48 protein-coding genes, 1 tRNA gene and 1 pseudogene (1 of these 50 running past the window's edge) are annotated in these 57671 nt (G+C 63.7%); 29 read left to right on the plus strand and 21 right to left on the minus strand.

Annotation, left to right across the window (positions count from 1 at the left end; translation table 11 throughout):
* On the minus strand, positions 1–2838 hold a 2838-nt coding region (polA, locus tag MAXJ12_RS02600; protein ID WP_040584693.1), incomplete at its 3' end, for a DNA polymerase I.
* A gap of 398 nt (positions 2839–3236) precedes the next feature.
* Here polA and MAXJ12_RS02605 point away from each other — a divergent pair.
* From MAXJ12_RS02605 to MAXJ12_RS36495, 4 genes and pseudogenes are all read left to right on the plus strand, one after another.
* Positions 3237–4625 carry a M20/M25/M40 family metallo-hydrolase gene (locus MAXJ12_RS02605; protein WP_008834200.1) on the plus strand — a complete coding sequence of 463 codons (1389 nt, stop codon included), beginning with the start codon at positions 3237–3239 and terminating at the stop codon, positions 4623–4625.
* Between the two features lie 7 nt (positions 4626–4632).
* Positions 4633–5250, plus strand: coding sequence for a ribonuclease D (locus MAXJ12_RS02610; protein WP_008834201.1), 618 nt, complete (start codon positions 4633–4635; stop codon positions 5248–5250).
* Positions 5251–5518: 268 nt separating this feature from the next.
* Positions 5519–8146: a beta strand repeat-containing protein gene (locus MAXJ12_RS02615; RefSeq protein WP_008834202.1), complete on the plus strand. Its 2628-nt coding sequence runs from the start codon at positions 5519–5521 to the stop codon at positions 8144–8146.
* An 8-nt stretch (positions 8147–8154) separates the two neighbouring features.
* Positions 8155–8244 (plus strand): annotated as a pseudogene (locus MAXJ12_RS36495) (ribonuclease D); the annotation flags it as partial.
* A 14-nt stretch (positions 8245–8258) separates the two neighbouring features.
* On the opposite strand, the gene MAXJ12_RS39575 reads toward MAXJ12_RS36495, so the two are convergent.
* Positions 8259–8393 (minus strand): hypothetical protein, encoded by a 135-nt coding sequence (locus tag MAXJ12_RS39575; RefSeq protein ID WP_008834203.1) that lies wholly within the window; start codon positions 8391–8393, stop codon positions 8259–8261.
* Between the two features lie 256 nt (positions 8394–8649).
* Between MAXJ12_RS39575 and MAXJ12_RS02620 the strand changes: the two genes are divergently transcribed.
* Entirely contained in the window at positions 8650–8979 is a 330-nt protein-coding gene (locus MAXJ12_RS02620; RefSeq protein WP_008834204.1) for a hypothetical protein, read from the plus strand.
* A gap of 259 nt (positions 8980–9238) precedes the next feature.
* On the opposite strand, the gene MAXJ12_RS02625 is transcribed toward MAXJ12_RS02620, so the two are convergent.
* A tRNA-Ala gene (locus MAXJ12_RS02625) sits at positions 9239–9314 on the minus strand.
* Positions 9315–9474: 160 nt separating this feature from the next.
* Positions 9475–9858 carry a TIGR02300 family protein gene (locus tag MAXJ12_RS02630; protein WP_008834205.1) on the minus strand — a complete coding sequence of 128 codons (384 nt, stop codon included), beginning with the start codon at positions 9856–9858 and terminating at the stop codon, positions 9475–9477.
* 183 nt (positions 9859–10041) lie between these two features.
* Between MAXJ12_RS02630 and aroA the strand changes: the two genes are divergently transcribed.
* From aroA to rpsA, 4 genes are all read left to right on the plus strand, one after another.
* On the plus strand, positions 10042–11382 hold the full coding sequence (gene aroA / locus MAXJ12_RS02635; RefSeq protein WP_008834206.1) for a 3-phosphoshikimate 1-carboxyvinyltransferase: 1341 nt from the start codon (positions 10042–10044) through the stop codon (positions 11380–11382).
* Position 11383: 1 nt separating this feature from the next.
* Complete coding sequence (locus MAXJ12_RS02640; RefSeq protein ID WP_008834207.1) at positions 11384–12028, plus strand: FMN-binding negative transcriptional regulator; 645 nt, start codon at positions 11384–11386, stop codon at positions 12026–12028.
* Entirely contained in the window at positions 12025–12663 is a 639-nt protein-coding gene (gene cmk, locus MAXJ12_RS02645; RefSeq protein WP_008834208.1) for a (d)CMP kinase, read from the plus strand. Before MAXJ12_RS02640 ends, cmk begins: the two co-directional genes overlap by 4 nt.
* 200 nt (positions 12664–12863) lie before the next feature.
* On the plus strand, positions 12864–14570 hold the full coding sequence (rpsA, locus tag MAXJ12_RS02650) for a 30S ribosomal protein S1 (protein WP_008834209.1): 1707 nt from the start codon (positions 12864–12866) through the stop codon (positions 14568–14570).
* A 118-nt stretch (positions 14571–14688) separates the two neighbouring features.
* Here the strand turns inward: rpsA and MAXJ12_RS02655 are convergent, their stop codons facing one another.
* Positions 14689–16287, minus strand: coding sequence for a 5-guanidino-2-oxopentanoate decarboxylase (locus MAXJ12_RS02655; RefSeq protein ID WP_008834210.1), 1599 nt, complete (start codon positions 16285–16287; stop codon positions 14689–14691).
* Positions 16284–17132 (minus strand): dimethylarginine dimethylaminohydrolase family protein, encoded by an 849-nt coding sequence (locus MAXJ12_RS02660; protein WP_040584695.1) that lies wholly within the window; start codon positions 17130–17132, stop codon positions 16284–16286. The genes MAXJ12_RS02655 and MAXJ12_RS02660 overlap by 4 nt, the downstream gene beginning before the upstream one ends.
* 230 nt (positions 17133–17362) lie before the next feature.
* Here MAXJ12_RS02660 and MAXJ12_RS02665 point away from each other — a divergent pair, with 230 nt between their 5' ends.
* The 6 genes from MAXJ12_RS02665 to MAXJ12_RS02690 all read left to right on the plus strand — a co-directional run bounded on the left by MAXJ12_RS02665 (position 17363) and on the right by MAXJ12_RS02690 (position 23945).
* Positions 17363–18172, plus strand: a complete 810-nt coding sequence (locus MAXJ12_RS02665; protein WP_008834212.1) for an ABC transporter ATP-binding protein — start codon at positions 17363–17365, stop codon at positions 18170–18172.
* Positions 18173–18225: 53 nt separating this feature from the next.
* Positions 18226–19005: a transporter substrate-binding domain-containing protein gene (locus tag MAXJ12_RS02670; protein WP_008834213.1), complete on the plus strand. Its 780-nt coding sequence runs from the start codon at positions 18226–18228 to the stop codon at positions 19003–19005.
* Positions 19006–19182: 177 nt separating this feature from the next.
* Positions 19183–19851, plus strand: coding sequence for an ABC transporter permease (locus MAXJ12_RS02675; protein WP_008834214.1), 669 nt, complete (start codon positions 19183–19185; stop codon positions 19849–19851).
* Entirely contained in the window at positions 19848–20663 is an 816-nt protein-coding gene (locus MAXJ12_RS02680) for an ABC transporter permease (RefSeq protein ID WP_008834215.1), read from the plus strand. The genes MAXJ12_RS02675 and MAXJ12_RS02680 overlap by 4 nt, the downstream gene beginning before the upstream one ends.
* 6 nt (positions 20664–20669) lie before the next feature.
* The gene (locus tag MAXJ12_RS02685; protein ID WP_008834216.1) at positions 20670–21683 is read left to right on the plus strand and encodes an Ldh family oxidoreductase; all 1014 of its coding nucleotides are present in this window, start codon (positions 20670–20672) and stop codon (positions 21681–21683) included.
* Positions 21684–21815: 132 nt separating this feature from the next.
* On the plus strand, positions 21816–23945 hold the full coding sequence (locus tag MAXJ12_RS02690) for a mechanosensitive ion channel family protein (protein WP_008834217.1): 2130 nt from the start codon (positions 21816–21818) through the stop codon (positions 23943–23945).
* Between the two features lie 62 nt (positions 23946–24007).
* Here the strand turns inward: MAXJ12_RS02690 and MAXJ12_RS02695 are convergent, their stop codons facing one another.
* Together MAXJ12_RS02695 and MAXJ12_RS02700 are read right to left on the minus strand one after the other, a co-directional pair.
* Positions 24008–24979: a small ribosomal subunit Rsm22 family protein gene (locus MAXJ12_RS02695; protein WP_008834218.1), complete on the minus strand. Its 972-nt coding sequence runs from the start codon at positions 24977–24979 to the stop codon at positions 24008–24010.
* A 14-nt stretch (positions 24980–24993) separates the two neighbouring features.
* Positions 24994–26256 carry an Hsp70 family protein gene (locus MAXJ12_RS02700; protein WP_008834219.1) on the minus strand — a complete coding sequence of 421 codons (1263 nt, stop codon included), beginning with the start codon at positions 26254–26256 and terminating at the stop codon, positions 24994–24996.
* 193 nt (positions 26257–26449) lie between these two features.
* On the opposite strand from MAXJ12_RS02700, the gene MAXJ12_RS02705 reads away from it, so the two are divergent.
* From MAXJ12_RS02705 to MAXJ12_RS02725, 5 genes are all read left to right on the plus strand, one after another.
* Positions 26450–29257 (plus strand): [protein-PII] uridylyltransferase, encoded by a 2808-nt coding sequence (locus MAXJ12_RS02705; protein WP_008834220.1) that lies wholly within the window; start codon positions 26450–26452, stop codon positions 29255–29257.
* A 37-nt stretch (positions 29258–29294) separates the two neighbouring features.
* Complete coding sequence (gene murJ / locus MAXJ12_RS02710; RefSeq protein WP_008834221.1) at positions 29295–30896, plus strand: murein biosynthesis integral membrane protein MurJ; 1602 nt, start codon at positions 29295–29297, stop codon at positions 30894–30896.
* 223 nt (positions 30897–31119) lie between these two features.
* Positions 31120–32187, plus strand: coding sequence for a tryptophan--tRNA ligase (gene trpS / locus MAXJ12_RS02715; RefSeq protein WP_008834223.1), 1068 nt, complete (start codon positions 31120–31122; stop codon positions 32185–32187).
* A gap of 87 nt (positions 32188–32274) precedes the next feature.
* The gene (locus tag MAXJ12_RS02720) at positions 32275–32766 is read left to right on the plus strand and encodes a universal stress protein (protein WP_008834224.1); all 492 of its coding nucleotides are present in this window, start codon (positions 32275–32277) and stop codon (positions 32764–32766) included.
* 139 nt (positions 32767–32905) lie between these two features.
* The gene (locus MAXJ12_RS02725; protein WP_008834225.1) at positions 32906–33481 is read left to right on the plus strand and encodes a NifU family protein; all 576 of its coding nucleotides are present in this window, start codon (positions 32906–32908) and stop codon (positions 33479–33481) included.
* 129 nt (positions 33482–33610) lie between these two features.
* Here the strand turns inward: MAXJ12_RS02725 and MAXJ12_RS02730 are convergent, their stop codons facing one another.
* Entirely contained in the window at positions 33611–34231 is a 621-nt protein-coding gene (locus tag MAXJ12_RS02730) for a L,D-transpeptidase (protein ID WP_008834226.1), read from the minus strand.
* Positions 34232–34502: 271 nt separating this feature from the next.
* Between MAXJ12_RS02730 and MAXJ12_RS02735 the strand changes: the two genes are divergently transcribed.
* Positions 34503–35003, plus strand: a complete 501-nt coding sequence (locus MAXJ12_RS02735) for an MmcB family DNA repair protein (RefSeq protein ID WP_008834227.1) — start codon at positions 34503–34505, stop codon at positions 35001–35003.
* Between the two features lie 80 nt (positions 35004–35083).
* Here the strand turns inward: MAXJ12_RS02735 and MAXJ12_RS02740 are convergent, their stop codons facing one another.
* The 10 genes from MAXJ12_RS02740 to MAXJ12_RS02785 all read right to left on the minus strand — a co-directional run bounded on the left by MAXJ12_RS02740 (position 35084) and on the right by MAXJ12_RS02785 (position 47529).
* Entirely contained in the window at positions 35084–35647 is a 564-nt protein-coding gene (locus tag MAXJ12_RS02740; protein WP_008834228.1) for an ActR/PrrA/RegA family redox response regulator transcription factor, read from the minus strand.
* A gap of 73 nt (positions 35648–35720) precedes the next feature.
* On the minus strand, positions 35721–37046 hold the full coding sequence (locus MAXJ12_RS02745; protein ID WP_008834229.1) for an ActS/PrrB/RegB family redox-sensitive histidine kinase: 1326 nt from the start codon (positions 37044–37046) through the stop codon (positions 35721–35723).
* A gap of 38 nt (positions 37047–37084) precedes the next feature.
* Positions 37085–39661, minus strand: a complete 2577-nt coding sequence (gene hrpB / locus MAXJ12_RS02750) for an ATP-dependent helicase HrpB (protein ID WP_008834230.1) — start codon at positions 39659–39661, stop codon at positions 37085–37087.
* A 2-nt stretch (positions 39662–39663) separates the two neighbouring features.
* Entirely contained in the window at positions 39664–40305 is a 642-nt protein-coding gene (locus MAXJ12_RS02755; protein WP_008834231.1) for an ATP-binding cassette domain-containing protein, read from the minus strand.
* A 30-nt stretch (positions 40306–40335) separates the two neighbouring features.
* Entirely contained in the window at positions 40336–42024 is a 1689-nt protein-coding gene (locus MAXJ12_RS02760; protein ID WP_008834232.1) for an ABC transporter permease, read from the minus strand.
* Between the two features lie 213 nt (positions 42025–42237).
* Positions 42238–43458 carry an ABC transporter substrate-binding protein gene (locus MAXJ12_RS02765; RefSeq protein ID WP_008834233.1) on the minus strand — a complete coding sequence of 407 codons (1221 nt, stop codon included), beginning with the start codon at positions 43456–43458 and terminating at the stop codon, positions 42238–42240.
* A gap of 113 nt (positions 43459–43571) precedes the next feature.
* The gene (locus tag MAXJ12_RS02770) at positions 43572–44684 is read right to left on the minus strand and encodes a Gfo/Idh/MocA family protein (protein WP_008834234.1); all 1113 of its coding nucleotides are present in this window, start codon (positions 44682–44684) and stop codon (positions 43572–43574) included.
* A 76-nt stretch (positions 44685–44760) separates the two neighbouring features.
* Positions 44761–45663 carry a sugar ABC transporter substrate-binding protein gene (locus MAXJ12_RS02775; protein WP_008834235.1) on the minus strand — a complete coding sequence of 301 codons (903 nt, stop codon included), beginning with the start codon at positions 45661–45663 and terminating at the stop codon, positions 44761–44763.
* Positions 45664–45742: 79 nt separating this feature from the next.
* Positions 45743–46729, minus strand: coding sequence for an ABC transporter permease (locus MAXJ12_RS02780; RefSeq protein WP_008834236.1), 987 nt, complete (start codon positions 46727–46729; stop codon positions 45743–45745).
* The gene (locus tag MAXJ12_RS02785) at positions 46729–47529 is read right to left on the minus strand and encodes an ATP-binding cassette domain-containing protein (RefSeq protein WP_008834237.1); all 801 of its coding nucleotides are present in this window, start codon (positions 47527–47529) and stop codon (positions 46729–46731) included. The genes MAXJ12_RS02780 and MAXJ12_RS02785 overlap by 1 nt, the downstream gene beginning before the upstream one ends.
* Before the next feature lie 137 nt (positions 47530–47666).
* Between MAXJ12_RS02785 and MAXJ12_RS02790 the strand changes: the two genes are divergently transcribed.
* Entirely contained in the window at positions 47667–48503 is an 837-nt protein-coding gene (locus MAXJ12_RS02790; RefSeq protein ID WP_008834238.1) for a MurR/RpiR family transcriptional regulator, read from the plus strand.
* Positions 48504–48535: 32 nt separating this feature from the next.
* Here the strand turns inward: MAXJ12_RS02790 and MAXJ12_RS02795 are convergent, their stop codons facing one another.
* Together MAXJ12_RS02795 and iolG are read right to left on the minus strand one after the other, a co-directional pair.
* On the minus strand, positions 48536–49363 hold the full coding sequence (locus tag MAXJ12_RS02795) for an SDR family oxidoreductase (RefSeq protein WP_008834239.1): 828 nt from the start codon (positions 49361–49363) through the stop codon (positions 48536–48538).
* Between the two features lie 11 nt (positions 49364–49374).
* A complete protein-coding gene (gene iolG / locus MAXJ12_RS02800) occupies positions 49375–50364 on the minus strand; it encodes an inositol 2-dehydrogenase (protein WP_008834240.1) in 990 nt (329 codons plus the stop codon).
* Between the two features lie 156 nt (positions 50365–50520).
* On the opposite strand from iolG, the gene MAXJ12_RS02805 reads away from it, so the two are divergent.
* The 7 genes from MAXJ12_RS02805 to MAXJ12_RS02835 form a co-directional block, all read left to right on the plus strand.
* Positions 50521–52446 (plus strand): bifunctional 5-dehydro-2-deoxygluconokinase/5-dehydro-2-deoxyphosphogluconate aldolase, encoded by a 1926-nt coding sequence (locus MAXJ12_RS02805; protein WP_040584691.1) that lies wholly within the window; start codon positions 50521–50523, stop codon positions 52444–52446.
* A 28-nt stretch (positions 52447–52474) separates the two neighbouring features.
* Positions 52475–54322 carry a 3D-(3,5/4)-trihydroxycyclohexane-1,2-dione acylhydrolase (decyclizing) gene (gene iolD / locus MAXJ12_RS02810; protein ID WP_008834242.1) on the plus strand — a complete coding sequence of 616 codons (1848 nt, stop codon included), beginning with the start codon at positions 52475–52477 and terminating at the stop codon, positions 54320–54322.
* Positions 54323–54459: 137 nt separating this feature from the next.
* Entirely contained in the window at positions 54460–55377 is a 918-nt protein-coding gene (iolE, locus tag MAXJ12_RS02815) for a myo-inosose-2 dehydratase (RefSeq protein ID WP_008834243.1), read from the plus strand.
* A gap of 30 nt (positions 55378–55407) precedes the next feature.
* Positions 55408–55605: a hypothetical protein gene (locus tag MAXJ12_RS02820; RefSeq protein ID WP_008834244.1), complete on the plus strand. Its 198-nt coding sequence runs from the start codon at positions 55408–55410 to the stop codon at positions 55603–55605.
* 3 nt (positions 55606–55608) lie between these two features.
* Complete coding sequence (gene iolB, locus MAXJ12_RS02825) at positions 55609–56406, plus strand: 5-deoxy-glucuronate isomerase (protein WP_008834245.1); 798 nt, start codon at positions 55609–55611, stop codon at positions 56404–56406.
* Positions 56407–56536: 130 nt separating this feature from the next.
* On the plus strand, positions 56537–57244 hold the full coding sequence (locus MAXJ12_RS02830) for a DUF1045 domain-containing protein (protein ID WP_008834246.1): 708 nt from the start codon (positions 56537–56539) through the stop codon (positions 57242–57244).
* A 1-nt stretch (position 57245) separates the two neighbouring features.
* Positions 57246–57671: the beginning of an alpha-D-ribose 1-methylphosphonate 5-triphosphate diphosphatase gene (locus tag MAXJ12_RS02835; RefSeq protein WP_008834247.1), read on the plus strand. It continues 714 nt past the right edge of the window; the window shows 426 of its 1140 coding nt (coding positions 1–426); it begins with the start codon at positions 57246–57248; its stop codon lies beyond the right edge, outside the window.

Raw genomic sequence — 57671 nt, forward strand, 5'->3', positions numbered from 1 at the left:
GACCTCTTCCTCCGGCGCCTCGAAAACAAGCTCGTCATGCACCTGAAGCAGCATGCGCGCCGAAAGCTTCGCCTCGGCGAGCGCGGCGTCCATGCGGATCATCGCGCGGCGGATGATGTCGGCGGCCGAGCCCTGGATCGGCGCGTTGATGGCGGCGCGCTCGTTGAAGGCTCGGTGCTGCGGGTTCGACGAGCGGATTTCCGGATAATGAGCCCGCCGGCCGAAGATCGTCTCGACATAACCCTTCTCGCGGCAAGAGGCCTTCGTCGATTCCATATAATCGCGTATGCCGGGAAAGCGCTCGAAATAGCGTTTGATGTAGTCGCCGGCCTCCTCGCGCGGGATCGACAGCTGGTTGGCGAGGCCGAAGGCGGAGATGCCGTAGATGATGCCGAAATTGATCGCCTTGGCGCGGCGGCGCACTTCCGAAGGCATACCTTCGACCGGCACCGAGAACATTTCCGAGGCCGTCATCGCGTGGATGTCGACGCCGTCGGCGAAAGCTTGGGTCAGCTGCGGAATGTCGGCTATGTGGGCGAGCACCCGAAGCTCGATCTGGCTATAGTCGGCCGAGATCAGCTTGTTGCCCTTCTCAGCGATGAAGGCCGTCCTGATACGACGGCCCTCTGCCGTGCGGATCGGTATGTTCTGCAGATTGGGCTCGGATGAGGATATGCGCCCGGTCGGGGTGGAGGCGAGAGCATAGGAGGTGTGAACGCGCTTCGTCTCGGCGTGGATGTAGTCGGGCAGGGCGTCGGTATAGGTCGACTTCAGCTTGGTCAGCTGCCGCCAGTCGACGATCTTGCGCGGCAGCTCATAGCCTTCTGCGGCCAGTTCCTCGAGCAGTTGCGCCGTCGTCGACCATTGCCCCGACTTGGTTTTGCTACCGCGCGGCAAGCCCATGCGGCCGAACAATATGTCGCCGAGCTGTTTCGGCGAGCCTATGGTGAAGCGCTCGCCGGCGATCGTGTAGATCTCGTCCTCGAGGGCTGCCGCGCGCTGGGCCAGTTCACCCGAAAGCCGGCTTAGCATCTGTCGGTCGACCGAGATGCCGCGCCCCTCCATCCGCGCCAGCACCGGCACAAGTGGACGTTCCAGCCGCTCATAGACCGAGACCTGCCCCTGCGCGACCAGCCGCGGCTTCAGCACGCGCCACAGCCGCATGGCGAGGTCTGAACCCTCCGTCGCATAGGTTGTCGCCCGCTCGATTTCGACGAAGTCAAAGGTCACGAGGTTGCGGCCGGAGCCGACCACGTCCTTGAACGGGATCACGGCATGGCCGAGCCAGCGCTCCGCCAATGTTTCGAAAGCATGGTTGCCATTGCCTGCGTCGAGCACGTAGGAAATCAGCATCGTGTCGTCGAACGGCGCGATGTCCACGCCCAACCGGTGTATCAGCAGCCAGTCATATTTGATGTTGTGGCCGATCTTGAGCACCGACGGGTCGGTGAGCAGAGGCCGGATTGCCGCCAGAGCCTCATCGAAGGAGACCTGGTTCGGCGACCGGCCGCCTCCGAGCAGGTCGCCTTCGCTGGAGCGATGCGCGATCGGCACATAGGCAGCGCGTCCCGGCCGGATGGCGAGCGAGAAGCCGACCAGTTCGGCCAGCATCGGGTCGAGCGAGGTGGTTTCGGTCCTGAAGGCGACTGTGCCCGCTTCGCGCGCCTCAGCGAGCCAGGTCTGCAGGGTGGCGATATCGCGGATGCATTCGTATTTCGAGCGATCGATCTTGGCCGCGACGGCGGCCTCGGCGCGCGATTTGGCAAGCGCGGCCGGAGTTGCGCCCTCCGCCCTCGAGGAGGCGGCGAAGCCGCCGGAGGGCGCTGCCGAAGATTCTGCGCCTGCAGCCACGTCGGCGGGAAAGAGAATGCCTGCATCCAGATCGGGCCCGTGCGCCTCCGCGCCGGCCTGCACGATGATGCGAGCCGCCTCGATTTCGTTCGGTTCCGCCCCGGTTGTCTCGGCGACGCGGCGGGTCAGCGAAGAGAATTCCAGCGCCTTGAGAAACGAAATCAGCTTCGGCCCGTTCGGCGGCTGCAGCGCGAAATCGTCGAGCCCGTCTGCCAGCGGCACGTCGTTTTTCAGCCGCACCAGTTCGCGCGAAATCCGCGCCTTCTCGGCATTGTCGATGATCGACTGGCGGCGCTTGTCCTGCTTGATCTCGCCCGCCCGAGCCAGAAGCGCATCGAGGTCGCCGAACTGCTCGATCAGTTGCGCCGCCGTCTTCGGCCCTATGCCGGGAACACCGGGCACATTGTCGACCGAATCGCCGGTCAGCGCCTGCAAATCGATCATCTTTTCGGGCGGCACGCCCCATTTCTCGATGACCTCGGGAACGCCGATCTGGCGATCCTTCATCGGGTCGTACATCGACACGGTCGGGCCGACCAGCTGCATCAGATCCTTGTCGGAGGAGATGATCGTGGTGTCGCCGCCCGCTTCGCAGGCCAGCCTTGCATAGGTTGCGATCAGGTCGTCGGCCTCGAAGCCTTCGATCTCGATGCAGGGCAGGTCGAAGGCGCGCGTCGCCTGCCGGATCAGGCCGAATTGCGGGATCAGATCGTCCGGCGGCGCCGAGCGGTTCGCCTTGTACTCGGCGTAGAGCTCGTTGCGGAAGGTTTTGGATGAATAGTCGAAGATCACGGCCAGATGCGTCGGCACCACGCCGACATCCGTGTTGCGCGCATCCTGCATCAGCTTCCACAGCATGTTGCAGAAGCCCGACACCGCGCCGACCGGCAGCCCGTCCGATTTGCGGGTCAGCGGGGGAAGCGCATGGTAGGCGCGGAAGATGTAGCCGGAGCCGTCTACGAGGAAGAGGTGATCGCCTTTTTTCATGGCGAAAGCGATAGCGTGGAGGGCAAACACTGTCCACTTCCAAACATTCGGAAGCAGCCGTCCGGCGCCGACCAACTGACATTCCGGACCGATCACGCGTTTGTTACGAAACTGTAATGTTGTTGCCCTTGAATCAACACTTTCCGGTTTCCAAATGATCGCCATCGGCGTTTTTTGCCGAGTCCGGAGTATGGCCCGTCCCCCGCCTAGACCGGACACAGCGGCAGCCTAATCCCCCTCTCCGGGCTGCCGCTCCATTTTGAAGTACCGCCGCCGTGGTCTCCCCCTCCGCCACGGCGGCATTTCTTTGCCCGCGGCAAAGGGCTGAACCAATCTTTCCGGGCTTTTCGCGGCCGTTGCGACCCATTAGGGTGCGGCCAGATTCGAAAGGGCCCTGAATGCTGCCACTACCACCCGTTCTCGACCGCCTCGACCGGAACCTCGACCACAGTGTGGAGCGCCTGTTCGGCCTGCTCCGCATCAAATCGATCTCCACCGATCCGGCCTATGCCTCCGAATGCCGCCGCGCCGCCGAATGGCTGGTCGCGGACCTGACCTCGATCGGCTTCGACGCCAGCGTCCGCGACACGCCCGGCCATCCCATGGTGGTGGCGCATCATGACGGCCCGACGCCGGACGCGCCGCATGTGCTTTTCTATGGCCATTATGATGTCCAGCCCGTCGACCCGCTCGAATTGTGGGAGAGCGACCCATTCGACCCGGCGCTGAAGGATATCGGCGCCGGCCGCAAGATCATCACCGGCCGCGGCTCCTCCGACGACAAGGGCCAACTGATGCTCTTCGTCGAGGCGTGCCGCGCCTATAAGGAAGTCCACGGCAAGCTGCCCTGCAAGGTGTCCATCTTGTTCGAGGGCGAGGAAGAGTCTGGCTCTGCTTCGCTGAAGCCGTTCCTGGAAGCCAATGCCGCGGAACTGAAGGCCGATTTCGCCATGGTCTGCGACACCTCGATGTGGGACCGCGAGACGCCGGCGCTCTGCATAGGCCTGCGTGGCCTCGTCGGCGAGGAGATCACGGTCCATGCGGCCGACCGGGACCTGCATTCGGGCGAATTCGGCGGCGCGGCAGCCAATCCGATACGTATCCTGGCCAAGGTGCTGGCCGACATGCACGACGAGACCGGCCGCGTCACCATTCCCGGCTTCTACGAAGGCGTCGAGGAGACGCCGTCCCAGATCCTGAAATCCTGGGAAGCGCTGGGCGAGACCGCCGAGAGCTTCCTCGGCGAGGTCGGCCTGTCGATCCCGTCCGGCGAGAAGGGCCGCTCGGTGCTCGAACTCACCTGGGCGAGGCCGACCTGCGAGTTCAACGGCATCACCGGCGGCTACACCGGCAAGGGCTTCAAGACGGTCATCGCCTCGCAAGCATCGGCAAAAGTCTCCTGCCGCCTGGTCCACAAGCAGGACCCGCAGAAAATCCGCGAAGCGCTGCGGGCTTTCGTCCGCGAGCGCATTCCCGCCGACTGCTCCGTCGAGTTCGATGAGCATGGCGGCTCGCCGGCGATCCAGCTTTCCTACGATGCGCCGTTCCTGACAAAGGCCAAGACGGCTCTGTCCGACGAATGGGGAAAGCCGGCGGTCATGATCGCCATGGGCGGCTCGATTCCGATCGTCGGCGACTTCCAGAATTATCTCGGCATGGAATCACTGCTTGCCGGGTTCGCGCTCGTCGACGATCGCATCCACTCGCCCAACGAGAAATACGACCTGTCCTCCTTCCACAAGGGCCAGCGCTCCTGGGCCCGCATCCTCGACGCGCTGACCCGGTGAGGCCCTCATGACCATCCGCTTCCACAGAAACGACCTGCCTGATCTCGCGCATTACGAGGTCGACGCCGTCGCTATCGACACCGAGACCCTGGGCCTCAAGCCGCACCGCGACCGGCTTTGCGTGGTGCAGATCTCGCCCGGCGACGGCACCGCCGACGTGATTCAGATCGCGCCCGGCCAAACCCAGGCGCCCAATCTGGTCGCCATCTTGCGGGATGCAAAAATCACGAAACTTTTCCACTACGGCCGTTTTGACATTGCCGTGCTCTACCATGCCTTCGGCGCCATGGCCGAGCCGGTGTTCTGCACCAAGATCGCCTCGCGCCTGACCCGCACCTATACCGACCGCCACGGGCTCAAGGACATTTGCGCCGAGCTGATAGGCGTGAATCTCTCCAAGGCGCAGCAATCCTCCGACTGGGCGACCGAGACGCTGTCCCAAGAGCAGCTCGAATATGCGGCGTCGGACGTGCTCTATCTGCACCGGCTGCGTGACGTGCTGGCGGGAAGGCTGGTGCGGGAAAACCGTACCGAGGAAGCCGAGGCCTGCTTCCGCTTCCTGCCGACGCGCTCGAAGCTCGATCTTCTCGGATGGGACGAGGAAGACATCTTCGCGCACAGCTGAGGATGTGCAGCCTACGGTGCCCGTTGGTCGCACAGCAAATTCCGCAGCTCAACCCAGCGTAGCGGATTGACACTGGGGAAAAGATTGGAAAACCTTCTTCTTGGGGGAGTGGGTTCCGACCGGCATGTCATCCTGCAGGATTGACGCACTCCATTCGGTAGCAATTCGAGGAACGCGTCGGGTGCCTCCGCACGCCGGCATCATAGATATCAGATGGTGAATCCAATAGCGCCGTTGCGCCGCCGGGCGCAATGAGCAGGGGGAGCTTATGGCGAATTACAACTTGACGGTAGGCAACGATGTTCTCATCGGCACGGAGGGTGCTGATAATTTCTACGGTGTGAATTCCGGTGTCACCGGTGGTACCGACACGTTGAACGGCGGTGGGGGCGACGATAGTTTCTATGTTGGCCATCTCGCCGCCGGCACGGTCAACGGCGGCTCAGGAATTGACACAGTTTTTATTTACGGTGGCTTGGGTACTGTTACATACACCAACGTTGAAATTCTGAGCGTAACTGAATTTTATGTTCTCTCTGGTAGTGTATCGCAGTTTGCTTCCTTCGGAAGGATTGTGGATTCCACCGATCCGCTGCGGCAGATTCCCATTTACCTTGCCGGAGCCGGCGGCACCGTCGATTTCTCCGGACGCCTGACGGGTAGCCAATCGATCAATCTGACGGGCTCCGACGCAACGTCCGGTGTTGTCATCACCGGCACAGCCAATGGCGATGAACTCCGCGGCTCAAAGTTTAACGATGTTTTGAATGGGGGCGGCGGCGCGGACTGGATCGGGGCTGGTGACGGCAACGACACACTAAACGGCGGCGATGGGAACGATACGCTCTCGACCGGCGGCTTTGGCGCCGACACTTTGAATGGTGACGCCGGCAACGACACACTCAGCGCCTACAACGGCTTGGCCAACACGCTGAACGGCGGTGCCGGCAATGATCTATTCCTGATCTTTGGCAATTCAGGTACAGTCGATGGCGGCGCTGGTACGGATACTGTAAAAGGCAGCGATTTCGGGAATACCACTTTCACTAACGTTGAGGTGCTGAATATCGACGCCGGCCATATCTTCGCCAAAATACCGCAGCTGGCTTCCTTTGCCGCGATTGTAAATTTACCTGTTTTTGGCACGCAGATTACATTTGTTCTGGATGGAGATGGCGGCGTCCTCGATTTCTCGACGCGAGTGACAGGTACGCGTTCCGTCTACGCGACGGGCCAGGACGTTATATCCGGCATCACCATTACCGGCACGCTCAACGGTGATCGCCTCGAAGGTTCGGAATTCAATGACACGCTGAACGGCGGTGGGGGCGACGACACGCTGGACGGTGGCGGCGGCGATGACACGCTGGACGGTGGCGATGGTGCTGACACACTTTACGGCGGCGGTTCCGATGTGTTGAGGGGTGGTGCCGGCGACGACAGGTTTATTATCCTAGATAATACGGCAGCAACAATCGATGGAGGCGCAGGCAAAGACACAATCGTCGTAACGAGTGCTCTCGGTTCACTAACCTTCAGCAACGTTGAAGTTCTCGAGATCGAAAACGGTTACGTGTTTGCCAGCTTGGCGCATATTAATGCTTTCAACACGATATTTTCCACCATCTATCCTAATACCGTGATCCTTTTCAATCTTGTCGGGGCTGGCGGCACGGTTGATTTCTCGGATCGTCTGACAGGGGAGTGTGCTGCTTCTGTAGACGGCCAGAACCTCTCCTCAGGATACAAAGTCGTTGGAACCGTCAACAATGATTTTTTTATTGGCTCTAGCTTTGACGACGTGCTGAACGGCGGCGGCGGAGCGGATGAGCTAGTCGGTGGCTTCGGTAACGACATTTACTATCTCGACAACTCGGCCGATGTTATCGTCGAAGCGGCCGGAGGCGGTACCGATACAGCGCGTTCCTTCGTCAACTGGACGCTTGCCAACAATGTCGAGCGACTGGAGTTGCAGGGGACGGGCAATCTGAACGGCACCGGAAATACGCTTAACAACACGCTGGTCGGCAATGCGGGCAACAATGTCCTGAACGGCGGCGCCGGAAACGACTATATGATGGGCGGCGCCGGCAACGACATATTCGTGGTTGCCGCAGCCCGAGACAGAACCGTCGAGAATGCCAGTGGCGGCACCGATACCATTCGCAGCTATATCAACTGGACGCTCGGCGCCAATGTCGAGCGGCTGGAGCTGCAGGGGACGGGCAATCTGAACGGCGCCGGAAATTCGCTCAACAACACGCTGGTCGGCAATGTGGGCAACAACCTCCTGAATGGCGGCGCCGGAAACGACTATATGGTCGGCGGAGCCGGCAACGATATATTCGTGGTTGCCTCGACGGAAGATAGAACAGTCGAGAATGCCGGCGGCGGCATCGATACCGTTCGCAGCTATATCGACTGGACGCTCGGCGGCAATGTCGAGCGGCTCGAGCTGCAGGGCACGGGCAATCTGAACGGCGCCGGAAATACGGCCAACAACACGCTGGTCGGCAATGTGGGCAACAACCTCCTGAATGGCGGCGCCGGCAACGACTATATGGTAGGCGGCGCCGGGAATGACATTTTCATGTTCGATACCGCGCTCGGCGCGAGCAATGTCGATACGGTCGCTGACTTCAACGTCGCAGCCGACACCATACGGCTGGAGAACGCGATCTTTTCGACGATCGCAGGATCCGGAACGCTGACGGCAGCTCAGTTCGCCAGTAACGCCAGCGGCACGGCGCAGGACGCCAGCGACCGCATCATCTACGAGACCGACACCGGAAAACTGATCTACGACAGCAACGGCAGTGCGGCCGGCGGAGCTTTCCATTTCGGCACGCTCGCCTCCGGCCTTGCAATTACCAATGCCGATTTCTTTATGGTCTGACGTGGCGGCATACGCAGGCCTGTTTCCGCTTCCTGCCGACGCGCTCGAAGCTCGATCTTCTCGGATGGGAAGAGGAAGACATCTTCGCCCACAGCTGAGTGGTGTAAAAGGCTCAGCTCGGATTGACGGGTTTGCGGCGAGGCGGCGTTTGCTTTAGCGGCGCCGAAGGCACGGCGGGCTGCTCGGGCTCGCTGTTCCACCATCTGTAGAATGCGTAAGCCGCAAGGGCGACAAGAATGCGCTTCATCGGCTGTCTCCCGGATGAGGTCCGTTGAAAAATCTTGGCCACGCGATTTCGTTCCCCGCGCAAGACCTGGACGGGTGCTGATCAAACCTGCGTGAAAAACCGGTTTTGCTGCTCGGAATGACGGAAATCACGTCGGTTTCAGGCAAAAACGTGCGGTTTCGCCTTGGCTGGAATACGGAACCTTTCACCGGCGCGGCTGTTGGAGACCCGAGGGTCACCGGATGACCCGTGAAATCGAATCAGGAAGGAAAACGCCATGAAGATTCTTCTAGCCACGGCATTCTCCGTAATTCTCTCGCTCTCCGGAGCGGCTTTCGCCCAGGAAACTGGTGCCACCCAGCCGGACCCGCTCGGAACCGACGTCGATCGCGGCGGCGGCATAACCGATGCCGCCACCTACCTCGAAGGGCCCAACATCCATAAGTTCTATGTGGATGAGCAGATGACGACCCTGCGTCCCGTAGAAGAGATCAGGACCACATACCTGGCCTTGCCCGAGACCGAGAGGACCAGCCTGGTGGTGGCCTGCGATAAAAACGACGACGTGAGGTTCACGGAGCTGTGCCGGAACATCGGTGGGATGTAACAATCCTGAGAAGCCGCAAAGCCCGCTCCGGTCGAGCCGAGGCGGGCTTTGCTTTATCACTAGATAGCGACGCGTAGGACGCACGCGGGCGACCCGGCGCGTCCGGTACCTTGGGGCAATCGCGCAAACGCCTATCGGCTCCTCACTATCGGCCCTAAGTTCGGCTCCGGTGTCTGCCGTCGGATGCGATCCGCAGATCGGCGCCTAAAAGCCAGAACCGGATGGTCCGAAGCGCAAACCTGTGCAAAATGAGGAAATTTGGTGGAGCCAAGCGGGATCGAACCGCTGACCTCCTGCATGCCATGCAGGCGCTCTCCCAGCTGAGCTATGGCCCCATTCCGGCTTGAAGGCCGGGCGCCGTTTCCGGCGGGAATTCTTGCTCGGGCATCCGGCCCGAGCCGTCGTCGAAGGCGGCTTCTAAACCGGCTCCGTTCGCAGATCAAGCCTTTGCATCAGGCTTTGATCTGAATTGTGCGGCGCTGCTGGATTCCCGGCTCAGACGTCGTCGTCGTCGCCGACGCCGATAATGTCGGAAACGTCGTCGTCGTCCTCCTCTTCGTCTTCGAGGAATACGTTCTCATCGTCGTCGCCGAGGTCGACGTCTTCCTCGTCCTCGATCTCGGGAAGATCGTCGGCGGTCTTGGCCTCGTCATCAGCCTCTTCGAGCGAAACGACTTCAGCGCCTTCCTCTTCGGTGTCGAGTTCCTTCTCTTCGACCTCTTCCTCCTCTTCGAGGATCTTGCTTCCGGCCGATTCGAAATAGGAAAGCGGATACGTCTTCCCGGTGTACGGAGAGACGATCGGATCCTTGTTGAGGTCGTAGAATTTGCGGCCCGTTTCCGGGTCGATGCGCTTTGTACCGAGTTCGGATTTCGCCACTGTTGAGCCTCGCCTTTGAAAGTCGGTCCCCTTAGCGGCTGTTCCCTGGTCTGTCAAAGCCAAAATCCCGGCTTTTCGGGACGGCCGCCGCGGGGGATGACCACGGCTCCGACGCATGATAGGAACCGCCGCGAAGATCAGGAAAATGCGGGTTTTTGCCGCCGTTTCCGCATGAGGAAGAATATGGCGCACAACTCGCCCGCACAGCCGGCAATTGCAAAAAAATCGGAAGCGCTCGCCGGAACGGTCCGGATGCCCGGCGACAAGTCGATCTCGCACCGTTCCTTCATGTTCGGCGGGCTGGCTTCCGGGCAAACGCGCATCACCGGCCTGCTCGAAGGCGAGGACGTGATGCGCACCGGCGAGGCGATGAAGACGATGGGCGCGCGCATCGAGAAGCGCGGCGCCGAATGGATCATCGACGGCACGGGCAATGGCTGCCTGCTCGAGCCGACCGCTCCATTGGATTTCGGCAATGCCGGCACCGGGTCGCGGCTGACCATGGGCCTTGTCGGCACCTATGACATGGAGACCACCTTCGTCGGCGACGCTTCCCTCTCCGGCCGGCCGATGGGCCGCGTGCTCGGCCCGTTGCGCGAAATGGGCGTCCAGGTGCTCAAGGCGTCGCCGGGCGACCGCATGCCGATCACGCTGCGCGGACCCAATACCGCCGCGCCGATTTCCTATCGTGTGCCGATGGCCTCGGCGCAGGTCAAATCCGCCGTGCTTCTCGCCGGCCTGAACACGCCGGGCATCACGACGGTGATCGAGCCGGTGATGACGCGCGACCATACCGAGAAGATGCTGAAGGGTTTCGGCGCCAACATCGAAGTCGAAACCGACCGCGACGGCGTTCGCCACATCCGCATCGAGGGCCAGGGCAAGCTCTTCGGTCAGACCATCGCCGTGCCCGGCGACCCTTCCTCGGCCGGTTTCCCGCTCGTGGCGGCGCTAATCGTGCCGGGTTCCGACATTATCATCGAGAACGTGCTGATGAACCCGACGAGGACCGGCCTCATCACCACCCTTCTGGAAATGGGCGCGTCCATCGATCTGCTCAATCCGCGCAATGCCGGCGGCGAGGATGTCGCCGATTTGCGTGTCCGCTCGTCACAACTGAAAGGCGTCAGCGTTCCGGCCGAGCGCGCGCCGTCGATGATCGACGAATATCCGGTGCTGGCCGTCGCTGCATCCTTCGCCGAGGGCGAGACGCTGATGCAGGGGCTGGAAGAACTGCGTGTGAAAGAGTCGGACCGGCTTTCGGCGGTCGCCAATGGCCTGAAGGCAAACGGCGTCGACTGCACCGAGGGCGAAGCCTCGCTCGCCGTGCGGGGAAAGCCAGGCGGCAAGGAGTTGGGCGGCGGTATGGTAAAGACCCATCTAGACCACCGCATCGCCATGAGCTTCCTGATCATGGGCCTTGCCACGGAAAAACCGGTCACGGTCGACGACCGGGCGATGATCGCCACCAGCTTCCCGGAATTCATGGGACTGATGACCGGGATGGGGGCGGAGATCGACTGACATGTACCAGCCGCCGCAGTTTCGTGAAGATGACCTTTCCGTTCAGCATGCGTTGATCCGTGCACATCCGCTCGGCCTGCTGATCACGGCCGGACCAGATGGCCCGACCGCGAATGCCTTGCCTTTTCATCTGGTCGACGAGGGCCCGCCTAAAGGCGTGCTTCAGGTCCACATGTCGCGGGCAAACGGGCAATGGAAGGAAATCGCAGCGGGCGCGCCGGTCCTTATCGTCTTCCAGGGCGACAACGCCTACATCACGCCCTCCTGGTACGCGACCAAGCGCGAGACCGGCAAGGTCGTGCCAACCTGGAACTACGCTATCGTCCAGGTGCGCGGTAGCGCGAAGGTCATCGATGACTCCGGATGGCTGCGCACCCAGATCGAGGCGTTAACCGGGGAACACGAACATCGGCGGCCGGCGCCCTGGCGCGTCGACGATGCGCCGGCTGCATTCGTCGACGCCCAGATCAAGGGCATCATCGGCGTGGAGATCGCGATCACCGGGATCGAAGGCAAATGGAAGGTAAGCCAGAACCGGCCGAAAGCGGACATTGCCGAGGTCATCGACGGGCTGGGCGCTGCCACTGAGGTTCACGCCAATCCGGGAATGGCCGACCTCGTGCGGCGCTACGGTGTCGATCGATGATCATCGCCATCGACGGCCCCGCCGCCTCCGGCAAGGGCACCCTCGCCCGGCGTATCGCCGACTATTACCACCTGGCGCTTCTCGATACCGGCCTGACCTATCGCGCCGTGGCATATGAGATGCTGCAGCGCGGCTGGCCGCTTGACGACGAAGCGCATGCGATCGCAGCCGCAAGGCAGGTCGACCTAGGCGCGCTCGACCGTGAGACTCTGTCGGCGCATGAGATCGCCGACGCTGCGTCGAAGGTCGCCGTCATCCCGGAGGTCCGGCGCATCCTGGTTGAAAAGCAGCGGGCCTTCGCCCGAAATCCGGCCGGCGCGGTGCTTGACGGGCGCGACATAGGAACTGTCGTCTGCCCGGATGCCGATGTGAAGCTTTACGTAACGGCAAGCGCGGAGGTGCGTGCGGGACGGCGGCTGCGCGACATCGAATCGCGCGGCGGCCGGGCGGATTTCGCCGAAATCCTCGCCGACATCGTGCACCGCGACGAGCGCGACATGGGCCGCGCCGACTCGCCGCTCAAGCCCGCCGCCGACGCGCACTTGCTCGATACGTCGGAAATGGGTATAGAGGCCGCGTTTCTGGCAGCCAAAGCCATCGTGGACGATGCCTTGGCCAAAAGAGACAAGGCCTGAAATCCGGCCGGCCGCGTTTCCCCCGAGGGAAACTGCCGCACTGGATTTGGACCAAGCACCAGCCTGCCTGCATTCTCATGCGCCGGAAATCGCCGCGAAAGCGGCACCAGGGCCTTTTGGTCCGGATGCGGGCAAGCTAAACGCAACGCAAACAACGGCGCCGGCTCCAGCGACAATGCCGGAGCGTTCCAGGAGAAAATATGTCAACTGCAACCCCCACTCGCGATGATTTCGCGAGCATGCTCGAAGAATCGTTTTCCGACGGCCATTCCGGCGAAGGCCAGGTCGTCCGCGGCACCATCACCGCGATCGAAAAGGACATGGCCATCATCGATGTCGGCCTGAAGGTCGAGGGCCGAGTGCCGCTGAAGGAATTTGGCGCCAAGGCCAAGGACGGCCAGCTCAAGGTCGGCGACACGGTCGAGGTCTATGTCGAGCGCATCGAAAACGCGCTGGGCGAAGCCATGCTGTCGCGCGACAAGGCCCGCCGCGAAGAGAGCTGGGTCAAGCTCGAAGAGAAGTTCACCAAGGGTGAGCGCGTCGAAGGCGTCATCTTCAACCAGGTCAAGGGCGGCTTCACCGTCGATCTCGACGGCGCCGTGGCCTTCCTGCCGCGCAGCCAGGTCGATATCCGTCCGATCCGCGACGTTTCGCCCCTGATGCACAACCCGCAGCCTTTCGAGATCCTGAAGATGGATCGCCGCCGCGGCAACATCGTCGTGTCGCGCCGCACCGTGCTCGAGGAAAGCCGCGCCGAACAGCGTTCGGAAATCGTTCAGAATCTCGAAGAGGGCCAGGTAGTCGAAGGCGTCGTCAAGAACATCACCGATTACGGTGCGTTCGTCGACCTTGGCGGCATCGACGGCCTGCTGCACGTCACCGACATGGCCTGGCGCCGCGTCAACCATCCGACCGAGATCCTCAACATCGGCCAGACGGTCAAGGTGCAGATCATCCGCATCAACCAGGAAACCCACCGCATCTCGCTCGGCATGAAGCAGCTCGAGAGCGATCCCTGGAGCGAGATCGGCACCAAGTTCCCGATCGGCAAGAAGATCACCGGCACCGTCACCAACATCACCGACTACGGCGCGTTCGTCGAGCTGGAGCCGGGCATCGAGGGCTTGATCCACGTTTCGGAAATGTCGTGGACGAAGAAGAACGTGCATCCCGGCAAGATCCTGTCCACGACGCAGGAAGTCGACGTGGTGGTGCTCGAGGTCGATCCGGCCAAGCGCCGCATTTCGCTCGGCCTCAAGCAGACGCTCGAGAATCCGTGGGAAGCGTTTGCGCGCAACCATCCGGTCGGCGCGATCGTCGAAGGCGAGGTCAAGAACAAGACCGAGTTCGGCCTGTTCATCGGCCTCGAAGGCGATGTGGACGGCATGGTCCACCTCTCCGACCTCGACTGGAACCGTCCAGGCGAGCAGGTCATCGAAGAGTACAATCGCGGCGACATCGTCAAGGCGCAGGTGCTCGATGTCGATCAGGACAAGGAACGCATCTCGCTCGGCATCAAGCAGCTGGCGCGCGATGCGGTCGGCGAGGCTTCGACCTCGGGCGAACTGCGCAAGAACGCGGTCGTCACCTGCGAGGTCATCGGCGTCAAGGAAGGCGGGCTGGAAGTCCGGCTCGTCGACCACGGCGTCGAGACCTTCATCAAGCGCAACGATCTGAGCAGAGACCGTGACGAGCAGCGCCCCGAGCGCTTCTCGGTTGGCCAGAAGGTCGATGCGCGCGTGATCGCCTTCGACAAGAAGACGCGCAAGATCCAGGTCTCGATCAAGGCGCTGGAAATCGCCGAGGAGAAGGAAGCGGTCGCCCAGTACGGCTCGACCGACTCCGGCGCGTCGCTCGGCGACATTCTGGGTGCGGCGCTCAAGAACCGCGGCGGCAAGGACGAGTAATCGTCCCTGTCTTCAGGGAAATTAGAAAAAGCCCCGCTGGAGCAATCCGGCGGGGCTTTTGTTTGGGGGTAGGACGATGCGGCATTCAGCTCCCCTTGAGGGGCAGGGGAAAGCCGCACTAATCGACCGCAATTTCGATCAGGCAGGGCTTGTTCAAAGCCCGCGCGGCGAGCAGCGCAGCCGGCAGTTCTGCGGAGGATGTAAGGCGCCTGGCTGTCAGACCGTAAGCTTCGGCGAGCTTACAAAAATCCGGCGGTGCCGGCGAAACGCCGACCGGCTCGACGCCGACATCGCGCATCGAGGTTTCGATCTCGCGGTAGCCGCGATTGTTCCAGACTACGAAAATGACCGGCGCTCCAGCATCCAACGCCGCACCGAGTTCCGGCAGCGTGAATTGGAAGCCGCCATCGCCGGTCAGGCAGACCACCGGCGCGTTCGGGTCGGCGAGCGCCGCTCCGATGGCAGCCGGCGGGCCGTAGCCCAGCGCGCCGAAGCCGGTGGCGGCATTGAACCAGCCGCCCGGCCTGTCGTGATCGTAATAGAGATTGGCTGCATAGACGGGCTGCGTTGAATCCCCGACGATGATCGATCCAGGCAACGTGTCGCGGATCATCTCGACCACGGAGACCTGCTCGCGCATGGCCGGGCCGATCTCGGCGATGGCGGCGCCTCGCGCCTTCTCGGCCCGTGCGCCGCCACCGGATCGGGTCCTGCCGGCGATTTCAGCTGCGCTGATCGCATCTTCAAGCGCGTCAAGCGCGACCGCGCAATCCGCCTGGATGCCAACGGTCACAGGATGACGCGCGAGTTGATCTGGGCCGATGTCGATCCGAACCAGCCGGGCCGGCGGCACAAATCCTCCATCGGCGTACATGTCGTAGTCGGTAGGGCCGAATTCGGTTCCGGCGGCGATGACAAAATCCGACTCCGCCATCAGCGCGCGGACGGCCTGCAGGCTCGGACTGGCGTGAACGCCGAGCGGGTGGCGATGGAGCAGCCCGCGGGCGTTGGCCGTGGTGACGACAGGCGCGTCGAGGCGTTCGGCAAGCCTCGCCAGCTCGGCTCCGGCCCGTTTGGCGCCGCCGCCGGCAAGGATCAGCGGGTTTTCGGCGGAGAGCGCCAGCCTCGCCGCTTCGGCAATCGCGGTTTTGTCGGGCGCTGGGGGCACAAATTTGCCCGGAAGCACCTCCAATTCGCCGGCAGGCTTGCCCATGACGTCGGTCGGTATTTCGATATGAACCGGACCGGGCCGCGCGGTTGCAAAAAGCGTGAAGGCGCGCGCCAGCCCTTCCGGCAATTCGGTCGCCCGTTCGATCCGGTGCGAGAACAGCGCCACCTTCTCCATCATGCCGCGCTGGTCCGGCAATTCATGCAGATAGCCGAGCCCCTTGCCGAGCGTGTCGGTGGCGTTGACCCCGGAGATGACCAGCATCGGCACCGAATCGGCGCGCGCCTGGCCCATCGCAGTGATCGTGTTTGTCAGGCCGGGACCGGTGATCACGAAGGCCACGCCCGGACGCCCTGAAACGCGGGCGTAGCCTTCGGCCATGAAGCCCGCGCCCTGCTCGTGACGCGGCGTGACGTGGCGTATCTTCGAGCGCGCCAAGCCGCGATAGAGCTCGACCGTATGGACGCCCGGAATGCCGAACACGGTATCGACGCCGTGCGCCTCCAGCAGCGAGATCAGCGCCTCGCCGATGGTTTTCTCGTTGCTCACTGCCGCAGCACCGGGCGCGTCAGGCAGGTCGGCCCGCCCTCGCAGGCAATGCACAACGCGTCGGCCTCGAAAGTCTCGACCGTGCAGCCGGCCGCTTCCATGGCTGCCCTGGTTTTGGGAAAGCCCGCGACGGCGATGACCTTGCGCGGCGCGGTCGGCAGCACGTTCAGGCTGAGGCCGTGGGAGAGGTGAAATTCTTCGGCGTCGCCCTCGACCAGCTTGATGCCGCGCGCCTTAAGCATCTGGTAGAATGCGGCCGGCAGAAGCGGCGCATAGACCAGCGCCAGATCGTCGGCCAGCGGACTGATCACCGACATCAGGTGAAGGCAGGCGTCCTCGCCGTGCCAGAGCGGCAGGTCGTAGCCGTAAACCTCGATGCCGAGCGGCGACAGCAAATTTGCGACCTGCTGGATGCCGTGCTGGTTCGTGCGCACGCCGCGGCCGATGGCGAGCGTCTTGGCGTCTACCCAGACGCAGTCGCCGCCTTCCACGGTCCCCGGCTCTTCGACCCGGCCGAGGATCGGCACGCCCATGCGGCTGTAGGCGGCCTCGTGCAGCGAAGGTTCGGTGCGCCGCAGCGCCTTGCCCATGGAAAGGATAAGCGCGCCATGATCCGTCATCAGCGACGGATCATGGGTAAACACCGAGTCGGCCAGTCCGTCCTGGGCATCGTCGAGCCATTCGATCGAGGCGCCGGATGCAGCGACGAGTTCGGCCAGCGCCTGATGCTGTTTCGCCGCGCGTTCAGCATCGAAGCCCGGTCCGTAATGCCAGGTTTCCCGGTCGGCGCCGTGCATGGCGCTGCCGGCACGGCGCATCAGCACCCGCTTCAGCGGCGCCGCCATCGATTGAGATCCGAACATCTTTCCGGTCTGCAGGTTCAAATCGTCCTCCCGTCTTGCCAGCGGCATGGAGCCACTAAACATTTTGCGCCACCGCCCGGCAAGGGGCCACGGCAGGCGGGTTGACGGAGGCAAGCCGCCCGGTCCATCCTGTCACAGGGACGCGAGTTTGTGACTTGGGTAATGGGTACGGGATTCCACCGGAATCGAAATCGCCGCAAAGGCTATACGGCATGAGCAATGCCGGTGAAGAATCGCTTTCAGGCGCGGCTGATGTCGCGGCCGAGGCCATTCACGTCGAGAACCTGCACAAGAAGTTCGGCCAGTTGCATGTCCTGAAAGGCGTTTCGATGTCGGCGCGCGACGGCGAAGTTGTGGCGATCATCGGCGGCAGCGGCTCGGGCAAGTCGACGCTGCTGCGCTGCATCAACTGCCTGGAGAACCCCACCAGCGGTCTTATCCGTGTGAATGGCGAGGAGATCCGGCTGAAACCGGATGGCCACGGCGGCAGCGTGCCGGCCGATCGCCGCCAGATAGAGCGCATCCGCTCCAGGCTCGGCATGGTTTTCCAGAGCTTCAATCTCTGGAGCCACATGACGCTGCTCGAGAACGTCATCGAGGTGCCGGTGCATGTGCTCGGCATCAAGCGCGACGAGGCCGTAGCCAACGCGGAAAAGCTGCTGGAACGGGTGGGGCTCGCGGAGAAGCGCGACGTCTATCCGGCCTTTCTGTCGGGCGGCCAGCAGCAGCGCGGGGCGATCGCCCGGGCGCTGGCGGTCCAGCCGCGCGTCATGCTCTTCGATGAGCCGACATCCGCGCTCGATCCGGAACTGGTCGGCGAGGTCTTGAAGGTGATCGCCGATCTGGCGCGGGAAGGCCGCACCATGGTGCTGGTGACACATGAGATGAAGTTCGCCCGTCAGGTCGCGAGCCATGTCATCTATCTCTATAACGGGCTGGTCGAAGAGGAAGGACCACCGGAGCAGATTTTCGGCGATCCAAAGTCCGAAAAGCTGAAGCAATTCATCCGCAACATCCACTGATTGCGGGCGAATAGTGGGAACAAATCAACCAAAACAAAATGGGAGTGCGTGACATGAAGAAAATACTCGCAACCGCCGCGATGGCGCTGGCTTTCGGAATAGCCAGCCTCGCCGCCGCTGGCGCCGAGCCGGTCAAGGTGGGCTTTTCGCCGGAAGCCTATCCGCCGTTCTATTCCGCCGACGCCTCGGGCAACTGGACCGGCTGGGAGGTGGAGATCGCCCATGCAATCTGCGCGGAGGCGAAGTTCGAATGCGAACTGACCCCGATCCCTTGGGACGGCCTCATTCCGGCGCTGACGACGAAGAAGATCGACGCGATCATGAACTCGATGTCGATCACCGAGGAGCGCAAGAAGACGATCGACTTCTCGGACAAGTACTACAACACGCCGACCGCGATTGTCGGCCCCAAGAGCGAGAAGTTCGGCGCGACGCCCGAAGACCTCAAGGGCAAGATCATCGGCGTCCAGGTTTCCACGACGCACTCGGCCTACGCCAAGAAGCACTTCACTGAAGCCGCCGAGATCAAGGAATACCAGACCCAGGACGAGGCCAATCAGGATCTTGCCGCCGGACGCATCGACGCGACACAGGCCGATTCGATCGCGCTCGACGCCTTCCTGAAATCAGAGCAGGGCGCCGCCTGCTGCGACCTCAAGGGCCATGTCGCCGAAGATCTCGAAATCCTCGGGCCGGGCGTGGGCGCAGGCGTGCGCAAGGAAGACACGGAGTTCAAGGAAAAGATCAACGCCGCGATCAAGGCCATTCGCGCCAACGGCAAGTATGAAGAGATCACCAAGAAGTACTTCGACTTCGACATTTTCGGCAGCTGACCGGCTGTGATGGCGGCTGCGCGGATGAAAATCCGTGCAGCCGCGTTCACATCGAAGGCGGGATTGACCCGCTCGTAAAATAGGATCGGGCCGATCGAAGCGTTTCTTCTTCCGCTGTCGCAGGCGAGTATTTTCGATCTCCTGGCGCTAGAGCCGCCGGGCTGGGGCGGCAATCTGTTGCGCGGCCTGATGAATTCGGTGGTGATCGCGGTCGGCGCTTTCGGCTTCGGCCTCGCCATCGGGACCGGCGGGGCCTATGGCAAGCTGTATGGCGGGCCGATCGTGCGCGACCTGCTGGAAGTCTACACTACGATCGTCCGCGCCGTGCCGGAACTGGTGCTGATCCTGCTTCTCTATTTCGCGGGAACCGACCTGATCAATCGCGTCCTGGAAGCCCTTGGTTACGCTCGCATCGACGTTAACGGCCTTGTCGCCGGCATCTGGGTGCTGGCCTTCGTGCAGGGCGCCTATTCGACCGAGGTCATTCGCGGCGCGATCCTCGCCATCCCGCAGGGCCAGATCGAAGCCGCCCGCGCCTACGGCATGTCGCCCGGACTGCTTATGCGGCGCATTACCGTTCCCGCCATGTTGCCCTTCGCCATACCCGGACTCGCCAATCTCTGGCTGATCGCCACCAAGGATACGGCGCTGCTGGCGATCGTCGGTTTCAGTGAACTCACCCAGGAGACGCGGACGGCCGCCGGCCAGACCAAGGCCTATTTCACCTTCTTCATGGCGGCAGGCGCGCTTTATCTCCTGCTGACGCTGTTTTCCAACGTCATCATCGCGCAGGTCGAGCGCTGGGCCCGGCGTGGCATGCCACGGATCGCCGGGGGTGGCCAATGACTACCCAGACCGCAAACGGCCTCGTCGATACCGCGGCGCGTGCTTCGCTCTGGCTGCAGCCGCACCGCATCGTGCTGATCGCCGTGGGCCTGGGGCTGGTCGCATCGGCCGCTGTCTTCATGCGCTGGGACTGGATCCCGGCCTATTACGACTTGGCCCTCCAAGGCATCTGGCGAACGATCTGGATCCTTGTCGTCACCGGCATACTCGGCTTTGCGCTGGCGGTTCCTCTAGGCCTCGTCCAGACAACAGGCCCGCGCTGGTTGGCCTGGCCGGCCAACGCCTTCTGCACCGTGATCCGTGGCACGCCGCTGCTGCTGCAGCTCTGGCTACTTTATTACGGGCTGGGCTCGCTGTTCCCTCAGTTTCCGTGGGTCCGAGACTCGTTTCTCTGGCCGTATCTCAGGCAGGCATGGCCCTATGCGGTGCTGGCGCTGACGCTCTCCGTCGGCGGCTACGTCGGCGAGGTCATGCGCGGCGCATTCGCCGGCGTGCCGCGCGGCCAGCTGGAGGCGGCGCGCGCCTATGGCATGCATCGGCGGACGGTCTTCCGCCGCATCTGGCTGCCGCAGGCGATCTACAGTGTGCTGCCGACACTGACCGGCGAGGTGGTGCTTCTGCTCAAGGCGACGCCGCTGGTGGCGACCATCACCGTCGTCGACATCTACGCAGTCGCCTCGCGGGTGCGGCAGGACACTTTCATTGTCTATGAGCCGCTGCTGCTGCTCGCGCTGATCTATCTCTGCATAACCGGCATCATCGTCTTCGCCTTCCGCAAGCTCGAAGCGAGAATCCCGGCGCGACTGGGCTAGAATTGAATGACCGGAACCGTGACGATCAGCATGGAAGAAGCGCTGGCGCTCTGCGAAAGCGCGGCAATGATTGCCGGCGCGAATGCGGAAGTTGCAAATTCTCTTGCCAGGTCGGCGGTCGCCGCGGAAGCGGAAGGGCAAGTATCGGTTGGGTTGGCGCATTTCATCGACTATCTCGAAGCATTGGAGGCTGGCCGCATCGACGGTCAGGCCGTGCCCGAGATCGCTCGCCCGGCCGGCGCGATCATCCTGTCCGACGCCAAAGGTGGCGCGGCGCATCCCGGCTTCGACCGCGCCTTTGACGACGTCGTCGACACGGCTCAAAAATTCGGCGTCGCCATCTTCAGTCAGAAGAACGCCTATACCTGCGGCGCGCTCGGCTATTTCGCCGGGCGGTTGGCCGGGCGCGGACTGGCGGCGCTGGCTGCAACCAACGGACCGGCGCTGGTTGCCGGCGCCGGCGGTACCAAGCCAGTCTATTGCACCAATCCGCTGGCCTTCGCCGCACCTGCGGCGGGAGGCCCGCCGCTGCTGATCGACCAGTCCTCCAGCGCCACCGCTTTCGTAAACATCCGCAAGGCGGCCCATGCCGGCCAGAGCATCCCGGAAGGCTGGGCGCTGGATGCGGCGGGCAACCCGACCACGGATGCACGCGCCGCGGTGAAAGGCACACTGCTTGCTTTCGGCGGCAGCCGCGGTGCGAACATTGCTTTAATCGTGGAAATTCTTTCGGCCGGCCTCTCGGGCGCGAACTGGTCGCTCGACGCACCGGCCTTCATGACCGGCTCGCAATCCCCCGGCACGGGGCTGTTCGTGCTCGCTATAGAACCGAAACTCCTCGACCCGGATTTCGAGACGCGGCTGCGATCGCAGATGGATCGGCTGGCCGGCGACTATGGCGTGCATATTCCGGGCAAGGGCAAAGTTGCCATGCGGCAGAAATCCCGCGAACGAGGTCTCGCAATTCCGCGGCCGGCCTATGACGAGATCGCCCGCCGGGCTGACCGCAATTCTTTCTGAGACAGGCAACCAGTCTGAATGCGATCAGCCCTGTTGTTCCCTCAACGCCGTCATAGCCGAAGCTGCTCCGATAGATTAGACTCGGACCAAGACTGCAATCGGCGGAATGCAGCATCATCAGAGGGGCCGGTAATGATTTCCAGAATCAAGGCGCTGCGTTTCACTGTTCCAGCCGTGGCGCTGCTTGTGTTGGTTGGGTTGATCGGGACGAGCGCGACATCGTTCGCGCAGACGCAATCCGCTACGCCCGCCACCAATGAAAAGATAGAGGAACTCGTCCGCCTTCTGGACGATCCCGATGTTCGTGCGGTTCTGGAGGCGGCCAAGCCGGCTGGCGCCGATCCGGAACTGCCCGCCGCAGCGCAGATCGCCGAGTGGGAGGACGGTATTCGCGGGCACCTCGCCGCGATCCTCAACGCGTTTCCGAGGCTCCCGGACGAAGCCGCCAATGGCCTCGATATTGTCCACTCGCAAATCGAGAACCACGTATTCGGAATGGTCTGGATGCTTCTGGGCGGCCTGATCGCGCTCGGCTTCGGCGCGGAATGGCTGTTCAGGAGGACGGTTTTTGGGGCGCCGGGGAATACCATCGGGGCGAACGTGCATTCCACGCCGCGGCGCGGGAATCTCGCCGCCAGCCTTCTTTACGAGATCGCGCCGCTCGTCGTTTTCACCATCTTCAGTACCGGGGTCTTCCTGATCGTCTCCTGGCCGCCCTTGCTGCGCCTGATTGTGCTTACATACCTGGTTGCGTTCATAGCCTTCCGGCTGGTGGCGGCCATCAGCCGGATCGTGCTGGATCCGCCCGCCGACGCCGGCGTGGATGACGATGGCGCTTCGTCGCGGCTGATCCCCCTGGATGACGCCGAAGCGCATTTCTGGCACCGCAGACTGACTGTCTTCGCCGGCTATCTTCTGGCCGGATGGGCGACGATCAGCCTTCTTTCACCGCTCGGCTTTTCCGACGCCGCGAGAAGCCTGCTTTCATATCTGGCCGGTATAGGCCTGGTGCTGCTTGCCATCGAGATCGTGTGGCGTCGTCCCGGCGTGCAAAAGGCGACACAGGCAAGCCGCGCGCGAAACTGGCTGCTCAGCATCTATATCGTCGCTCTTTGGGGGCTCTGGGTCGCCGGCCTCAACGGCCTTTTGTGGCTCGGCATCTATGCGCTGCTGTTGCCGCGCCTGCTGACGGTCACCGGGCAGGCGGCCGCCTCGGTCTCGGAGCGCAGGGACGCTCCCACTTCGGCAAATCCGTTCCGGACCGTGTTGATCGTGCGCGGCGCGCGTGCGCTAGTGGTCCTGCTCGCCGTGCTTTGGCTGGGCCTGATCTGGCGAATGAATCCCAACGCCCTGACCGACAGCGATTCAGCCATCAGTCGGTTAATGTACGGCCTGCTTCACGGCATCATAATCCTGCTCGTCGCCGACCTGCTGTGGCATATGGCGAAGGCCTATATCGGCCGGAAGCTCGAAACCGCGACCGTTGACGGCTCGGTCAGCGCGGCGGAGGCGGCGCGCAGGGGTCGCCTGCGGACATTGCTGCCGATTTTCCGCAACATACTCGGCGTCTTTATCGCGACCGTGGCTGTGCTCATCGTCCTTTCCGGGCTCGGGGTTCAGATAGCTCCGCTGATCGCCGGCGCCGGCATATTCGGCGTGGCGATCGGCTTCGGCTCGCAGACCCTGGTCAAGGACGTGATCAGCGGCGTGTTCTACATGCTGGACGATGCCTTCCGGGTCGGCGAATACATCCAGAGCGGCAGCTACAAGGGTACGGTGGAATCGTTCAGCCTGCGCTCGGTCAAGCTGCGCCATCATCGCGGTCCGGTGTTCACGGTGCCGTTCGGCTCCCTGGGCGCGGTGCAGAACATGAGCCGCGACTGGGTGATCGACAAATTCATGATCCGCGTGCCGTTCGACACCGACATTGCCAAGGTGAAAAAGCTGCTCAAGGGCGTCGGAGCCGAACTGAAGGCGGATCCGGAACTGGGGCCCGAAATCCTCGAGACGGTGAAGATGAAAGGTGTCGAGGAGATCGGCGATTTCGGCATCCAGCTGAGCTTCGCCTTCATGGCCAAGCCCGGGCACCAGTCGGTGGTGCGGCGACGTGCTTACACCATGATCAGCCAGGCGTTCAGGGACAACGGCATCGACTTCGCCCAGCCCACGGTTCAGGTGGGCGGCGACGAGAAGTCGGCGGCGGCCGCCGCCCCAACGACCGCAATGATGCGCAAGAAGGCTGCCGAGCCGGTGCAAGCCTGACGTTTCAGGCGCCTCGGCGAGCGAGCGGAGCCTTCAAACCAGCTGTGGGCAAGGCGACTTGTTTACTGCTCGTTCCACGCCGCATCGCCCCAGTCCAGACGTCTCGCAGCCTTGAAAGCCGCACCTTCGCGGCGGGTGACGAGCCGCTCGACCGCCGAGCCGTCGGCCCGGCATAGCTTCAGCCGCACTGTCCCGCTCGCCGTCTGCGGCGGCGCCAGCACGCGCGCGGCGGGCGCGTCGGCGAGCGTTCTCGACGCGGCGACGTAGATAAATTTCTCGTCCTCCCACGGAACGTCTCCGCTTTTTGCCAATCGATGCAGCCGGGAGCGGGCGACGCGGCGCGAGAAATGGCACCAGTCGGGCGCAACGAGCGGGCAGGCGGCGCTGTGCGGGCAGGGCGCGGCCAGATGCGCGCCGGCCGAGATGAGCCGCGAGCGGGCCGCGAGGATGCGCCGCCAGCCGGCCGGCGTGCCTGGTTCTACGACGAGCAGCGTGTCCAGCGTAAGCGCCCACAGCCTGTCGACCAGCGGCTCGATCGCCGACGGCTGAAGCTCGTCCAGCACATAGGCGAGCGTCACCAGATCGGCGGGCGGAAGGCCGGCAAGCCCGGTGGCTAGATCGGCGGCGATCCACTCGGTGCGCACCGGCGCGGCTTCCGCGAGCTGTTTTCCGACGCGGCGAATCGCTTCGCTGGTCTCGACGAGTGTGGCCGCTTCAAGGGTGTCGAAACAGTCGCCGGCGGCCCAAAGCACCGTTCCCGGACCGGCGCCGATGTCTAGCAGGCTCTTCGGAGCAAGGCCCGGCAGCCCCTCGGCCACCGACCCGAGGCTGGCGCGGACCGCCGCATAAGTGGCCGGCAACCGCGTCGCCAGATAGGCTTTTGCCGCTAGATCGTCGGATATATGCAGCCTGCCGTCCCGGACCTCGCTGCGGTAGCGCCGCGAAAGCAGGTCAGCCGCCTGCTTCAGCTCGGAAAGCGGCGTGCCTTCCAGAACCTGCTCGACGGCCTGCCGAAGTGGGGGCGGAAGCTCCATCCGGTGCCTTCTACTCAGCCCGCGCCGAATTTCCGGTTGGCGTCGAGCGCCAGGCCGAGACCGACGCTGCCGAACATATCGCCCTCGACGGCGACCGCGGCCGGAAACATCGCCAGAACGCTCTGCTTGAGCAGCGGGATGGCGGTCGAGCCGCCGGTCAGGAACAGCGTCGTGATCGCCGTCGGCTTGACCTGCGCGTCGCGCAGCGTGCCGGAAATGACATCGGTGATCTTCCGCACGGCTTCCTCTATCGTCGCATTCAGGCCGGCCCGAGTCATAGATAGGCTCAGCCGCTCGTCGGTCAGGCGCAGTTCCATCGCGGTCTCCGCCAAGTCGGTCAGCTCGATCTTGGCGCGTTCGATCTTTGACGCCAGCAAATGCCCCTGCCTGTGCCTGACGATATCGATCATCCGGTCGACCAGTTCCGGCCGCGCCGCTTCGTAGCGGATCTGGCGAAGATCAGTCATCGCCTTGTTCGAGTAAAGCAGGTTGATGCGCTGCCATGTGGCGAGATCGAAGAAATAGCCGGCCGGCAAATTGCGCTTGCCGTCCTTGGTCTCCGTCTTGTAGCCGAGTTCCGGCATCAGATGCGCCATCGACAGCAGCCGGTCGAAATCGGTGCCGCCTATATGCACGCCGGTGCTGGCCAGTATGTCGTCCTTGCGGTCGGCGGCGGCCGCGCGCTGCGGCGAGACCCGCACGATCGAGAAGTCGGACGTGCCGCCGCCAATGTCGACGATCAGCGCGAGCTCCTCTTTCGTCACGCTCTGCTCGTAGTCGAGCGCGGCGGCGATCGGCTCGAACTGGAAGGCGATATGCTTGAAGCCCTGCGCGCGGGCGGCCTTTTCGAGCTGCGCCTGCGCGTCAGCGTCGGCCTGCGGGTCGCCATCGACGAAATGCACCGGCCGGCCGAGCACGACGGTGTCGACCGCCTCGCCCAGCTCGACGTCGAGCCGGCCTTTGAGGTAGCCGATGAACGAGCCGATAATGTCGGAAAATGCGATCGAGCGCGCCTTGATCCGGGTCTTTTCATGGATCAGCGACGAGCCGAGCACGCTTTTCAGCGCCCGTAGCAGGCGGCCTTCGGCGTGATCGGTGTAGTCCTCGATGGCGCGCCTGCCGAAATAGGTGCCATTGTCCTCGAAATTGTAGAACACCGCGCTCGGCATGGTGACGTGCTCGTCCTCGAGCCGAACCAGCCGCGGGCGGCCGCCGTTCATCACCCCGACGGTGGAATTCGAAGTGCCGAAATCTATTCCGCCGCTGACCGGTCGCATGGTGGTTCCCGAAATCGTGGAGAGTGCCGCCCGAAGCGGAGTGAGGCGGTTACACAAGGATGCCGGCAATGTCGAGACCGGAGGGCGCATTGCAGCTCTGCGTCGATCTCGCCAGATGCGTTGGGGGCCATACCCATGCCGGCCGAAACGCGCTATAGACGCCGCGCTGAAAGCGGAGATTCCACCCGGCGCGATGGCCAAGATTGCCCTGAAACTCGACGAGCTGATCGATGGCGCGGCACTCCGCCGCGAGTTGACCGCGTTTACCGCAGCAACGGAAGGCGACGGTTCCAGCCCGGCCGTCCGGGCGAAAGTTCTCGCGGCCCTGAAGGAGCGCATCACGACCGGACGGGCGGTTGCCGAACGGATGCTGACCGAGGATGGCGGCGGCACGGCCTGCGCGGCCAGGCTGTCGCATTTGATGGACGAGGTGATCCGGTCGCTCTACGACTTCGCCGCCGCCCATGTCTATCGCGCGCAAAACCCGTCCTCGGCCGAGCGTATGGCGGTGATCGCCGTAGGCGGCTATGGGCGCGGCACGCTGGCGCCAGGCTCGGACATCGATCTCCTGTTCCTGCTGCCTTACAAACAGACGCCGTGGGGCGAGCAGATCGTCGAATACATGCTCTATATGCTGTGGGACATGGGGCTGAAGGTCGGCCACGCCACCCGCAATATCGACGAATGCCTGCGCCTGTCGCGCTCCGACATCACCATTCGCACCTCGATTCTGGAAGCGCGCTACTTGTGGGGCGAGCGTAAGCTCTACGACGAGCTGCTTTCGCGCTTCGACAAGGAAGTAGTGAAGAGTACGGGCGCGGAGTACGTCCAGGCCAAGCTCGCCGAACGCGACGACCGCCACGCCAAGGTCGGCGAAAGCCGCTATCTGGTCGAGCCCAACGTCAAGGATGGCAAGGGCGGCCAGCGCGACCTGCACACGCTGTTCTGGATCGCCAAATATTTCTACCGGGTGCGAACCGGCGATGAGTTGGTTGAGCAGGGCGTGTTCACGCGGGCCGAATACAATCAGTTCCTCAAAGCCGAGGATTTCCTGTGGGCGGTGCGCTGCCACATGCATTTCCTGACCGGCAAGGCCGAGGAGCGCCTGCATTTCGACATACAGCGCGATATCGCCGAGCGGCTCGGCTACACCAGCCATCCCGGCCTGTCAGCCGTCGAGCGCTTCATGAAGCACTACTTCCTGATCGCCAAGGATGTCGGCGACCTGACCCGCATCTTCTGCGCCGCGCTGGAGGAGGAGCAGGCCAAGCACGTGCCGGGTTTCAACCGGATTTTCCTCACTTTTTCCCGGCGTCGGCGAAAGCTTGCCGGCACCAGCGACTTCATTGTCGACAATCACCGCATCAACGTTGCCGATGACCAGGTCTTCGTACGCGATCCGGTCAATTTGGTGCGGCTGTTCTGGTTCGCCGACAGGCACGGGCTCGAATTCCATCCCGACGCGCTGAAGCTGCTGACGCGTTCGCTCCGCTTAGTCGACAAGAGCCTGCGCCGCGACGCCGAGGCCAACCGGCTGTTCCTTGACATATTGACCTCGGACCGCAACCCGGAGCTCAATCTGCGGCGGATGAACGAAGCCGGGCTGCTCGGCAAGCTGATCCCTGATTTCGGCAAGATCGTCGCGATGATGCAGTTCAACATGTATCATCACTATACGGTCGACGAGCATCTCCTGCGCTGCATCGGCGTGCTGTCGGAAATCGAGCGCGGCGGCGGCGAGAAGATACACCCGCTGTCTCACAAGCTGATGCCTGGCCTGAAGAACAGGCGCGAGGCGCTCTATGTGGCGGTGCTGCTGCACGACATCGCCAAGGGCCGCCCCGACGACCATTCCGAGGCCGGCGCAAAGATCGCGCGGCGCATCTGCCCGCATATGGGCCTGTCGCCGGCCGATACCGAGACGGTTGCCTGGCTGGTGGAGAACCATCTGGCGATGTCGATGACGGCGCAGACCCGCGACCTGAACGACCGCAAGACGATCGAGGATTTTGCCGCGCTGGTGCAGTCGGTGGAGCGGCTGAAGCTGCTGCTCGTCCTGACCGTCTGTGATATTCGCGGTGTCGGGCCCGGCGTCTGGAACGGCTGGAAGGGACAATTGCTGAGGACGCTCTACTACGAGACCGAGCTTCTGCTGACCGGAGGCTTCTCGGAAGTGGCGCGCGTCGAGCGGGCAGCGCAGGCGCGCGAAGTGCTGGCCGAAAACCTTGCCGACTGGCCCGAAGCGGCGCGCAAGCGCACCGTCGGCCTACATTATGAGAACTATCTCTTGGCCGTCGATCTGAAGGATCAGTTGCGCCACGCCGAGTTCATCCGCGCGGCGGACGAAGCCGGCAAGAAGCTCGCCACCATGGTCAAGACGCACGAATTCGAGGCGGTCACTGAGATCACGGTGTTGGCGCAGGACCATCCGCGCCTGCTGTCGGTGATAGCGGGCGCCTGTGCGGCCGCCGGGGGCAACATCGTCGACGCGCAGATATTCACCACATCCGACGGGCGCGCGCTGGATACGATCCTGATCTCCAGGGAATTCGACCGCGATGAGGACGAGCGGCGCAGGGCCGAGCGGGTGGGAATGCTGATCGAGGACGTGCTCTCGGGCAAGAGCTGGCTGCCCGAGATCATCGCGCGGCGGGCCAAGCCGAAGCGCGGCTCCAAAACGTTCCGCATCGAGCCGCGCGTCGACATCCGCAACACCCTGTCGAACCGGTTCTCCGTGATCGACGTATCGGGACTGGACCGGCCTGGGCTGCTGTCGGAAATCACCGGCGCGCTGTCGGACCTGTCGCTCGATATCGCCTCCGCGCACATCACGACATTCGGCGAAAAGGTCATCGACACATTCTATGTCAGCGACCTGACCGGCCAGAAGATCGACAATCCGGCGCGGCTCAAGACCATTCGCGACCGGCTCATCGCCACGCTCCAGGGCGAAGCCGGTCAGCGTGGCGTGAAGGCCCGCGCCGCGGCCGCCGCCGAATGATCGCCAACAACGCAGCCGTTCCGGAAACCCGCATCCCATGAGCCTGGTCAAAAAATTCGCCGGCGTCGGAAGCGCCACCATGGCGAGCCGCCTGCTGGGTTTCATCCGCGAGGCGCTCATCGCCGCGACGCTTGGCGCGGGACCGGTGACCGACGCCTTCTATGCCGCCTTCCGCTTCCCGAACCTCTTCCGCCGGCTGTTCGCCGAGGGCGCATTCAACACCGCCTTCATCCCGCTCTTCGCCAAGGAACTCGAGGGCGGAGGCATGAAGGCGGCTCGGAAATTCGGCGAGGACGTGCTTTCGGTTCTGATCGCGGCGCTGCTCGTCCTGTCGGCAGGCGCGATCATTGCAATGCCGTTCCTCGTCTCCACGATCATCGCGCCGGGCTTTTCCGACACGCCGGACAAGTTCGACCTGACCGTCGTCATGACGCGCATCATGTTCCCGTATCTGTTCTGCATGTCGATGGTCGCCATGCTGTCTGGCGTGCTGAATTCGATGCGGCGCTATTTCCTCGCCGCCTTCGTGCCGGTCCTGCTCAACATCGTCCTGATCCTGGTTCTCCTGGCGGCGCTGCGCGGCGGCATGGATGACCGCCTGACCGGTCTCTGGCTCGCCTGGGGCGTGTTCCTGTCGGGCGTGCTGCAGCTCATTTGCCTCGTCTGGGGCGTCTGGCGGGAAGGCTTTTCGATGCGGCTCCGGCTGCCGCGCCTGACGCCCGACGTGAAGCGCCTGCTCGTGCTTATGGCGCCGGCCCTGCTCACCGGCGGCGTCGTCCAGATCAATCTCCTCGTCGGCCAGATCATCGCCTCGGCCCAGGACAACGCGATCAGCCTGCTCAACTTCGCCGACCGCATCAACCAGCTTCCACTCGGCGTCATCGGCGTGGCGGTCGGCGTCGTGCTGCTGCCGGAACTGTCGCGGGCGCTGCGCAGCGGCGACCATGCCGACGCCGAGCATCTCCAGAACCGCTCCCTCGAATTCGCGCTCGGCCTGACGCTGCCCGCCGCGGTCGGGCTGATGGCCATGCCCGGCCCTATCGTGGCGATGCTCTACGAGCGCGGCGAATTCACCGCCGAGGCGACCGTGCTGACTGCCCAGGCTCTCGCCGCCTTCGCCGCAGGTCTGCCGGCCTATGTGCTGATCAAGGTGTTCTCGCCGGCCTTCTTCGCCCGCGAGGACATGAAGACGCCGATGTGGTTCTCGATCGCCGCGGTCGCGGTCAACATCGTCGCGAGCCTGGCGCTGTTTCCGATCTACGGCCATGTGGCGATCGCGCTGGCGACGACGGTCTCGGCCTGGCTCAATCTTCTGCTTCTCACCGGCACGCTGTGGGCTCGCAACGATTTCCGGCCGTCCGCCGTCACGGCCAGGCGCGTCGTGCTGATCGCGGTGGCAAGTTTTGCCATGGGCGCTTTGATATGGGCGCTGCAGATTCTGCTCGCGCCGATGGTGGAAAACCCCTCAGGCCTGATTCGTCTTGTCACCGTACTGGCGATCATCGTCGTGGCAGCGATTGCCTATTTCGCCATCGTGATCGCTACCGGCGCGGTCGACCGGCAGCAATTGATCGGCATCGTCAGGCGCAGAAGACGCCGTCCGGTCGAAGCCGGGACGACGACGCCCGATCCTGAATAGGCGGATAAGCGAGTTTGCTAAAACTGCTCGGCTTTCCCGCGCCGGTTTCGAAATGCTCCAGAGCGCGCCCGCGCCTGAAAGGAGCACGGTTCCGCTGCGCCATTAGCATGTCCGCAGCCAGGATTCGCCTTCAGGAGGCTTGATAGCGCCCGCGCCTTCGTCCATAAGCGCAACTCGATTTTCGCCGCGCGCGAAACGGCCCTCCACAAGCCACGAGGAAACCATGACCGCCTTCAAGCCGCTCGTCTTTTCGGGCGTCCAGCCCACCGGAAATCTCCATCTTGGCAATTATCTCGGCGCGATCCGCCGCTTCGTCGCCCTCCAGGACAGCCACGACTGCATCTACTGCGTGGTCGACCTGCACGCGATCACGCAGTGGCAGGAGCCTGCCGAACTGATTAAGGCGACGCGTGAGGTGACTGCGGCCTTCCTGGCAGCCGGCATCGACCCGAAGAAGCATATCGTCTTTAATCAGAGCCGGGTGATACAGCATGCCGAGCTCGCCTGGGTGTTCAATTGCGTGGCCCGCATGGGTTGGCTGTCGCGCATGACCCAGTTCAAGGAGAAGGCCGGCAAGGACCGCGAGAACGCCTCGGTTGGCCTGTTTGCCTATCCGACGCTGATGGCCGCCGACATCCTGGTCTATCGCGCCACCCACGTTCCGGTCGGCGACGATCAGAAGCAGCATCTGGAGCTGACGCGCGACATCGCCCAGAAGTTCAACAACGACTTCTCCGACCGCATCGCCGACCTTGGGATGGGTGTCGAGATGAAGGTCGGCGAGGAGAAGGTCAACGGCTTCTTCCCGCTTACCGAGCCGCTGATCGAGGGGCCTGCGCCGCGCGTCATGTCGCTTCGCGACGGGCTGAAGAAAATGTCGAAGTCGGATCCTTCGGATCTGTCGCGCATCAATCTGACCGACGACGCCGACGCGATCTCGAAGAAGATCCGAAAGGCAAAGACCGATCCTGCCGGCCTTCCTTCCGAGATCGATGGACTGAAGGACCGTCCCGAGGCCGAAAACCTCGTCGTGCTCTATGCAGCTCTTGCCGAGACCTCGAAGGAAAAGGTGCTTGCCGAGTTCGGCGGCCAGCAGTTTTCGGCCTTCAAGCCGGCGCTGGCCGACCTTGCGGTGGCGAAGCTCGCGCCGATCGCCGCCGAGATGCGGCGGATTTCCTCGGATGAGACCTATGTCGACGGCGTGCTGAGGGACGGCGGCGAACGCGCCGGCGTTATGGCGGAAGCCAACATGAAGATGGTGCGCGACATCGTCGGCTTGCTGAACGGCTGACAGGACCTTCAGCAAGCCCACTTGCCGACGCCCGGCGCGAGTGACAGATTGCGCCGGAATGGCGTCTCGTCTCAGCAGGGTTAGAACATGGTCTCCAAACGACTGATCCGGGAAGCCGGCCACCGTAGGAAATTCCTGGCCATCATCGACGATACGCCCGAATGCGAGCGCGCCGTCGCCTATGCCTCGACGCGCGCCAAGACGACCGGCGGCGTTCTGGTGCTGCTCTATGTTATCGAGCCGGGAGACTTCCAGCATTGGCTGGGAGTCGAGAAGATCATGCGCGACGAGGCCAATGCCGCGGCCAATGCTGCGCTCGACGGCTATGCCACGACCGTGCGCGCCAAGCTCGGCATCGAGCCTGAACTGGTGGTGCGCGAGGGCAAGCCGGCGGAAGAGATCCATAAGCTGATCGAGGAGGACCAGGATATCGCCATCCTGGTGCTGGCCGCCGGCGCCGGCAAGGAAGGTCCGGGGCCGCTGGTCGCTTCTATCGCCGGCAAGGCCGCGGCATTTCCAATTCCGGTGACTGTTGTGCCCCAGAATCTTTCGGACGAGGATATCGCCAGCCTCGCCTGAGCCATCTGCTTCGACAAGCGATGCTTGGGAGAAAATCATTTCTCCACGGGCGGCCAAAGCCGGCTCATTTGGCTTGAATGTCGCCGGAACCAGGCTTATTTAGAACTATTCCAAACTTTGAGCCCACGGAGATGCGGCCATGTTCATCCAGACCGAGGCGACCCCCAATCCCGCCACGCTGAAATTCCTGCCCGGGAAGGAAGTGCTGATCGAAGGCACCGCCGATTTCCGCGACGCTGAAACTGCGCGCGCCGCCTCCCCGCTTGCCGCAAGGCTGTTCGACATTCCGGGCGTCACCGGCGTTTTCTTCGGCTACGACTTCATCACCGTCACCAAGGATGGCCCTGACTGGCAGCATCTGAAGCCGGCCATCCTCGGCGCGATCATGGAGCAGTTCATGTCGGGCGCGCCGGTAATGGCGAGCGGTGGCCAAGCCGCAACCGATCGCGCCGACCAGGCGGGCGAGTTCTACGACAAGGCCGATTCGGAGATCGTCATCACCATCAAGGAACTGCTCGACACCCGCGTTCGTCCGGCGGTCGCCCAGGACGGCGGCGACATCACCTTCCGTGGCTACGAGAACGGCACGGTTTTCCTGCACATGAAGGGAGCCTGCGCCGGCTGCCCGTCCTCGACGGCGACGCTGAAGCACGGCATCCAGAACCTGTTGCGCCATTTCGTTCCTGAAGTTGAGCACGTCGAGCAGATCGGCTGATCCTGCGAGGCTCGCTGCACTCGCGCCTCGGGACAAGGGCGGGGCTCCCTAGCGGACAACAAAAAACCGGGCCCATGCGGCCCGGTTTTTTGTTGTGGACGTCCGTTGTTGCCGAGACGGTCCGCGTAGTTATCTGACGATCACCTTGGCGCCGACTTCGGCGCGATCGTAGAGGTCGATAATGTCCTGGTTCATCAACCGGATGCAGCCCGACGACATCGCCTTGCCAATCGAGGCCCATTCCGGCGTCCCGTGCAGGCGATAGCCGGTGTCGCCGCGCTTGTTGTAGAGATAGAGTGCCCGTGCGCCGAGCGCGTTGGTGATGCCCGGCTTCATGCCGCCGCGGTATTTGGCGAGTTCCGGCTGGCGCCTGATCATCTCGGCCGGCGGTGTCCATACCGGCCATTCACGCTTCGCCGCGACACGGGCGGTGCCCTTCCATTCGAAGCCTTCGCGGCCGACGCCGATGCCGTAGCGTACCGCTTGGCCCTCCGGCAGCACGAAGTAGAGAAACTTGTCCGTCGTGTCCACGATGATGGTGCCAGGCTTCTCGCCGCCGTCATAGGCGACGATCTGGCGATGGTATTGCTTGGGCACCTTGTAAATGGGGATGCTCGGGAGACGATAGCCGGCATCGGTCCGGCTGCCATAATCGGACGAGAACACCTTGTAGGAGCCGAACGTACTGCAACCGGAAACGGCGGTAGCGAGCGCAAGCCCTGCTACAAGCGCAAGTGTTTTCATCCGCATGACTATATTCGCCGCTCCGGTCCACAATATCGATTTGCCCCGATTCGGGGCCGCAATTTCGCCTTTATTTACGGGCGGGCGTTCCTGCTTGCCAAGAGGTTAGTGATGCAACCGGCTGCTTACGCAAACGTAACCGATTTGCTATGGCATTTCGGCAACAGCGAATCACGGGAACGTGATTACTTGCGTCATTGAGAGCATGTGCCTGCCTTTTCGACCCCTGAGAACAAAAGGGGTTCAAAGAAGCATTTGAAAATGCGACTATGTTCGCATGCCGATCATAAGCCCGATTCTCGCCAATCCGCTCGTCGACGGTCGCCAGTCCGAACGGGCGATGGTGGTCAGGCGCGGCGTCCAGCGCCTGCTGATGCAGATGGGCGCGCATGTGCTGCCGGAACTGAGCCTCGCGACGGGGCGGCGCGCCGATCTTGTGGCGCTGACCAGGTCCGGCGATATCTGGATTATCGAGATCAAGTCGTCGATCGAGGATTTTCGGGTCGACCGCAAATGGCCGGAATACCGGCTGCATTCGGACCGCTTCTTCTTCGCGACTCACCCGGAAGTACCGGCCTCGATATTTCCCGAGGAATGCGGCTTCATCCTCTCCGACGGCTATGGCGCGGAGATCATGCGCGATGCGCCGGAGCACCGGCTGGCGGCGCCCACCCGCAAGGCGCTGATGCTGCGCATGGCGCGTGCCGGCGCGTCGCGGCTCCTGGCGGCGGAACTAGCCGGCGTTTCCGTGCCCGCGCTGTATGGGGAAAGCGAGTGAGCGAATAGTGAGTAGGGAATAGCGAGTAGTAAAGATTGACGGGTGCGGCATTCGTAAAGCCGACAATACTCACTACTCACTCAACGCGGCGCCCGCTTGGCCAGTATGCGCTGCAGCGTGCGGCGGTGCATGTTGAGGCGGCGTGCGGTTTCCGACACGTTGCGCTCGCACATTTCGTAGACGCGCTGAATGTGTTCCCAGCGAACGCGGTCCGCCGACATCGGGTTTTCCGGCGGCGCGGCGCGCTCGCCGGCGGTGCGGGTCAGCGCCGCGAACACGTCGTCGGCATCGGCGGGCTTGGACAGGTAGTCGACCGCGCCGAGTTTCACTGCTGTCACTGCGGTGGCGATATTGCCGTAGCCGGTGAGGATGACGGTGCGGGAATCGCTACGCTTTTCGCGGATGGCCGCAACCACGTCGAGCCCGTTGCCATCGCCGAGCCGCATGTCCACCACCGCATAAGCGGGCGGATGCGCGCGAGCCTTCGCCACCGCTTCCTCAACGCTTTCGGCGGTCTCGACCTGAAAGCCCCGCGTTTCCATTGCGCGCGCCAAGCGGGTCAGGAACGGCTTGTCGTCGTCCACGATCAGCAGCGACACGTCGCCAGCGCCGACAACGCCCTGAACTGTTTCTTCGTTAATCATTCTTGTTGGTCCGTGTTGCCCATATCTGCTTCAGATATAGGTCCAAATTACACCATTTGCCACCTTGGAGCCTCTATGCCGTATCGAACATGGACGCGATCGCCGATCCAGGATTGAGGAAGGCTTCGCGCGGCCAGCTCACCTGCACGACCGCGCCCTGGCCGCGCTCATTGGCGTTGTAGAAGGAAAGCGTCGCGCCCGAGCGCTCCAGCAGCGTCTTTGCGATGAACAGGCCGAGCCCGAGGCCGCCGCCCGGCTCCGCGCCCTGCCGGGTCGACATATAGGGCTCGCCGATGCGGTCGATGATTTCCGGCGGGAAGCCTGGTCCGTCGTCGACGATATCGAAGGCGACTTCCCGCTCGTCCCAGCGCCAGCGTATGGTGACCGCGCTGATGGCGAAGTCGACGGCGTTCTCGACCAGATTGCCGAGGCCGTAGATAACGCCCGGATTGCGCCGCGCGACCGGTTCGGGGCCGATCCGTTCGCCGGGTTCGAGCCTGATGGCGATGCCGAAATCGCGGTGTGGCGCAATGACCTCCTCGACCAGCGAGGTCAGCGGTAGCTGGGCCAGGTGCTCTTCACCCTCAGACGACAGGCTGGTCAGGCGCTTCAGTATCTCGCGGCAGCGCTCGCTTTGAGAGCGCAGAAGGGTGACGTCCTCGTGGTACTTTGGATCGCCGCGCAGCGCGCGCTCCATCTCCTTGGCGACCAGCGCGATGGTGGCCAGCGGCGTTCCGAGCTCATGGGCGGCGGCCGCCGCAAGCCCGTCCAGCGCTGAAAGATGCTGTTCGCGCTGCAGGACGAGTTCGGTGGCGGCGAGCGCGTTTGCCAGCAGCCGCGCCTCCTCCGCGACGCGCCAGGCATAGACGGCGGTGAAAGTGGTGGAGCAGAACACCGCTGTCCACATGCCGGCGATGTAGATGAAGGGCATGGAAAGCTCGGCGCCTTCAAACCACGGCAGCGGCAGATGGTAGAAGGCCAGGAGCGTGGCCATGGCCATGACGAGGCCGCCAAGCAGGGCCGTGAGCCGCAGCGACAGGGACGTGGCCGAGATGATGACCGGCACGGTCATCAGCAGAGAGAACGGATTGGTGAGCCCGCCCGTCATGTAGAGCAGGCCGGCAAGCTGCAGCGCATCGAAGGTGAGCGTGATGAAGGCCGCGCGCGGCGTCAGCCGGTGCGCGGCCGGATAGCGGAAGGTGAGCAGCAGATTCAGCCAGGCCGAACAGGCGATGAGCGCGAAGCACAGGCTGACCGGCAGCGGGAAATCGAGCCAGTAGGCAACGACAACAACGGTTACGCTCTGGCCGACAATCGCCAGCCAGCGCAGCCTGATCAGCGTGTTCAGGCGCAATCTGTGGCTCTGCTGGAGGTCGGGCGTGCGCAGCATTTCGATCATGGCCGTTTATGCCCTTCGCCGGCGGGCAACGCCAAGCGCTATTTGACGCGTGGCTTGGCCCGCGCCGTGGCCTCGGCCGAAATCGGATCTTCCGGCCAGACATGCTTGGGGTAGCGCCCGCGCATGTCGGCGCGCACATCGGCCCAGGAGCCGCGCCAGAAGCCGGGCAGGTCGCGCGTGGTCTGGATCGGTCGGTGCGCCGGCGACAGCAGTTCCAGCGTCAGGGGGACTGTACCGCCGACGATGGAAGGGTGGCTGTCGAGGCCGAAAAGCTCCTGCACGCGTATGGCCAATACCGGCCATTCGCCATCGTAGCGGATCGGGATCCGGCTGCCGGAAGGGGCGTCGAAATGGGTCGGCGCGAGCGACGCGATGCGGCGCTGCAGCTCGTGCGGCGCCAACGACATCAGCCCCGCGTGGAGAATTCCGGCGTCGATGCGCTGGAACGACGCCTCGCCCCGGAGGAATGGCGCGAGCCAATCGTCGAGCGATGCGAGCAACGCCTCTTCGGAAACGTCCGGCCAGGGCGCGCCGAGACCACGATGCAGCCATTGCAGCCGATGGCGCAGCGTTTCGGTTTCCCTGCTCAACGGCAGCAGCGCCAGTCCGTGCGCGCGCAATGCATCGAGTATGGCGCGGTCGGCCTCCGCGCCGGTCGGCGGCGGCAGCATGCGCTCCGAAAACACGATCGCGCCGAGACGCTCGGTCTCGCGCACCCTGACCGCGCGTTTTTCAGGGTCGAAGCTCGAATCCACCTGCTTGACGATTCGTGCGCCGAGCGCCTCGCGTATCTCGACGACGGATATGGGGGCGGCGGCGGCGATACGGGCATTCTGCGCTTTGCCCTGGAGGTCGGCGACGACGAGGAACGCCTCGCCCGAAAGCGAGTTGGCGGCGTCGAGCATGGCGCCGCTGCCGTTGGCGAGCACGAACCGGCCGCGCGCGCCGCGCGCCTTGGCGACACGGTCGGGCCAGGCGTGGATGAGGAGGGCGCCGGCGGTGGTGGGATTGTCGGGAAGGCCGCGCCGCCCCTCACCCTTACCCTCTCCCCGTGAAGGACGGGGAGAGGGGGACGCCAGCGTCGAGGACTCCCTCTCCCCGTTTTTCACGGGGAGAGGGTAAGGGTGAGGGGCAATTCTCGATCTCTCGGCCTGCCTCGCAAGCCGCTCCGCCAACTGGCGGGCGGCTGTGGCGCGCGGTCCGTGCTCCGACCGGAACCGTATCAGCCGGCGTTCGAGGTCTACGCTGTCTCCGCCCAACCCACGCTCGGTAACAAGGACCGCAAGCTCGGCTGCCGGCAAGGCGTGGTCGTCCTTTGCCGCTTCGGCGACCATATGCGCGAGCCGCACCGGCAGCGCCAGTTTGCGCATCGCTTCACCTGCCGGCGTCAGCCGCCCGGCGGGGTCGATCGCGTCGAGATCGGCCAGCAGCGCCCGTGCCTCGGCGAGCGCCGGCGCCGGCGGCGGATCGAGAAACGCGAGGCTCGACGGATCGGCGACGCCAAAGGCGGCGCAATCCAGAACCAGCGACGACAGGTCGGCTTCCAGGATTTCCGGCGGCGTGAAGGCAGGCAGCGCGGCCGTCTGCTCGGCGCGCCAGAGGCGGATCGCGACGCCCGGCTGGGTACGCCCCGCGCGGCCGGCGCGCTGATCAGCCGAAGCGCGCGAAACACGCACCGTTTCGAGCCGGGTCAGGCCGGTCGCCGGCTCGTATTTCGGCAGGCGCGACAGGCCGCTGTCGATCACCACGCGCACACCGTCTATGGTGATCGAGGTTTCGGCGATCGAAGTCGCCAGCACCACCTTGCGGCGGCCCGGCCGCGCCGGCTTGATCGCGGCGTCTTGCGCCTTGCCGTCGAGCATGCCGTAGAGCGGCGCGATGTCGACATCCGTGCCAAGCCGGCCTTCGAGGCGTTCGGCGGTCCGTTCGATCTCGCGCTGGCCGGGCAGGAAGGCGAGCACGCTGCCGGGTTCAGCAACAAGTGCATCGCGGATGGCTCTTGCCATCGCATCCTCGACGGGCATGCCGGCCGGCCGCTCGTCGTAGCGGATTTCAACCGGAAAGCTGCGCCCCTGACTTTCGATGACCGGTGCGTCGCCGAGCAGTTTCGCGACACGCGCTCCATCGAGCGTCGCCGACATGACAAGAAGCCTCAAATCCGGCCGCAGCGCGCCCTGCACGTCGAGCGCCAGCGCCAGCCCGAAATCGCCGTCGAGCGAGCGTTCGTGGAACTCGTCGAACAGAATCGCCGAGATGCCGGGCAGTTCAGGATCGTCGAGGACAGTGCGAGCCAGCACGCCCTCGGTCACCACCAGTATCCGGGTTGCGGCCGAGACGCGACGCTCCATACGCATGGCGTACCCGACCGTGCCGCCTACCTCCTCGCCCAGCAATTCGGCCATGCGCCGGGCTGCGGCGCGCGCTGCCAGCCGGCGCGGCTCCAGAAGCAGTATCTTGCCGGCGCCGAGCCACGGCGCATCGAGAAGCGCCAGCGGCGCCAGCGTGGTCTTGCCGGCTCCGGGTGGCGCGACGAGCACAGCCTTGCCTTGGTTCTCCAACGCCTTGAGCAGCGCCGGCAGGGCGGCGGTGACGGGAAGATCGGGAAGCGTTCGCACGATTACTGCCCGACACGGATGACCGGCCCGCCCGCCGCTTCGGCGTCGGCCTCGTCATGGGTGACCAGCACGACGGGCAGGCGGCTGGTGCGCGCCTTGGCGAAGACGAGTTCGCGCATCTGGCTGCGCAGTTCCGCATCGAGCTTGGAGAACGGCTCGTCGAGAAGCAGCATGCGGGGCGCCGAAAGCAGCACCCGCGCCAGCGCCACGCGCGCCTTCTGGCCGCCGGACAGCGTATCGGGGTCGCGCGACGCCGCGCCGGCGAGGCCGACACCTTCGAGCGCCTCCTGCACCAGCGCCGATCGGGCCGCCCTGCCCTTGATCGAAGGCGGAATGGCGAAAAGGAGATTGCCGCCCACCGACATGTGCGGGAAGAGCAGCGGGTCCTGGAAGAGTATGCCGGCGTGGCGCTCCTCGGCGGGCAGCACGGTGAGTTCTTCGGCGCCGGAAAACACCTTGCCGGTGGCCGAAAACGCCCTGTCGAGAAAGCCGCCGATATAGGCGAGCAGCGTCGATTTGCCCGAACCGGATGGGCCCATCACGGTCAGCACTTCGCCGACCTCGACGCGATGCGAGACCGCGAGCAGCACGCGCCCATTCAGTGCGATGCTCACTCCGTCGAGGAAAAGTTGCTGGTCGGCCATCTGTCCCGCTGCGTTTCGCCTGAACCGGTTCTACACCCGCATGGCGCGGCGGTTGCGGAATACCAGCGCCGGGACGAGGGTGGCAACAGCAAAGCCCGCCGCCGGCAAGAGCATCTGCAGGAAGGCGTAGACGCCGATAACACGGCGATTGCCGCCGGACGCGAGCGCCACCGCCTCGGTGGTGATGGTTTCCAGCCGGCCGGCGCCGATCAGCACGGTCGGCAGATACTGGCCGACCGACACAGCGAATCCGACAGCGGCGGCGACCAGTATGGCCCGCGACAGCATCGGCAGGCGGACACGGAGCAGCGTCGCGCTTCGCGATTTACCGAGGCCGGCGGCGATCGCCTCGTAGCGTCGGTCATAGGCTCGCCAGGGGTCCGACAGTGACAGGAATACATAGGGCATGACGAATGTGAGATGCGCCAGCACCAGAGCCGGCAGGCTCGCGACACCTCCGGTGAACACGAACAGCAATTGCAGCCCGAACAGGAAAGCGGCCTGCGGAACAAGCAGCGGCAGATAGAGAAAGAGTAGCGCCCGTCGGCCGGCGATGCGGCCTGTCTCGTTCTCGCGCATCAGGCAGAGCAGCGTCAGCGCTATCGCCAGGGCGGTGGACAGGGCGGCGACTATTAGCGTGACCGACAGCGGAGCGGCGAGCCGCGGCGCTGTCTTCATCCAGGTCTTCGCCGTGAACGTCTCGGGCAAAGCGCCGGGAAACTGCCACAGCCCGGCGAACGACCAGATGGCGAGCGCGGCGAGGCCGGCAAGCACGGTGATCGCCACGGCGACCATGGCGGCGATCGCGGCGCGGCGCAGCCAGGCGTCGCGGCGGAAGCGCAGCCCCGACCTGCGCAGCCGGCGCAGCATTGCCGCGCCCAGACGTTCGAGCGCGATCCAGATGAGCAGTGCCGCCGCAGTCACGCAGAGTTGGAGCAGCGCGCCGGCGCTGGCGAAGAAGCGCATCGACAGTTCGGGATCGTTCATCCAGCCGACGAGCCGCACTGCCAGCGGCGCCGGCGTCGTCGGCCCGAGGATCGCGGCGACGTCGACGACGGACGTGGCGAAGGCGACGACCGCGAAAACGGCCAGCCGCATCTGCCGGTAGAGCGGCGGCCAGACGCCATGCAAGAAGCCGGCGATGCGGCCATAGCCAAGCGATGCGGCCAGCGCGCGGGTGCGCAGAAGGTCGACCTGCGGCAGCGCCGCAAGCGCGATCAGTAGCAGGAACGGTATCTCCTTGACGATCAGCCCGGCCATCATCGACAGGCCAATCGGATCATTGACGATCAGGAGGTCGGGCGGACGCTCCCAGCCAGTCAGCCATGGCGACGCGATGCGCGCGATCATGCCGGACGGCGCGATCAGGAAGGCTAGGCCGAAGGCGGCGGCGGCGTGCGGCACCGAAAGCAGCGGCGAAACCAGGTGCTGTATCCGCGAAAAGATGCGCGTTCCGGCCCAGCCGGCGACGAACAGCATGACCATGCCGAGCGACACGGCCGTTGTTACAAGCCCGGCGGCAAGGCTGATCAGCCCCGACATCACGATGCCGGGCTGGACGGCTAGCTTCTCGACATGCGCTAGCGTGAAGTCGGTTTCGCCGAGCGCAGGCAAGTAACCGAAGGCCGGCAGGATGGTGCCGGCGAGGCCGAAAAGGATCGGGCCTGCCAAGACGGCGATGGCGAGCGGCGGGCCTAGACGGGGAAGCATGAAACACATGAAGAGAGCGTAGGCGCTCTACGTTGCCCCCCTCTGTCCTGCCGGACATCTCCCCCACAAGGGGGGAGATCAGCTTTCACAGCGTGCTTTGCACTTCCTGCGACGCCGAATGTTGGCGGCCTTCTTCGGAGACAGCCAATCTCCCCCCTTGTGGGGGAGATGTCCGGCAGGACAGAGGGGGGCGCCTGGCTCATGGTCTGCCGGTTCGGGTTATCAATTCGCCGCGCCGTATCGGCGCTTCCATTCCGTCTCGATCCTGTCCATCCAGCTTGGATGCGGCTCGTCGAGCGCCAGGCCGAGTTCGTCCGGCTTTAGCGTGGCTACGCCGAGGTCGAGCGCCTCGAAGCGCGCCCGGTCGGTTGCGTCGAGCTTCGAGATGGCGAGCACGGTCGGGTCGCCCCAGACCTGCGGATCCTGCTTGCGCGCCTGCGCCTCCGGCGAGATCAGGAAATCGGCCGCCACCAGCGCGCCAGCCTTGGCGGCGGCATTGTAAGGGATCGCCACGAAATGCGTGTTGGCGAGCGTCCCGCCCGGAAACGTGAAGGAGCGCACGGTGGCCGGCAATTCGCCATTGGCGATCGCGCTTGAGGCTTCCGAGGGGTTAAAGGCGAAAATGATGTCGACCTCGTTGTCGGCGAGCAACTGCTTCATGGCAGGGTAATTTTGCGGAAACGCCTTGCCGCCGCGCCACAGCAGCGGGTTCAGTTCGTCCAGATATGAGAAGAGCGGCGCGACGGTTTTCTCAAACGACGCTTCGTTCACCGGTTTCAGGAGCACGGAGCGATCGGCGGCGAGTTCGGAGAGCACCTGCTTCAGGAAGGACGAGCCGGTGAAATCCGGCGGCTGCGGGTAGGTGAAGCGGCCCGGGTTCTGCTTCGCCCAGGCAAGCAGGTCCTGCGCTGATTTCGGCAGCGAGGCCGGGTCGGTGTGCGCCATGTCGTGGAAGAAGACCAGCTTGGCCATGCCCCACGGGCTCTCCAGCCCCTCGACGGGAATCGTGAAATCGGTGCGGATGGTCGGCTTATTCTCGACATCGACGAAGCGCCAATTGGGCAGCTTCTCGGCCCAGCCGGGCGAGAACAGCAATTGCTGGCGCTTCATCGACGAAAAATTCTCGCCATTGATCCAGATTAGGTCGACCGTGCCGCCTTCGCCGCGCCCGGCGGCCTTTTCAGCGACGACCTTGGCGACGGCATTGGCGGTATCGTCGAGCTTCACATGGACCAGCTTGACGCCGTAGCGCTTCTCCAACTCCTGGCCCGCCCATTCGAGATAGGCATTGATGTTTTCAGCGCCGCCCCAGGCGTTGAAATAGACGGTCTCGCCGCGGGCATCGGCCAAAACCTCCTGCCATTTTTCCGGATCGGGCTCTCCGGCGAGCGCCTGGAGCGTCATGGCGGCGAATGCAGCGGCGGCCACAAGCAGTTTCTTCATCGGATTCTCCCCGTCCCGTTCAATCGGGCGCGATAGAGCATCGTTGTGGGAAGCCGGTCAACGATCCGCCCTGAACGCCACGTCAATTCGGTGTGAGAAGCGCGTGAGACCCGTCATGCGACATCCGCCCATCGGCCTTCGCGAAACGAGCGCGCCATGGCGTCGACGGTGCGCTCGATGATGATGCCTTCCTCGAAGTCGATGGCTACAGTGACCTCACCGCGCATGCGCCCGATCAGTTGGCGGCACTCGATGATCTTCAACTCGTTGAAGCCCAGTCCATGGCCGGGCGCGGGGATGAAGCGGTCGTAGGGCGGATGGTGCGGAGCGGTCAGCACGGTGCGAAAGCCCTGTTCAGTCGCCTGGTCGGAATTCAGGTAGAGCTGAAACTCATTCATCCGCTCCTGGTCGTAGAGGATCGAGCCCTTCGAGCCGAAGATCTGGACGGCGATGCGGCCCTTGCGGCCCCATGCGGTGCGGCTGAGCGCAATCATGCCTGATGCGCCGTTGGCGAGGCGCAGGAGGATGGTGGCGATGTCGAAGACCTCGACTTCGCGATCGCCGACGTCGGTCTTGCGTGTCGGATAGGGTTTCGCCATGTCGCACATGACCCGCGACACGCGGCCGAACAGGGTCGAGATCAGCGACAGCGGATGCACGCCGAAATCGTCGATCGCGCCGTGGCCGTTGACGGCTTCGTGCCGCTGCTGGAACGGCGCGTCCGGATCAGCCAGGAAATCCTCGTCCATCTCTATGCGGACATTGTTGATCGCGCCGATTGCGCCCTCGTCGAGCAGCTTTCGGATGTGGCGTATGAGGGGATTCTGGATGTAATTGTAGCCGAGGATGGCAACCTTCCCCGAGGCTCGCGCCGCGTCCAGCATCGCCTCGGCCTCGGCGAGCTTCGGCGCCATCGGCTTTTCGCACCAGACGTGCTTGCCGGCCTCGAAGGCCGCGATCGCCATTTCGGCGTGAAACCGGTTCGGCGTGGTGATCGAGACGATATCGACCTCTGGGTCGGCGATCACATCGCGCCAGTCGCCGGAAGCCTTCGCAAAGCCGAATTCGGCCGCTTTTTTCGACGCGAGTTCCTGGCTGGCTTCGCCGAGATGAACGAGATGAATGTCGGGCACGTCGCCGAAAACGGGCCTCACCCCGGTCCAGGCCATGGCGTGGCACTTGCCCATATAGCCCGTGCCGATCAGTCCGACGCCGATCTTCTTCATGGAGGATCTCGCACCTACGACCAGATGTGAAAGACCGGGGCGTTGGAACGCCCGCCCCGGTCTGATAAGCGCAGGCTTATTTGTACTGTTCGGCGTTGCTCTTGTCGACGAGCACCGTGCCGGTGTCGATGACCGGCGGGATGGTCTTTCCGGCCTTCAGGTCGACCAGCGCCTGGATGCCGAAGCCGCCCATATTCTTCGGCGCTTGTGCGACGGTCGCGGTCATGTCGCCGGCCAGGATGGAAGCTGCCGCGTCCGGATTGGCGTCGAACCCGACGACCATGACGTCGGCGAGTTTGCCGGCCGACTTCAGCGCCTCGACCGCGCCGAGCGCCATATTGTCGTTGGAAGCGAAGACCGCCTTGATGTTCGGGTTGCCGGTGATGATGTTTTCCATCGCCGCCTGGCCCTTGGCGCGGTCCCATTCGCCGGTCTGCTCGGCGACCACTTTCAGGCCGCAGGCTTCGAGGCCGGCCTTGGAGCCGTTCGCGCGGGCTTGGCCGGTCGACTGGGTGATGATGCCCTGCAGGATCGCCACTTCGGAACCCTTTTCGAGCTTGCCGCAAATAAAGTCGGCGGCGAGCTTGGCGCCGGCCTCATTGTCGGTGCCGATGAAGGTGACGCCTTCATTGGATCCCTTGGTGTCGACGAAAACGACCGGAATGCCGGCGGCTTTCGCCGCATCGACGACCGGGGCGAGCGCGTTCGGGTCAGTCGGGGCGAGCGCGATGCCGTCCAGACCCTGTGCAATCATGTCCTCGATCTGTGCGATCTGCGCGGCCACGTCGGATTCGGTTGGTGGCGACATCACCATCACTTCGACGCCGAGTTCCTTGCCCTTTTCCATCGCGCCGGCTTCCACCGCCGCCCAGAACGGGTTGCCGGCTCCCGGACCCTTCATGTCGAGCAGGAACTTGTCGGCGAGCGCCGTGCTGGTCATCAGCGCGAGCGCCGCACCGGCCAGAATGAGTTTCTTCATAGTATCCTCCCAGATGTTCAAAACGTCTCCGATTGAGGATTGCACCCGGCGCGGAGACGGCGCCGGACGCAATTTTCGACTACCGTCTCACGGCCGCATGGCGGCGCAGAACGTCGATATAGACGGCGGCGATGATGACCAGTCCGATCAGGATCTGCTGCCAGAAAGGGCTGACATTGTTCAGGTTGAGACCGTTGCGCATCAGCCCCATGATCAGCACCCCAGCCATGACGCCCAGAACCGTGCCGCGACCGCCGAAGAAGGATGCGCCGCCGATGATAACCGCAGCGATTGCGTCGAGTTCGGCATTCTGGCCTGCAAGCGGAAAGCCCGAATCCGTGCGGCCGGCGAGCAGCAGTCCGCCGAGCCCGGCGAAGAAGCCGCTGATCGCATAGACATAGACCAGTACGCGGTCGACATTGATGCCGGACACGCGTGCGGCATGCGGGTTGCCGCCGATGGCGAAGATGTGCCGGCCCATCGACGTCCGGTTCAGGAAGAACCACATGCCGACCGCGCTGATGCCGACCACGAACAGGCTGGCCGGCAGGCCGGTCGGCGGCGGGAAGATACCGAAATCGTAATTCGCCTGGCCGAGATAGCGCACCTCCTGCCCGAGCCCGGACACCGGGGCGCCCCCGGTGATCAGGCTGGACAGGCCGCGCGCTATGTTGAGCGTGCCGAGCGTCATGATGAACGGATGCGGCAGCCTGAGCACTGTCAGCCCGAGCCCGTTGACCAGGCCGGCGGTTATGCCGACCAGCGGTCCGATCAGGATGACGATCGGCCAGGGGACGCCGGCCTTGGCCGCGACCGCCAGGCACATCATGCCGAGCGCCATCACCGAGCCGACCGAAAGGTCAATGCCGGCGGTCACGATGACGACGAACATGCCGAGCGCCAGCAGCGCCAGCGTGGCGTTCTGCTTGATGATGTTGGTGAGGTTGGCCAGCGACATAAACACGTCCGGCCGGCTGGCGTAGAGGAAAGCCATCATCGCCACGACGATGACGACGATGCCATAATGCTCGAGGAAGCTGGAAATTCTTGGGCTGTTGCCGAGCATCAGTGCTGCACCTTGTCGTGGGCGAAGGACTGGGTGTGGCCTTTGGTGCCCATGATCCAGCCGATGACCTCGTTGCGGTTGGTGTCCTTCAGCGGCGCGTCGGCGAAATTGGCGCCCTGGTAGAGCGCCATCACCCGGTCGCAGCAGTAGAAGATGTCGTCCATGCGGTGCGAGATGATGATCACCGCGACGCCGTGCTCCTTCAGCGACTTGATGAGGTCGAGCACCTTGCCGACTTCCTTGATCGCGAGCGCTGCGGTCGGCTCATCCATGATCACCACTTTGGCGTCAAAGGCGGTCGCCCGTGCGATCGCCACCGCCTGGCGCTGTCCGCCCGACAGTTCCTCGACATTCTGGTCGATGCTTTTGACGTGGATTTTCAGCTTGTCGAGGTGCTCGGCGGCCATGCGGCGCGCCAGGTCGCGGTCGATGATCGTCAGGCCGGCAAATTTCCTGCCCGGCTCGCGGCCGAGATATATGTTCTCGTAGATCGGCATGTTCCCGGCCAGGGCGAAATCCTGGTAGACCATTTCGATGCCCACCCGGCGCGCGTCGCGCGGCGAATGGAATTTCACCGGGGAGCCGGCGAAGTAGAGCTCGCCCTCGCTCGGTGTGTAGAGGCCGGAAAGAACCTTCATCAACGTGGATTTGCCGGCGCCATTGTCGCCAACCACACCCAGCGCCTCGCCCGGCGCGACGTGGAAGCTCACGCCGTTCAGCGCCGTGATGGCGCCGAAATACTTTTTGACGCCTCGCGCCTCGAGCAACGGCTCGGCTGCCGGCCCCGTCCGGTCGGTCATCGCTGCAACTCCTCCCACACCATTTCTCCGCAGCAGAATTGGAACAAACGGTGCATTTAACTTTTTAGTGTGGAATATTCATTCCATTTCTGATTGACTGCGTCAAGGGACAAAATGCCCGCCAAGGATGCCGGCCGATGAACGTCACGGATGCCTCTCCCAAGGACTACCAGGCACTTCGCGCGCTGATCGCGCAACGCGCCGAGGATCTTCCGCGACGGCTGATGCAAGTTGCCGGCTATGCGCTTGAAAATCCCGACGAGATCGCCTTCGGCACGGTCGCAAGCATCGCCGCCAAGGCCGACGTGCAGCCCTCGGCGCTAGTGCGCTTTTCCCGAGCGCTCGGCTATCAGGGCTTTACCGAGTTGCAGGACATCTTCCGCTCGCGCCTTCGGGAGCGAGTGCTGAACTATGACGAGCGGCTGGCCAAGATGCGCGAGCACGGCATCGCCTCAAGCAAGTCCGGGCTGGTTCTGGACGGGTTCCTGGAAGCTGCCGAGCAGTCGGTCGGGCGCTTCCGCGAAAAGGTCGACCACGACGCGATCGAGCGCGCCGTCGATCTGATGGCCAAAGCGGAAACCATCTACCTGATCGGGCTAAGGCGCTCGTTTCCCATCACCTCCTATATGAGCTACGCTCTCGGCAAGCTTGGCATCCGCAACATTTTGGTGGATGCGGTGGCGGGCATGGGCGCCGAGCAGGCGAGCTTCATCACCGAGCGCGACGCCGTCCTTTCGATCAGCTTCACCCCCTATGCCAGCGAGACGGTGACGCTCACAAACGCCGCCAAGGCGCGCGGCGCGGCCATAATCTCGGTGACCGATTCGGTTTTTTCGCCCATCGCACCGTCGGCGGATGTTCTGTTGGAAATCGTCGAGGCCAATTTCGAGGGTTTCCGCTCCATGGCCGTCACGATGGCGCTCGCCATGACGTTGACGGTGTCAGTTGCGGCACGAAGGGCGGAAGCCGGGTAGGAGAGCGATACTCAACCGCGCGGAGACAAAACTCACACCGCAGGCAACGCGGCGGGACTGTCGCCGGCGCCCAGCACCTGCTGGTCGAAATCGATGATCGAGCCCGTCATGAGCCCGCTTTCGCCGCTGGTCAGAAACGCCACGGCACGCGCGACCTCGTCGGGCTTGAGCAGCCTTCCGAACGGCTTTTGTGCCTCCGCCTCCTGCAACCAGCTATCATCTGCGCCGTGAAACACTTTCATGATGCGGTCTTCGCCGGGTGTATCCATATGGCCGATGGTCAGTCCGTTGACGCGGATCTGCCGGTTCATGACGCTGTAGGCGACGTTCCTCGTCAGTGTGATCAGTGCGCCCTTCGAGGCGGAGTAGGCGGTGATGAAGCTCTGCCCGCCATGGCCCGACATTGAGATGATGTTGACGATCGAGCCTTTTATCCGCTCGCGGTCCATCACCTTCAGCGCCTGCTGCATCAGGAAGAACGGCGCACGCACATTGATTGCGAACATGCGGTCGAAGAGTTCCGGCTGTGTATCCCAGATCGTACCGCGGTCGGTCAGTCCGGCCGAATTGACGAGGATGTCGACGCGGCCGAATTTGCGGTCGGCGGCGGCGATTATCCTGTCCGTGTCCTCCATGCTAGCGAGGTCGGCCGGGACGAAAACGGTCTTGGCGCCCTTGTCTTCCAGCGCCGCCTTGACGCGCGCGCCGTTCGTTTCGTTGCGGCCGGTCACGACTAGGCCGGCGACGCCGCGCTCGGCGAAAAGGTGCGCAATGGCTTCGCCCAACCCTTGCGTCGAGCCGGTGACGATGGCGATCTTTCCTTCCAGCGAAGACAGCGCGAGCGAGGCCGGATCGAACATAATGTCTGCTCCTATCGGACTGCCACCGCCTGGCCGGTTTTGAGCGATTCGGCCGCGGCTTCCGCAAGCTTCTGCGCCATCAGCCCGTCATGGCCGCTGGCGCGCGGCGCCTCGCCCTTTTCGATCGCCGTCAAGAAGGCGTTGATTTCGATACGGTAGGCGTCCTCGTAGCGCTCGATGAAGGAGAAGGGGATCAGGTCGCTGGTGAACCCAGCGGCGTCGGCTTTTTCCAACGTGGTAAGATGGATGTTGCCGGCCCGCAGCATGCCACCCGAACCGTGCACCTCGATGCGCTGGTCATGCCCGTAGGTGGCGCGGCGCGAATTGGTGATGATGCACATCTTGCCGGTGGCCGTCTGCATGTGCACGGCGGCAGTGTCGATGTCGCCGGCCTGGCCGATCGCCGGATCGACCAGCGATGCGCCGAGCGCGTGGACCACGACCGGATCCTCGCCGAGCAGGAAGCGCGCCATGTCGAAATCGTGGATCATCATGTCGCGGTAGAGCCCACCGGATCTCTCAATGTACGAGACCGGCGGCGGCGAGGGGTCGCGGCAGGTGATGGTGACCATTTCGACGTCGCCGATCTCGCCGGCGCGCAGGCGGCGCTCGAGCACCGAGAAATTGGGATCGTAGCGGCGGTGGAAGCCGATCATCAGCGGCACGCCGGCCTGTTCGACGACCTTGAGGCACTCTTCGATGCGCTCGACCGACAGTGAGACCGGCTTTTCGCACAGGATCATCTTGCCGGCGCGCGCAGCCTGTTCGATCAGATCGGCATGCGTGTCTGTCGGCGTGGCGATCAGTATGGCATCGACATCGCTTGCCGCTATGACGTCGTCCACGGAGGCGGTCTTCGCCCCGACCGAATCCGCAAGCGAGGACGCTGCATCGGCCATAGCGTCGGCGATGTAGGCGACCTGCGCCCGCCCCGATTCATGCAGTGCCTTTGCGTGCACCTTGCCTATCCGTCCTGCTCCCAGAACTCCGAAACGCAACATCTACCGTCTCCCTAGCCGCGATTCAAAAACGGAATAAACATTCTGAATTGACTAATCCGCAGAATGTCTGTTTCATGAAGAAATCTCTTATGCCGTATCGTGCGGCGCGTCCATAGCGAACACCGCCGGCGCGTCGAAAAATGGAAGGACCGGGTCATGTCCGAGGCGAACGCCAGACGGCTTGACGTTATCACCATGGGGCGGGCCTCGGTCGACCTTTATGGCCAGCAGATCGGTTCGCGGCTGGAGGATGTGACCTCCTTCGCCAAGTCGGTCGGCGGCTGTCCGGCCAACATCGCCATCGGCACGGCGCGTCTCGGCCTTCGGTCGGCGCTGCTCACCCGTGTCGGCGACGAGCAGATGGGCCGCTTCATCCGCGAGCAGATGCAGCGCGAGGGTGTGGTGGTCGATGGTCTCGTCACCGACCCGACTCGGTTGACGGCCCTGGCGATCCTCTCGGTCGAGAACGACAAGAGCTTTCCGCTGCTGTTCTACCGCGAGAACTGCGCCGACATGGCGCTGTCGGAAGACGATGTCGACGCGGAGTTCGTCGCCTCGGCCCGCGCGCTGGTGGTCACCGGCACGCATTTCTCGCGGCCGAACACTGACGCCGCGCAGCGCAAGGCCATGCGGCTGATGAAGAAAGCGGGCGGTAAGGTGGTGCTCGACATTGACTATCGCCCGAACCTCTGGGGGCTTGCCGGCCACGCGGCTGGCGACAACCGCTACATCGCCTCGGAGCGCGTCTCCAACCAGATGAAGACGGTGCTCGCCGATTGCGACCTTATCGTCGGCACCGAAGAGGAGGTGCTGATCGCCTCGGGCGAGAGCGAATTGCTGAGCGCCCTGAGAACCATCCGTGCGCTGTCACCAGCCACGATCGTGCTCAAACGTGGGCCGATGGGCTGCATCGTCTACGAAGGGCCGATCTCCGACGATCTGGAGGACGGAATTGTCGGTGAAGGCTTTCCGATCGAGGTCTACAATGTGCTCGGCGCCGGCGACGCGTTCATGTCCGGCTTCCTGCGCGGCTGGCTCGGCGGCGAGAGCCTGGCGACGGCGGCGACCTGGGCCAATGCCTGCGGCGCATTTGCGGTGTCGCGCCTCCTGTGCTCGCCCGAAATCCCGACTTTCGAGGAATTGCAGTTCTTCCTGAAGCACGGCAGCCCGCACCGCGCGCTGCGGAAGGACGAGGCGATCAACCACGTCCACTGGGCGACCAACCGGCGGCGCGACATCCCCTCGCTGATGGCGCTCGCTGTCGACCATCGCATCCAGCTTGAGGAGATCGCCAGGAAAGCCGGCGCTGACCCGTCGCGCATCGCCGCCTTCAAGGTGCTGGCGGTCAAGGCCGCAGCCCAGGTCGCCGCCGGGCGCGACGGTTACGGCATGCTGATCGACGAGAAGCATGGCCGCGAGGCGCTGTTCGAATTCGCGCGCTCATCGATGACCTGGCTCGGCCGTCCGGTCGAACTGCCAGGCTCTCGGCCGCTGCGCTTCGAATTTTCGCAGGACATCGGCTCGCAATTGTCCGAATGGCCGGTCGATCACTGCATCAAGTGCCTCTGCTTCTACCATCCCGACGATCCGGCGGAGCTCAAGGCCGAGCAGCAGCAGAAGCTGCGCGCGTTGTTCGACGCGGCGCGCAAGGTGGGGCGGGAACTGCTCATCGAGATCATCGCCGGCAAGCATGGCGCACTGGACGAAGACACCATCCCGAGGGCGCTCGAGGAACTTTACGCGCTCGGCATCAAACCCGACTGGTGGAAGCTCGAGCCGCAGGCGTCCAGCACCGCCTGGGGCGCCATCGGCGCTGTGATTGAAAACCACGATCCGTGGTGCCGCGGCGTCGTTCTGCTGGGACTGGAAGCGCCGCAGGACGAACTGGCCGCCGCCTTCGCCGCAACAGCCGACGCGCCGGTCGTCAAAGGTTTTGCTGTCGGGCGAACGATCTTTGTCGACGCCGCCGAGCAATGGTTCGCCGGCCGGATCTCGGATGAAGCGGCGGTCGCTGATATGGCCGAGCGGTTCGAAAAACTGACCGAAGCCTGGCTTGCAGCACGCGACAAGAAAGCAGCATAGTCGGTCAAAAATTGGCCGGGAGGAACCCATGAGCAAGACCATCCGCCTGACCATGGCGCAGGCGCTGACGAAGTTTCTGGCGCAGCAGATGACGGAGATCGACGGCGAAAAATTGCCGCTGTTCGGCGGCGTCTGGGCGATCTTCGGCCACGGCAATGTCGCCGGCATCGGCGAGGCGCTTTATCAGGTAAGGGATAACCTACCGACTTTCCGAGCCCATAACGAGCAGGCAATGGCGCATACAGCGATCGCCTATGCCAAGGCCAACTTCCGCCGCCGCATGATGGCCGCCACTACATCCATTGGCCCCGGCGCGACAAACCTGGTGACGGCGGCGGCGCTGGCCCATGTCAACCGCTTGCCGCTGTTGTTGTTGCCCGGCGATGTCTTCGCCAATCGCATACCCGATCCGGTGCTGCAGCAGGTGGAGGATTTCGGCGACGGCACGGTCTCGGCAAATGATTGCCTCCGCCCGGTGTCGCGTTACTTTGACCGCATCACGCGGCCCGAGCAGATCGTCCCGGCGCTCAACCGGGCGATGCAGGTGCTGACCGATCCGGCCGAGTGCGGGCCGGTGACGTTGGCGCTCTGCCAGGATGTGCAGGCGGAGGCTTACGATTATCCGGAGAGCTTTTTCGACGAGCGAGTCTGGATGCCGCGCCGGCCGCAGCCGGACGCCGGCGAACTCGACGCGGCGGTCGCCGCGCTGAAAGGCTCCACCAAGCCGGTGATCATCGCCGGCGGTGGGGTGCTCTATTCGGAGGCTACGGCAACGCTGAAAAGCTTTGCGGAGCAACACGGCATTCCGGTCATGGAGACCAATGCCGGCAAGTCCAGCCTGCCGCACGACCATCCGCTCAACATGGGCTCTGTGGGGGTGACCGGGTCCTCGGCTTCGAACCTGCTTGCCGAGCAGGCCGATGTGGTGCTCGCTGTCGGTTCGCGGCTGCAGGATTTTACCACAGGCTCCTGGGCGCTGTTCAAGGCCGATGGTGTGAAGATCGTGGGGCTGAACGCTCAAGCTTTCGACGCCGGCAAGCATCGCGCGCTGTCGCTGGTGGCTGACGCGAAAGCCGGGCTCGAGGCGCTGGAAGCCCGGCTCAATGACTGGAAATCGCCTGACGCCTGGGTCTCGACGGCAAAGGCCGCCAAGACCGACTGGCTGAAGGCAGCGAAGGCCGCCACTGACCCGACCAACTCGCTGCCGTCGGATGCACATGTCATCGGCGCGGTGCACCGTGCGCGCGGCTCGAAGGCGACGCTTGTCTGCGCGTCGGGCGGGCTGCCCGGCGAGTTGCACAAATTGTGGCCGGCCGGCGCGCCGGGCAGCTACCATATGGAATACGGCTACTCGACCATGGGCTACGAGATCGCCGGCGGCCTGGGCGTCAAGCTCGCCAAGCCCGATGACGACGTCATCGTCATGCTCGGCGATGGCAGCTACATGATGATGAATTCCGAGATCGCCACCTCGGTGATGCTGGGCCTGAAGCTGACCGTAGTGGTGCTCGACAACCGGGGCTTCGGCTGCATCAACCGGCTGCAGATGGCGACAGGCGGAGCGAACTTCAACAACCTGCTGAAGGATGCCAGGCACGAGGTGCTGCCCGAAATCGACTTTGCCGCGCACGCCGCCTCGATGGGAGCGACGGCCAGGAAAGTCGCTTCGATCGCTGAGTTGGAGCGCGCGCTGAAGGATGCCGAGGCGGATACGAAAACCTCGGTGATTGTCATCGACACAGACCCGCTGATCTCGACGGATGCCGGCGGTCACTGGTGGGATGTGGCGGTTCCGGAGGTGTCGGTGCGGCCGAGCGTCAACGCGGCGCGCGCGGACTATGAGCAGAAGCGCAAGATGCAGCGTGTGGTGAACTGAGGTTGCCGCTCACCCTTACCCTCTCCCCCGTGATCCTTCGACAAGCTCAGGACGGGGAGATGATGCCGCCGTTCGACAGGATCAGGAGGCAGACGAGGGGGCAGCGCTGCCAATGGAAAAGAAATCGGAGAATAGATTTGAAAGCCAAACTCGGCATGTCCCCCATCGCGTGGTGGAACGATGATCTGGCCGAACTCAGCGATGATGTGTCGCTGGAGGAATGCCTGCGGCAGTCGCGGTCGGCTGGCTTCACCGGCATGGAAATGGGTCGCCGCTTTCCCAACGATCCGGAGGTCATGCTGCCGATTCTTAGAGAGGCGGACGTGACGCTTTGCGGCGGCTGGTTTTCCGGCACGCTGGTCGACGAGGACATTGCGGCCAACAAGGACCGCATTCGGCCAATGATCAACCTCTTCAAGGCCGTCGACGCGCCCTGCATCGTCTATGGCGAGGTCGGCCGGTCCATCCAGGGCGACCGCTCGAAGCCTCTCGCCACCAAGCCGAAGCTCGCCGACGACGAGATGAAGGCCTACGCAAAAAAGGTCACCGAGTTCGGTGAATGGTGCGCCGGCCAGGGCATGCCGCTCTCCTACCATCATCACATGGCGGCGGTGGTCGAAACCGAGCCAGAACTCGACGCGTTCATGAAACATTCGGGCGCCGGCATTCCCTTGCTTCTGGATGCAGGTCACCTGGCTTTTGCCGGGGGCGACGTGCTGCGGGCCATCGACAATCACCACAAGCGCATCAACCATGTGCATGTGAAGGATGTGCGCATGGAGGTAATCGAAAAGCTCGACCGCACGAAACAGTCCTTCCTCGACGCCGTGGCGCTCGGCGCCTTCACCGTGCCGGGTGATGGCTCGCTTGATTTCGGCTCGATCGTGAAAAAATTTGCGGACTATGGCTATGAAGGGTGGTTCGTGGTCGAGGCCGAGCAAGACCCGAGGAAGAATCCGCCGCTCAGGATGGCGCAAGTCGGCTACAAGGAGTTGATGCGGGTCATGACGGCGGCTGGCTATACAGTTGAGACACAAGGCTTTCCGAATGCGTAATTCCTGCAATCCCGACGCCGGTGTTATCTGATGGCGGGCGAAGATCATCCGTTCCTGCGGCCACTTTGGCGGCGAGTCGCGCTCGTCGCCTTCTGCGTGGCCTGGGCCATATTCGAAATATTCTACGGCCAGTCTTTCTGGGCGATGATCGCCATCGGCATGGCCGGGTATGGCGCGTGGATTTTCCTGATCGCCTATAAGCCCGGCCCCGAGAAGGAAAAGGAATAAGCCATGCCGAAACTGCTGGTGAAGCCGGAAAAAGGAACCGGCCGTGTTTCCCACGTCACGCCGCAAAGCGCAGGCTGGACCTATGTGGGTTTCGACCTCCACCGCATGAAGCCGGGCGAGACGGTGTCGGCCGCCACTGGGGATCGCGAAGTGTGCCTGGTGTTCGTCACTGGCAAGGGAACCGCCAAGGCCGCCGGCAAGGATTTCGGCCTGCTCGGCGAGCGGATGTCGCCCTTCGAGGGCAAGCCGTGGTCGCTCTATGTGCCGCAGGGTTCCGACTGGGCGGTTACCGCCGAGACCGATCTCGAACTGGCGGTCTGCTCGGCGCCCGGCCTTGCTGGGGGCCTAGGCGCCCGCGTCATCGCGCCGGAGCAACTCGGGCGGGAGGTGCGCGGCAAGGGCACGAACACGCGCTACGTCACCAATATATTGCCTGAGAACGAGCCGGCGGATTCGCTGCTGGTCGTGGAGGTGATAACGCCCGGCGGCCATACGTCGAGCTATCCGCCGCATAAGCACGATCGGGATGATCTGCCGAGGGAATCCTATCTCGAAGAGACCTATTATCACCGGCTGAATCCACCGCAGGGCTTTGCGTTCCAGCGGGTCTACACCGACGATCGCTCGCTGGACGAAACAATGGCGGTAGAGGATGGCGACGTCGTGCTGGTGCCAAAGGGCTATCATCCCTGTGCCGCCTGCCATGGCTACGATCTCTATTATCTCAACGTCATGGCCGGGCCGAAGCGGACCTGGAAATTCTACAATGCGCCCGAGCACGAGTGGCTGCTGAAGGCCTAAGAACCGGCAGGCCTCACCGTCACCAGCTAATGACTTTGCAGGGGGCATCTGCTATCAGCCGAAATCTGCTCTGCTTCGTCAATCCGTCATACAAATCGCCTATGGCATCGAGGCTGGCGAAGGAATTTCGATGCGTTACGCGATCTATTTCACCCCCCAACAGGACGATCCGCTGACCCGGCTCGCCGCAAGCTGGCTCGGCCGCGATCCGTTCACCGGCGCTGCGACCGAACCGCCGGCGAGCACCGTTCTGTCGCCCGCCGAGATCGCCTTCCACACCGCCTCGGCCCGCCGCTATGGCTTCCACGCAACGTTGAAGGCGCCGTTCGGCCTCGCCGCGGGCGAAACCGAAGCCGGCCTCGAACGCGCTATATCGGCCTTTACCCAGCGAACCGAGCCTGTTGTCATCCCGCGCCTCGTAATCAAGCAGATGGACGGCTTTTTCGCCCTGGTTCCCGGCGACGAAAACCCCAACCTGCAGCGTTTTGCCGACGACGTCGTCACCGGCTTCGACCGCTTCCGTGCGCCACTGAGCGAGGCGGACATGGAGCGGCGCAATCCCGATGCGCTGAGCCCTGTCGAGTTCCGCAATCTCTGCCAGTGGGGATATCCCTACGTGTTCGACGCGTTCCGCTTCCACATGACGCTGACCGGCCGCGTCGGCGCGGCAGAGAGCGCACGCATCCGCGCCGCGATCGAAGAGGTGTTCGGAGCCACTCTCGCGAGACCGGTCGCGATCGAAGGCCTTGCCCTTTTTGTGGAACGTGAAGCAGGCGCGCCGTTCACTGTGCTATCCTACCATGCGCTCGGCGACCGGCGCGACAGAAAGACTGCTTGAAATGAGTTCCGAAACCATCCTGACCAATGCGCGCATCGTCCTTGCCGACGAGGTAATCGACGGCTCGCTCCTTATGCGCAACGGCAAGATTGCCGATATCGCCCCGGGCGCGACCCGGACCGGTGAGGATATGGAGGGCGATTTCGTCATTCCCGGCCTTGTCGAACTCCATACCGACCATCTGGAAGGCCATTACGCGCCGCGCCCGAAGGTGCGCTGGAACCCGATAGCTTCCGTGCTGGCGCACGATGCGCAGGTGGCAACCGCCGGCATAACCACCGTGTTCGACGCGCTGCGCGTCGGCATGGATCAAGATGGCGACCTCGGGATCGAGGATATGCGCAAGCTGGCCGATGCCATCGAAGACAGTTCCCGGCAGGGCAGGCTGCGCGCCGATCATTTCATTCACCTGCGCTGCGAAGTGTCG

Source organism: Mesorhizobium alhagi CCNWXJ12-2 (genome assembly GCF_000236565.1).
GTDB lineage: Bacteria > Pseudomonadota > Alphaproteobacteria > Rhizobiales > Rhizobiaceae > Allomesorhizobium > Allomesorhizobium alhagi.

Excerpts from the sequence above, each read along its gene's own strand:
- MAXJ12_RS02605 (WP_008834200.1), top strand. The coding sequence starts at position 3,237 with ATGCTGCCACTACCACCCGTTCTCGACCGCCTCGACCGGAACCTCGAC.
- MAXJ12_RS02610 (WP_008834201.1), top strand. The coding sequence starts at position 4,633 with ATGACCATCCGCTTCCACAGAAACGACCTGCCTGATCTCGCGCATTAC.
- MAXJ12_RS02615 (WP_008834202.1), top strand. The coding sequence starts at position 5,519 with ATGGCGAATTACAACTTGACGGTAGGCAACGATGTTCTCATCGGCACG.
- MAXJ12_RS39575 (WP_008834203.1), bottom strand. The coding sequence starts at position 8,393 with ATGAAGCGCATTCTTGTCGCCCTTGCGGCTTACGCATTCTACAGATGG.
- MAXJ12_RS02620 (WP_008834204.1), top strand. The coding sequence starts at position 8,650 with ATGAAGATTCTTCTAGCCACGGCATTCTCCGTAATTCTCTCGCTCTCC.
- aroA (WP_008834206.1), top strand. The coding sequence starts at position 10,042 with ATGGCGCACAACTCGCCCGCACAGCCGGCAATTGCAAAAAAATCGGAA.
- MAXJ12_RS02640 (WP_008834207.1), top strand. The coding sequence starts at position 11,384 with ATGTACCAGCCGCCGCAGTTTCGTGAAGATGACCTTTCCGTTCAGCAT.
- cmk (WP_008834208.1), top strand. The coding sequence starts at position 12,025 with ATGATCATCGCCATCGACGGCCCCGCCGCCTCCGGCAAGGGCACCCTC.
- rpsA (WP_008834209.1), top strand. The coding sequence starts at position 12,864 with ATGTCAACTGCAACCCCCACTCGCGATGATTTCGCGAGCATGCTCGAA.
- MAXJ12_RS02660 (WP_040584695.1), bottom strand. The coding sequence starts at position 17,132 with ATGGCGGCGCCGCTGAAGCGGGTGCTGATGCGCCGTGCCGGCAGCGCC.
- MAXJ12_RS02665 (WP_008834212.1), top strand. The coding sequence starts at position 17,363 with ATGAGCAATGCCGGTGAAGAATCGCTTTCAGGCGCGGCTGATGTCGCG.
- MAXJ12_RS02670 (WP_008834213.1), top strand. The coding sequence starts at position 18,226 with ATGAAGAAAATACTCGCAACCGCCGCGATGGCGCTGGCTTTCGGAATA.
- MAXJ12_RS02680 (WP_008834215.1), top strand. The coding sequence starts at position 19,848 with ATGACTACCCAGACCGCAAACGGCCTCGTCGATACCGCGGCGCGTGCT.
- MAXJ12_RS02685 (WP_008834216.1), top strand. The coding sequence starts at position 20,670 with ATGACCGGAACCGTGACGATCAGCATGGAAGAAGCGCTGGCGCTCTGC.
- MAXJ12_RS02690 (WP_008834217.1), top strand. The coding sequence starts at position 21,816 with ATGATTTCCAGAATCAAGGCGCTGCGTTTCACTGTTCCAGCCGTGGCG.
- MAXJ12_RS02695 (WP_008834218.1), bottom strand. The coding sequence starts at position 24,979 with ATGGAGCTTCCGCCCCCACTTCGGCAGGCCGTCGAGCAGGTTCTGGAA.
- MAXJ12_RS02700 (WP_008834219.1), bottom strand. The coding sequence starts at position 26,256 with ATGCGACCGGTCAGCGGCGGAATAGATTTCGGCACTTCGAATTCCACC.
- MAXJ12_RS02705 (WP_008834220.1), top strand. The coding sequence starts at position 26,450 with ATGGCCAAGATTGCCCTGAAACTCGACGAGCTGATCGATGGCGCGGCA.
- murJ (WP_008834221.1), top strand. The coding sequence starts at position 29,295 with ATGAGCCTGGTCAAAAAATTCGCCGGCGTCGGAAGCGCCACCATGGCG.
- trpS (WP_008834223.1), top strand. The coding sequence starts at position 31,120 with ATGACCGCCTTCAAGCCGCTCGTCTTTTCGGGCGTCCAGCCCACCGGA.
- MAXJ12_RS02720 (WP_008834224.1), top strand. The coding sequence starts at position 32,275 with ATGGTCTCCAAACGACTGATCCGGGAAGCCGGCCACCGTAGGAAATTC.
- MAXJ12_RS02725 (WP_008834225.1), top strand. The coding sequence starts at position 32,906 with ATGTTCATCCAGACCGAGGCGACCCCCAATCCCGCCACGCTGAAATTC.
- MAXJ12_RS02730 (WP_008834226.1), bottom strand. The coding sequence starts at position 34,231 with ATGCGGATGAAAACACTTGCGCTTGTAGCAGGGCTTGCGCTCGCTACC.
- MAXJ12_RS02735 (WP_008834227.1), top strand. The coding sequence starts at position 34,503 with ATGCCGATCATAAGCCCGATTCTCGCCAATCCGCTCGTCGACGGTCGC.
- MAXJ12_RS02740 (WP_008834228.1), bottom strand. The coding sequence starts at position 35,647 with ATGATTAACGAAGAAACAGTTCAGGGCGTTGTCGGCGCTGGCGACGTG.
- MAXJ12_RS02745 (WP_008834229.1), bottom strand. The coding sequence starts at position 37,046 with ATGATCGAAATGCTGCGCACGCCCGACCTCCAGCAGAGCCACAGATTG.
- MAXJ12_RS02755 (WP_008834231.1), bottom strand. The coding sequence starts at position 40,305 with ATGGCCGACCAGCAACTTTTCCTCGACGGAGTGAGCATCGCACTGAAT.
- MAXJ12_RS02760 (WP_008834232.1), bottom strand. The coding sequence starts at position 42,024 with ATGTGTTTCATGCTTCCCCGTCTAGGCCCGCCGCTCGCCATCGCCGTC.
- MAXJ12_RS02765 (WP_008834233.1), bottom strand. The coding sequence starts at position 43,458 with ATGAAGAAACTGCTTGTGGCCGCCGCTGCATTCGCCGCCATGACGCTC.
- MAXJ12_RS02770 (WP_008834234.1), bottom strand. The coding sequence starts at position 44,684 with ATGAAGAAGATCGGCGTCGGACTGATCGGCACGGGCTATATGGGCAAG.
- MAXJ12_RS02775 (WP_008834235.1), bottom strand. The coding sequence starts at position 45,663 with ATGAAGAAACTCATTCTGGCCGGTGCGGCGCTCGCGCTGATGACCAGC.
- MAXJ12_RS02780 (WP_008834236.1), bottom strand. The coding sequence starts at position 46,729 with ATGCTCGGCAACAGCCCAAGAATTTCCAGCTTCCTCGAGCATTATGGC.
- MAXJ12_RS02785 (WP_008834237.1), bottom strand. The coding sequence starts at position 47,529 with ATGACCGACCGGACGGGGCCGGCAGCCGAGCCGTTGCTCGAGGCGCGA.
- MAXJ12_RS02790 (WP_008834238.1), top strand. The coding sequence starts at position 47,667 with ATGAACGTCACGGATGCCTCTCCCAAGGACTACCAGGCACTTCGCGCG.
- MAXJ12_RS02795 (WP_008834239.1), bottom strand. The coding sequence starts at position 49,363 with ATGTTCGATCCGGCCTCGCTCGCGCTGTCTTCGCTGGAAGGAAAGATC.
- iolG (WP_008834240.1), bottom strand. The coding sequence starts at position 50,364 with ATGTTGCGTTTCGGAGTTCTGGGAGCAGGACGGATAGGCAAGGTGCAC.
- MAXJ12_RS02805 (WP_040584691.1), top strand. The coding sequence starts at position 50,521 with ATGTCCGAGGCGAACGCCAGACGGCTTGACGTTATCACCATGGGGCGG.
- iolD (WP_008834242.1), top strand. The coding sequence starts at position 52,475 with ATGAGCAAGACCATCCGCCTGACCATGGCGCAGGCGCTGACGAAGTTT.
- MAXJ12_RS02820 (WP_008834244.1), top strand. The coding sequence starts at position 55,408 with ATGGCGGGCGAAGATCATCCGTTCCTGCGGCCACTTTGGCGGCGAGTC.
- iolB (WP_008834245.1), top strand. The coding sequence starts at position 55,609 with ATGCCGAAACTGCTGGTGAAGCCGGAAAAAGGAACCGGCCGTGTTTCC.
- MAXJ12_RS02830 (WP_008834246.1), top strand. The coding sequence starts at position 56,537 with ATGCGTTACGCGATCTATTTCACCCCCCAACAGGACGATCCGCTGACC.